The organism is Modestobacter sp. VKM Ac-2978, from assembly GCF_026968025.1.
Classification (GTDB): Bacteria; Actinomycetota; Actinomycetes; order Mycobacteriales; family Geodermatophilaceae; genus Modestobacter.
Window position 1 is genome coordinate 1 of record NZ_JAPVBP010000010.1, and the last position, 56,291, is coordinate 56,291.

Sequence of the window (56,291 nt, forward strand, 5' to 3'; positions counted from 1 at the left end):
ACCGCGCGGATCAGCCCGAGGTTGCCCTCCTGGATCAGGTCCAGGAACGCCATCCCGCGGCCGGTGTAGCGCTTGGCCAGCGACACCACCAGGCGGAGGTTGGCCTCCAGCAGGTGGTCCTTGGCGCGCTCACCGTCCCGGACGATCCAGGTCAGGTCACGCCGCAGCTGGGTGGCGAGCTTCCCGCCGCCCTCGATGGCCTCGTGCAGCTTGTGGCCGGCGTAGAGGCCTGCCTCGATCCGGCGGGCGAGGTCGACCTCCTCCTCGGCGGTCAGCAGCTTCACGCGGCCGATGAGCTTCAGGTAGGCGCGGACCGAGTCGGTCGACGCGGTGAGCTCGGCGTCCTTGCGGGCCTGCCGGAGGGCGAGGGTGTCCTCCTCGTCGTCCCACTCGGACGCGGCGGCAGCGGCGGCGCCGTCGGTGTCCTCGGCGACCTCCTCCTCGGCCGGCGCGGCCGTGGTGATCACGTCGGCAGCCGTCATGGGCGGGGGGGTCTCGGCGGTCGCGATGGCCGGGTCCTTCGTGTCAGCAATGCTCATGTTCGCCTTTCCTGACGATGCCAGTCGGCATCGCACACCGGGGACGGGTGGCGGAGAGGCCGTGGGGTGAGGTGCAGGGCTGGCACCGGCACCTGTCAGCGGCCTGGGCGACTGCCTGGCGCAGCAGCCGGTCGCCCGGGCCGCCAACGGATCAACGCCATGGTAGGCGCAGGTGCGGAGGGAGCAACCCTCGCCCGAGGGATGAGCCCCCTCCGCCGGTGTGCTCTCCCCCGCCGCGCCCACGCCCGTTTGGCCCCGCGACCCCGGTGGGAAGGGGTCAGCGGAACGGTCCACGTCGAACGAACGCGTCCTCGAGGAGAGTTCCGTCATGCTGTCGTCCCCCGGCAAGCCGATCGCCCGCGCTTCTCTTCTCGGCCTCACCACTGCCGTCCTCCTGGGCCTGTCCGGCTGCGGCGAGGAGGAGCTCGCGGTCGGCGAGACCGACGTCTCGGACGTCCGGTCCGAGGACGACCTCACCGATCCCTACACCGGTGAGTACGACGAGGCGTTCCGCGAGGACGTCGACGTGTACGCCGGCACGGAGGTGACCGTGGCTGCCCAGGTCGAGGACGTGCTGAGCCCCAACTCCTTCACCATCGTCGGCCCGGACGACACCTCGGTCGAACCACTCCTGGTCGTGGTCGCCGACGAGGTCCCGGGGCTCGAGCCGGGCCTGCCGGTGACGGTGGCCGCCACCGCGGCCCTGGAGTTCGACCTCGCCGAGGTCGAGGGCCAGCTCGGGGTCGACCTGGAGGACGAGCAGTACGGGGAGTGGGAGGACCAGCCGTTCCTGTTGGCCACGGTCGTCGAGGCCTCGGCCGAGTAGCTCGGGCCACCGCTCCCCTCGTCAGCGGAGCAGGACGAAGGCCAGCGCCAGCAGGGCCACCAGCAGGCCGACGCCGGCCAGCGCGGCGATCGGGGCACCGGCCGAGCGGACGGCGGCGAGGTCCCCCCGGGCGCTGAGCGACTCGTGGACGGCGCGGTACCTGCGGCGGGACACCACCAGGACGACCGCCGCCCCGACCACGCCCAGCACGGCGACCACGAGGGAACCCGCGCCGAACACCGGGACGGCCAGCCGCCCGGCGACGAGCGCCCCGATCGCCATGGCCAACGCGGTCCGCTGCCAGGCCAGCGCCGTCCGCTCGGCCTGGAGCCCGAGGTCGAAGACGGCGTCCGGGTGGTCCGTCACCGCAGCAGCAGGCCCACGAGGACCAGCAGGCCCCCCACGGTGGTGCCGACCGCCAGCAGCAGGCCCAACCGTGGCGAGGGCAGCGGCCGCCCCTGCCGCAGGGCCCGCTCGGTGGCGGCCCAGCCCAGCCACGCCTGGGCGGGGGCGAGCAGGCCGAGCACGATGAAGACCAGCGCGCCGGCCAGCCGCAGACCGTCGGCGATGGGCAGGTCCAGCGCCTCCAGGGCGACCCCGGCGGCCACCAGCGCCAGCGACGTCCGGATCCAGGCCAGGAACGTGCGCTCGTTCGCCAGGCTGAACCTGGGGTCCGGTTCCCGCCCCGCCCGGTAGACCCGCCTGGGGAACCGGCGGTCGGTCAGCGCCTCGTCCGGCACGTCCTCGGCTCCCTCGTCCACGGCAGGTCACGTCGCCCGCTCCCAGCGATGCTCGCACGACGGCCGCCGGGGTCCGGGGCACCGCACCGGCGGCACAACCCCTCCGGATGGGTTGTGTCACAGGCCACACGGCCACTACGCTGAGCCGGTAAGAGAACGCATCGCTCGATATGCGAGCGATGCCCCATCCTGCACGGGAGCTCTCATGGCAGCGAAGCCCTTCGCCTCATCCGCCGACCTCGGCGTCAAGGAGCAGACCCTCGAGGTGCTCGCCGACGGGGTGTACGCACTCACCGCAGAGGGCGACCCCAACCTCGGCGCCATCGAGGGCGAGGACTTCCTCGTCTGCTTCGAGGCGCTGGCCACCCCGGTCGCAGCCCGCCGCTGGCTGGCCAAGCTCCGCGAGCACACCGACAAGCCGGTGCGGTACCTGGTGCTCAGCCACTACCACGCCGTGCGGGTGCTCGGCGCCAGCGCGTTCGACGCCGAGGCCATCATCAGCTCCGAGCAGACCAAGGGCCTGATCGCCGAGCGTGGCCAGCAGGACTGGGAGAGCGAGTACGGCCGGATGCCGCGGCTGTTCGAGGAGCCCGAGTCCATCCCCGGGCTGACCTGGCCGACCATGACGTTCCGCGACAAGCTGACCATCGAACTCGGCGGCGACCGCGGTGAGCTGGTGCTGGAGCACCTGGGCCGCGGGCACACCGAGGGCGACATCGTGGCCTGGCTGCCCAAGAGCAAGGTGCTCTTCGCCGGCGACCTGGTGGAGTCACAGGCCGCGCTGTACACCGGCGACGCCTTCCACTTCGACTGGGCCACCGGCACCCTCGACCGGATCAAGGCCCTCGGCGCCGAGCAGCTCATCGGCGGCCGGGGTGCCATCGCCCGCGGCCGCGACGAGGTCGACGCCGCGATCGAGCAGACCCGCGCCTTCCTCACCACGATGCACGAGACGGTCGGCACCGCGCACCGCGCCGGGGGGACGCTGAAGGAGGCCTTCGAGGCCACCCACGCCGCCCTGGCGCCGAAGTTCGGGCACTGGCCGATCTTCGAGCACTGTCTCCCCTTCGACGTGCAGCGGCTGTGGGACGAGTTCAGCGGCATCGAGCGCCCGGTCATCTGGACGGCCGAGCGCGACCGCCAGGTGTGGGACGAGCTGCAGGGCTGATCCGGCGATGACCACCCCCGAGAGCCCCGGGACGGCGCCGGTCGTCGTCATCGGGTGCGGCCCGGTCGGCCAGACCACGGCCCTGCTGCTCGCCCGCTGGGGTCTCCCGGTCGTCGTGCTCGACGGCCGTCCCGCGCGGGACCTGGTCGGCAGCAAGGCGATCTGCCAGCAGCGCGACGTCCTCGACGTCTGGGACTCCGTCGGCGTCGGGGCCGAGGTCGCCCGCCGCGGCGTCACCTGGACCACCGCGCGCACCTTCCACCGCGACGCCGAGCTGTTCAGCTTCGAGTTCGTCGACCGCGGGCAGTCCCCGTTCCCGCCCTTCGTCAACGTCTCGCAGTGCCTCACCGAGGAGCTGCTCGACGAAGCGATCGCCGCCCAGCCGCTGATCGACGTGCGCTGGGGTCACGACGTCACCGGCATCCAGCAGGACGACGCCGGGGTGTCGGTCTCCTGCGCCGACGGGACGACCGTCACCGGCAGTTACGCGGTCGCCTGCGCCGGCCCGCGGGCCGACGTCGTCCGCACCGCTCTGGGGCTGACCTTCGAGGGGCAGACCTTCGGCGACCAGTTCCTCATCTGCGACATCCGCACCGACCTGCCCGGCTGGGAGACCGAGCGGCGCTTCTACTTCGACCCGGAGTGGAACCCCGGCCGCCAGGTGCTCATCCACCCCTGCCCCGACTCCACCTTCCGGATCGACTGGCAGGTGCCGCCGGAGTTCGACCTCGCCGCCGAGGAGGCCTCCGGTGGGCTGGACCGGCGGATCCGCCAGGTCATCGGCGACCGGCCCTACGAGGTCGTCTGGAAGTCGGTCTACCGGTTCCACTCCCGGGTGGTCGACCGGATGCGGGTCGGGCGCGTGCTCGTCGCCGGGGACGCCGCCCACCTGGTCTCCCCCTTCGGCGCCCGCGGCCTGAACTCCGGGGTGCTGGACGCCGAGAACGCGGCCTGGAAGCTCGCCTTCGTGCTGCGCGGCTGGGCACCGGAGACGCTGCTGGACAGCTACCACGACGAGCGGCACGCCGCGGCCGTGGAGAACCTCGACGTCACCGGGGCCACGATGCGCTTCCTGGTGCCGGGCACGCCGGCCGAGGCCGCGCACCGGCTTGAGGTGCTGGAGCGCGCCACCACCGATCCCGCGGCCCGGGCGGAGGTCGACTCCGGGCGGCTGGCGGAGCCGTTCTGGTACGTCGACTCCCCGCTCACCACCCCCGACGAACGACGGCCGTTCCCCGGCCGGCCGGCACGCGGCGACGTCCCGGTACCGGCGCCTGGGGTGCTGGCGCCCGACGCCCCGGTCACCGTCCCGGGGAGGTCGGACGTCGCCCGGCTGCGGCAGCTGGCCCGGGCCGGGGTGACCGTCCTCGTCGGGGACGACGCCGCCCTGCCCGACGCGCTCCCCGGTGACCTGCCGGTCGCGGTGCACCGGGTCAGCGACCTGGACGCCGGCTCCACGCTGCGCGAGGCGCTGGGCGTCCGCCCCGACGAGACCTGGGTGCTCCGCCCCGACGCCCACGTCGCCGCCGTCCTCACCCGCCCCGCCGACGTCGCCCCCGCGGTGGCCCGGCTGCTCGCCCGTCCCGTTCCCGCTCCCGTCTGACGACCCACTCCCTCCCACCAAGATGGCCATTTTGGTGGGGACCAGCCCCGAAGGAGAGCCCCGATGGCGTTCTACCGGCAGGTGGGCAGCGTCCCGCCCAAGCGGCACACCCAGCACCGTCGTCCCGACGGCGGCCTGTACTCCGAGGAGCTGGTCGGTGAGGAGGGCTTCTCCTCCGACTCCGCGCTGCTCTACCACTCCGGCATCCCGTCGGCGCTGGTCGACGCCCGGCCGTGGGAGCTGCCCGACCAGACGCTGACCCCCAACGCCCCGCTGGTGCCCCGGCACCTGAAGCTGCACGACCTGTTCCCCGGCGAGGAGCACAAGGCCACCGACGCGGTCACCGGGCGCCGGCTGGTGCTGGGCAACGCCGACGTGCGGATCTCCTACGCCGTCTCCTCGCTGACCAGCCCGTACTACCGCAACGCCACCGGCGACGAGTGCGTCTACGTGGAGCGCGGGTCGGCGACGGTGGAGACGTCCTTCGGCGCGCTGGAGGTCGGTCAGGGCGACTACGTGATCATCCCGCGGACGACGACGCACCGCTGGGTCCCGACGGGCACCGAGCCGCTGCGCACCTACGCCATCGAGGCGAACTCGCACATCGCCCCGCCCAAGCGCTACCTGTCCCGGTACGGGCAGTTCCTGGAGCACGCCCCGTTCTGCGAGCGCGACCTCCGCGGTCCCACCGAGCCGCTGCTGGGCGAGGGCACCGACGTCGAGGTCTACGTCAAGCACCGCGGCAACGGCCCCGGCGGGCTCGCCGGCACCGTGCACGTGGTGCCCGAGCACCCCTTTGACGTCGTGGGCTGGGACGGCTGCCTCTACCCGTACGCCTTCAACATCGCCGACTACGAGCCGATCACCGGCCGGGTGCACCAGCCGCCGCCGGTGCACCAGGTGTTCGAGGGCAACAACTTCGTGATCTGCAACTTCGTGCCCCGCAAGGTCGACTACCACCCGCTCGCGGTGCCGGTGCCCTACTACCACTCCAACGTCGACTCCGACGAGATCATGTTCTACGTCGACGGCGACTACGAGGCCCGGAAGGGCTCCGGGATCGGCAAGGGCTCGATCTCCGTGCACCCCGGCGGGCACAGCCACGGCCCGCAGCCGGGTGCGGTGGAGCGCTCGCTGGGTGCGGAGTACTTCGACGAGACCGCCGTCATGGTCGACACCTTCCGGCCGCTGGACCTCGGTGAGGCCGCCGTCGCCTCCGACGACGGCAAGTACGCCTGGTCCTGGTCCGGCCGGGGGCCGTCGGCGTGACGGGCAGCTGGCTGGAGCTCCCCGCGGACACCGGCTACGGGCTGGGCAACCTGCCCCACGGCGTCTTCTCCACCGCGGGCACCGCCCCTCGCACCGGGATCGCGATCGGTGACCAGGTGCTGGACCTCGCCTCGGCCACCGGTGACGACGTGCACGCCACCGGCACCCTCAACGCCTGGCTGGCGCGAGGGCCGGAGGCCTGGGCGGCGCTGCGCGCCCAGCTCGTCGACTGGTTCACCGACTCCTCGCACCGCGCCGAGGTGGAGCCGCACCTCCTGCCGCGGGCCGAGGTGACCATGCACCTGCCGATCGAGGTCGCCGACTACGTCGACTTCTACAGCTCCCAGCACCACGCGGAGAACCTCGGGGCGATGTTCCGCCCGGACTCCGCGGCGCTCACCCCGAACTGGAAGCACCTGCCCATCGGCTACCACGGCCGGGCCGGCACGGTGCAGGTCTCCGGCACCCCCGTCGTCCGCCCCTGCGGTCAGCGCAAGGCCCCGGCCGACGACGCACCGACCTTCGGGCCCTCCCAGCGGCTGGACATCGAGGCCGAGGTCGGCTTCGTCGTCGGCGTCGGCTCCGAGCTCGGCACCGCGGTGCCGGTCGGCCGGTTCGCCGACCACGTGTTCGGGGTGTGCCTGGTCAACGACTGGTCCTCCCGCGACCTGCAGGCCTGGGAGTACGTGCCGCTGGGCCCGTTCCTCGGCAAGTCCTTCCTCACCTCGGTCTCCCCGTGGGTGGTGCCGCTGGCCGCACTCGAGGCGGCCCGGGTCGCCCCGCCGGCCCGCGACCCGGAGCCGCTGCCCTACCTGCGCGACGACGCCGAGCCCTGGGGGCTGGACATCAGCCTGGAGGTGCGGCTCAACGGCGAGGTGCTGAGCCGGCCGCCGTTCGAGCTCATGTACTGGACCCCGGCGCAGCAGCTGGCCCACCTGACGGTCAACGGGGCCTCGCTGCGCACCGGCGACCTGTATGCCTCCGGCACCGTCTCCGGCCCCCGCGCCGACCAGCGCGGCTCGTTGATCGAGCTGTCCTGGGGCGGGAAGGAGCCGATCACCCTCGCCGACGGCTCCACCCGCACCTTCCTCGAGGACGGCGACGAGGTCGTCCTCACCGCCACCGCACCCGGCCCCGACGGCACCCGCATCGCCTTCGGCGAGGTCACCGGCCGGGTCGAACCGGCCCGCTGACCGACCCTGTCCGTCCCCCGCACCGCCCCCACCACGAGAGGCCGACGATGACCACTCCCACCGTTGCCACGCCCGTCGACACCGACGCAGACACCCCGACCTACGAGCGCCTGCTCGCAGCTGTCTCCGACCCCGACGGCCGGGAGGTCCTCGACCCAGCGACGGGTGAGGTCGTGGGCCGGGTCGCGTTCGGGTCCGCCGAGGACGTCGACCGCGCCGTCGCGACCGCGCGGGCCGCCCAGCGGGCCTGGGCGGCCCGCGCGGACTCCGAGCGCATCGACCTCCTGATGCGGGCCGCCGACGCGATCGACGCGGCCGCCGAGCCGCTGGCCGAGCTGCTCTCCCGCGAGCAGGGCAAACCGCTCAACGGCCCCAACGCCCGGTTCGAGGTCGGTGCCTGCTCGGCGTGGCTGCGCGCCACCGCCGCCACCGAGCTGCCCGTGGAGACCGTCGTCGACGACGGGGACACCCACGCCGAGCTGCACTACCGGCCCATCGGCGTCGTGGGCGCCATCGGGCCGTGGAACTGGCCGATGATGATCACGATCTGGCAGGTCGCCCCCGCGCTGCGGATGGGCAACACCGTGGTCGTCAAGCCCTCCGAGCACACCCCGCTCAGCGTGCTGGCGCTGCTGGAGGTCCTCAACGGCGCCCTGCCGGCCGACGTCCTCATCGGCGTCGCCGGCGAAGGCGACGTCGGCGCCCGGCTGTCCAGCCACCCGGACGTGGACAAGGTGATGTTCACCGGCTCCACCCGCACCGGCCAGGCGATCATCAAGAGCTCGGCGGACACCGTGAAGCGGCTGACCCTGGAGCTCGGCGGCAACGACGCCGGGATCGTCCTCCCCGACGTCGACCCGAAGGCGATCGCGCAGGACCTGTTCTGGGGTGCGTTCATCAACACCGGCCAGACCTGCGCCGCGCTCAAGCGGCTGTACGTGCACACCGACGTCTACGACGAGGTCTGCGCCGCGCTGACCGAGGTCGCGAAGGCGATGCCGATGGGCCGGGGCCTGGACGAGCAGAACGTCCTCGGCCCGCTGCAGAACCGCGCCCAGTACGACATCGTCGCGCGGCTGGTCGACGCCGCCCGTGAGTCCGGCGCCACCATCCTCACCGGTGGTGACCCCGACACCGACGCGCCGGGCCACTTCTACCCGACGACGCTGGTCGCCGACATCGACGACGAGAACCCGCTCGTCGCCGAGGAGCAGTTCGGGCCGGCCCTGCCGATCATCCGGTACGACGAGCTCGACCAGGCCGTCGCCATGGCCAACCGGCTCGACGTCGGCCTGGGCGCCTCGGTGTGGAGCAGCGACCGGGACGCCGCCCGCGCCGTCGCCGCCCGCCTCGAAGCAGGCACCGTCTGGATCAACGCCCACGGCGGGGTGCACCCGATGATCCCCTTCGGCGGGCACAAGAAGTCCGGGTACGGGCTCGAGTTCGGCGCCGAGGGCCTGAAGGCCGTCGCCGTGCCCCAGGTGATCAACGGCTGACCCGCGCCGGTGCCCGCGGCTTAGGGTGAGGACCACGCCATCGAGGACGGCGACCACAGGGGGACGGCGATGCCAGCGAACGACAGCGGGGGTGCTCCGCAGTCGCAGACGCTGGACCGCGGCATCCGGATCCTCGAGCACCTGGCGAGCGCGGGCACCCCGCAGCCGGTGACCGAGATCGGCCGTGCCCTGGACCTGCACCGGTCGATCACCTACCGGCTGCTGCGCACCCTGGAGGACCACCAGCTCGTCGAACGGGACCCGTTGGGCCACTACGGCCTCGGCCTGGGGGTGGCCGCGCTGGCCCGCGGGGTGCGCACGGACCTGAACGCCGCTGCGCTCCCCCGGCTCAACTCGCTGTCCACCGAGCTGGGCATGACGGCGTTCCTGGTGGTGCGGGCCGGCGACGAGGCGGTGACGGTGACCAGCGTCGAACCGCAGGACACCCGGGCGCACGTCACCTACCGGCCGGGTACCCGGCACCCGGTCGGCCGCGGCGCCCCTGGCCTGGCCCTGCTCATGCCGGAGCCGCCGGCGGACGACGACCGTGCGGCCCTCCAGGAGGCCCGCCGGACCGGCTGGGCCAGCTCGCACGGTGAGGTGATCCCCGGCATCCGGTCGATCGCCGCACCGGTCCTCGGCCCGGACGGCGGCGCCCGGGCCGCACTCGCCGTCGTCTTCGTCGACGAGAACAGCGACGTCGAGCAGGTGGGCCGGGCGGTCGCCGCCGCCGCCGGGAAGGTCGCCGCCGTCCTGCGCTGAGCCCCGGCCGCGGTCAGCTGCCGACGTAGGCCGCGAGGTGCTCCCCGGTGACGGTGGCGCGGCCGGCGACGAGGTCGGCGGGGGTGCCCTCGAAGACGATCCGGCCGCCGTCGTGCCCGGCGCCGGGGCCGAGGTCGATGATCCAGTCGGCATGTGCCATCACCGCCTGGTGGTGCTCGATGACGATGACCGACTTGCCGGAGTCGACGAGCCGGTCGAGCAGGCCGAGCAGGTTCTCGACGTCGGCGAGGTGCAGGCCGGTGGTCGGCTCGTCGAGCACGTAGACGCCGCCCTTCTCGGCCATCCGGGTGGCCAGCTTGAGCCGCTGTCGCTCCCCGCCGGACAGCGTGGTGAGCGGCTGGCCGAGCGTGAGGTAGCCGAGACCGACGTCGGCCAGCCGGTCCAGGATCGTGTGGGCGGCCGGGGTGCGTGCCTCGCCGTCGCCGAAGAACTGCTCGGCCTCGGTCACCGACATGGCGAGCACCTCGGCGATGTCGCGGCCGCCGAGCGTGTGCTCGAGGACCGAGGCCTGGAACCGCTTCCCCTCGCACTCCTCGCAGGGGGACTCCACGGTGGCCATGACGCCGAGCTCGGTGTAGATGACGCCGGCGCCGTTGCAGGTCGGGCAGGCGCCCTCGGAGTTGGAGCTGAAGAGCGCCGGCTTCACCCCGTTCGCCTTGGCGAAGGCCTTGCGGATGGGGTCGAGCAGGCCGGTGTACGTCGCGGGGTTGCTCCGCCGGGAGCCGCGGATCGCACCCTGGTCGACGACCACCACGCCGTCCCGGTCCGCGACGGAGCCGTGGACCAGCGAGCTCTTCCCCGACCCGGCCACGCCGGTGAGCACCACCAGCACGCCGAGCGGGATGTCGACGTCGACGCCCTGCAGGTTGTGGGTGTCCGCGCCGCGCACCTCGAGGGCCCCGGTGGAGGCGCGCACCTCGGACTTGAGACCGACGCGCTCGTCGAGGTGCCGGCCGGTCAGCGTGCCGCTGGTCCGCAGCCCGTCGACGGTGCCCTCGAACACGACCTCCCCACCGCCGGTGCCGGCGCCCGGACCGAGGTCGACGACGTGGTCGGCGATCGCGATGGTCTCGGGCTTGTGCTCGACGACGAGCACGGTGTTGCCCTTGTCGCGGAGCTGCAGGAGCAGGTCGTTCATCCGCTCGATGTCGTGCGGGTGCAGGCCGATGGTCGGCTCGTCGAAGACGTAGGTGACGTCGGTGAGCGCGGACCCCAGGTGGCGGATCATCTTGGTGCGCTGCGCCTCACCGCCGGACAGCGTCCCGGCCGGCCGGTCGAGGGAGAGGTAGCCCAGCCCGATCTCGGTGAACGAGTCGAGGAGGTGCCGCAGACCGGTGAGCAGCGGGGCGACCGATGCGTCGTCGAGTTCGCGGACCCAGGCGGCGAGGTCGCTGATCTGCATCGCGCAGAGGTCGGCGATGTTCCTGCCCTCGATCATCGAGGACCGTGCCTCCGGGGTCAGGCGCGTCCCGTCGCACTCCGGGCAGGTCTGGAAGGTGATCACGCGCTCGACGAAGGCGCGGATGTGCGGCTGCATCGCGTCGACGTCCTTGGCGAGCATCGACTTCTGGATCTTGGGGATGACGCCCTCGTAGGTGAGGTTGATGCCCTCGACCTTGATCTTGGTCGGCTCCTTGTACAGGAGGTCGTGCAGCTCCTTCTTGGTGAACTTCGCGATCGGCTTGTCCATGTCGAAGCCGGCGCCGCTGAAGATCCGGCCGTACCAGCCGTCCATGCTGTAGCCGGGGACGGTCAGCGCACCCTCGGCCAGCGACTTGCCCTCGTCGTACAGCGCCGTGAGGTCGAAGTCGGAGACCGAGCCCATGCCCTCGCAGCGCGGGCACATGCCGCCCAGGTAGACGGCGTCCTTCACCACGGCCTTCTCGACCCGGCCGCCGGACTTCTCCGTGCTCATCACCCCGCTCGCCCTGCGGGTCGGGACGTTGAAGGAGAACGCCGTGGGCGGCCCGATGTACGGCGTGCCGAGCCGGCTGAAGAGGATCCGCAGCATCGCGTTGGCGTCGGTGGCGGTACCGACGGTGGAGCGGGGGTTGGCGCCCATCCGCTCCTGGTCGACCAGGATCGCCGTCGTCAGACCCTCCAGCAGGTCGACCTCCGGCCGGGCGAGCGTCGGCATGAAGCCCTGCACGAAGGCGCTGTAGGTCTCGTTGATCAGCCGCTGGGACTCCGCGGCGATCGTGTCGAACACCAGCGAGCTCTTGCCCGAGCCGGAGACGCCGGTGAACACCGTCAGCCGGCGCTTCGGGATCTCGACGCTGACGTCCTTGAGGTTGTTCACCCGCGCGCCGAGCACCCGGATCAGGTCGTGGGTGTCGGCAGCGTGCTCCGGTGCGGTGCTCACGTGTCTCCTCGGGGCGGGTCCGGTGGTCGCAGATGCGGCGTCCTGGTGCGGCGGCGGGGCCAGCGTGCCGCAGATCGGCGTGCAGTGGGGAGCTCGCGCCCGGCCGGCGGTGCTCCCCGGGGCATCACGCTAGGGACGTCCGCACCGCCTGCGCTTCTCCGTTCCTGACCGGTCGGGCCCCTTGTCCCGCGGCGACCACCGGGGCTACCGTGCGGCTGTGGCTGGGCAGCGGATTCCGTGCGGGCCCGTCGGCGACTGACCCTCGCACCGGCGGGTCCGTGGGCACGTCCATCGAGGTCGCTCCCCCGCTGACCAGGGCCACCCGGCCCGGAGGCTCCCCATGTCCCCCCGCCACAGCTCCGCCCACGACACCGCCAAGGTGCGCGTCGTCGTCACCGACGCACTCGGCCTACAGCGCGTCCTCACCATGCTGACCGGGCGCCACCACGCCTTCACCCGGCTGTCGGCCGAGGAGGCCGGCACCGACCGCTGGACGATCAGCGTCGACCTGCTCGCCACCCCCGATGAGGTGGACCTGGTGGTCGCCCGGCTGCACCGGCTCCCCTGCGTGCTGACGGTCGACGTCACCCTGGCCGGGCGGCTCGCCTCGACGGCCTGACGGCGGGGCCGGTCAGGCCGCGCGCCGCGTCCGGGAGGCCTCGGCCAGCTCCGCCAGCAGCTCCTCGGTGGTGCTGAGGTCGACGCAGGCGTCGGTGACGCTCTTGCCGTGCTCCAGCCGCTCGGGGTGCCGCTGGTCCAGGTCCTGCCGCCCGGCCACGAGGTTGCTCTCGATCATCACCCCGCGGATCGCCTGCTCGCCGCCGGCGACCTGCCCGGCCAGGTCGCGCACGACCTCGGCCTGACGGCGGTGGTCCTTCTGGCTGTTGCCGTGCGAGGCGTCGACGACGACGACCTCCGGCAGACCACGGGCGGCCAGCGCCCGCTTCGTGGCGGCGATGTGCGCGGCCGAGTAGTTGGGGCCGTCCTTGGCGCCGCGCAGGATGACGTGACCGGTGTCGTTCCCGGTCGTCGACAGCTGGGCGCTCACGCCGTGCTGGTCGACGCCGAGGAACTCGTGCGGCGCCCGCGCGGTCAGCACGGCCTGGATCGCCACGTCGACGCTCCCCTCCGGCGAGTTCTTGAAGCCGACGACGGAGGAGAAGCCGGACACCCGTTCCCGGGCGGTCTGGTCGGTGACGTTGCGGGCACCGACGCCGTTGTAGGTGACCAGCCCGTCGACGTACTGCGGCGTGAGCGCGTTCAGCGGCTCCGCGGCCACCGGGACGCCCAGCGCGGTGATCCGGCCCATCAGCATCCGGGTCGCGACGAGGCCGACGCTGATCCGGCTGGAGCCGTCCAGGAACGGGTCGTAGGCGAACCCCTTCCAGTCGACCTCGGTCCGCGGCTTCTCGGTGTAGGTCCGCATCAGGATCTCCAGGTCCGCGCCGTACCGCGCCCGCATGTCGGCGAGGAAGGCGGCGTACTCCAGGGCCGCGGCCGCGTCGTGGATCGAGCAGGGACCTGCGATGACGGCCAGCCGGTCGTCGGCCCCGCCGACGATGTCGGTCGTGGCGCGGCGCGCGTCCCGGGTGGTGGCGGCGGACTCCGCCGACAGCGGGACGACGGTCGCCACCGCAGCCGGGGTGACGACGACGCTCAGGCCGGTGATCCGGGCGTTCCCCAGGTCGCTCAGGTCGACGTCCGTCGCCGGCGCGGCACCCAGTCGCTGCTGCACCGCGGGCAGCAGGTCGGTCAGCGCGGCGTCGATCTGGGCGTTCACCCGGGTCTGGACCTCGAGCAGCGCATCGGCGATCCGCGTCGCCTCGTCCAGCAACTGGTCAGCCGGCATGGGGGTCTCCTCCGTCGTTCGCGACTCGCCAGCGCCCCGGCCGGGGCCGCGCCCGCTCCCGCGGGGCTGACCGGCACAGCATCCCGGAGCCGGGGGTCGGCGTGTCGTCCCGGGTGCCCCTCCTCACCCGGCTGGGGGCGCATGCTCGGGCAGGTGGGGCCGCACGACCCGCGCCGACCGGGCCGGCGTGGAAGGCTCGGTCCATGACCCCACGGGTGTGCGGAGAGCACGCTGTGCGGTCGCTGTTCCAGCCGATCGTGGACCTGGCCGACGGCGGCGCGCTGGTGGCGGTGGAGGCACTGTCCCGCGGCGAGCCGGGGCCGCTGGAGTCCCCGACCGAGCTGTTCGCCGCCGCCGCGGCAGCCGGGACCACCGCGTCGCTGGACGCCGCCTGCCTGCGCGCTGCGCTGCGCGGGGTCGCCGGCGCCGCCGAGCCGACCACCTTGTTCGTGAACATCGAACCGGCGACGCTGTCCACGCTGTCCCCCGCCGACCTGGCCGACCTCGCCGAGCTGACGCCGGCCGGGGTGCAGGTGGTCCTGGAGGTGACCGAGCGCGACCTGCTCGAGCGCCCGGCCGACCTGGTCCGCGGCGTGCGGGGTGCGCGGGAGATCGGCTGGCGGGTGGCGCTGGACGACGTCGGCGCCGAACCGGCCGGGCTCGCACTGGTGTCGTTCCTGCGGCCGGACGTGATCAAGCTGGACCTGGCCCTGGTGCGCGGACACACCAGCCTGCAGGCCGCCGCGGTGGTCAACGCCGTGCGTGCCGACGCCGAGCGCTCCGGCGCGCTCGTCCTGGCCGAGGGGATCGAGACCACCGAGCACCTGGACCGCGCGCTGGCGATGGGCGCGCGACTCGGTCAGGGCTGGATGTTCGGACGTCCGGGGGACCTGCCGGCGGCCGGCATGCGGGCCCTGCAGCTCCCCCCGGCCACCCCCGCGCGGGGCGCCGGGGGAACCGGTCCCGGGACCCCGTACGAGGTGCTCGCCGCCGCCTCGCGACCGCAGCGCGCCGGTGTGCCGCTGCTCGCCTCGATGACCCGTCAGGTCGAGCGCCAGGCACTCCTGCTGGACGAGCAGACCGTCGTCCTCGCGAACTTCCAGCACGCGGAGCTGATGAGCGCGCGCACCCGCCGTCGGTACGAGACGCTCGGCAGCCTCACCGCCCTGACCGCGGTGACCGGCGCGGGGATGCCCGACGAGCCCGCGCCGGGCGTGGTGGGCACCCCCCTCGAGGCCGACGACCCGCTGACCGACCAGTGGGTCGTGACCGTGGTCAGCCCGCACTTCGCGGCTGCGCTGGCCGCCCGCGAGGTCCCGGTCGACGGTCGCAGCGACCCGACCGAGGCCGCCGTCCCGGTGCGCTCGGCCGGTCGCCGGCTCGACTATGTGCTGACCTACGACCGGCAGCGGGTGCTCGAGGCCGCCGGGCTGCTGCTGGAGAAGACCCGTCCGGCGGCCGGGACGGCTCCGCCGACGCACCGCCCCGCCCCGGCCGTCGGTGACCCCGTCGCGCGGGTCACCGAGGCCGAACTGCCGGACCTGATGCTCCGGGCCGTCTCGGTGGCGAGCAACGGGATCGTGATCGCCGACGCCCGCCTCCCCGACCTCCCGCTGGTCTACGCGAACGACGCGTTCCTGCGGATGACCGGCTACCCGGAGACGGAGGTGCTCGGCCGCAACTGCCGCTTCCTGCAGGGGGCCGACACCGACCGCAACCAGGTGGACCCGATCAGGCGGCGGCTGCTCGCCGGGCGGGGCGTCGACACGGTGCTGCTGAACTACCGGCGCGACGGCTCGGCGTTCTGGAACGAACTGCACGTCAGCGCCGTCCGGGACACGCACGGCGAGGTCACGCACCTCATCGGCAGCCAGCTGGACGTGACGGCACGCGTCGACCGGGAGCGGCGGACGGCGTACCTGGCCCACCACGACGAGCTGACCGGCCTGCCGAACCGGGCGCACGTGCTCGAGCACCTGAACCTGGAACTGCGCCGTGCCCGCCGCAGCGGCGGGAGCGTGGCGGCGGTGCTGCTGGACCTCGACGACTTCAAGGCGATCAACGACCGCTTCGGTCACGCCGTCGGCGACGCCGCGCTCGTCGGGGCGGCCGGCCGGCTGCGTTCGGCCGTCCGCTCCGGCGACCTGCTGGGCCGGCTGGGCGGCGACGAGTTCCTGGTCGTCCTCGCCGGCCTCCCCGCGACCGGCCGGGCACGGCCGGACGACGGCAGCCGCCCACCTGCGGAGGAGCTGGTCCGGCGGGTGCAGGAGCACCTGCGCACCGCGCTCGAGGCGCCGCTCCAGCTGCCCGGGACGGCCCTGCGGATCCGCGCCAGCTCCGGGGCTGCGGTCTTCCCCGCGGACGCCGACGACCCGACATCGCTCCTCGCCTGCGCCGACGCCGCCATGTACCGGACCAAGCGCGGGCCGGCGGGCCGCCGGGACTGAGGGCCGCACCACCCGTCCCGGCACCCACGGCACCGGCCGCCCCGCCGTCAGGCCGGGCGCGCGGTCTTCGCCAGGTGCAGCCAGGTGTCGACGACGGTGTCCGGGTTCAGCGACATCGACTCGATCCCCTGGGCCACCAGCCACTCGGCCAGGTCGGGGTGGTCGCTGGGGCCCTGGCCGCAGATGCCGACGTACTTGCCGCGCTCCAGGCAGGCCTTGATCGCCATCTCCAGCACGGCGAGGACGGCGGGGTTGCGCTCGTCGAAGCTGCCGGCCACCAGGCTGGAGTCGCGGTCCAGGCCGAGCACCAGCTGGGTCATGTCGTTGGAGCCGATGGAGAACCCGTCGACGTGGTCGAGGAACTCGTGCGCCAGCAGCGCGTTGGACGGCAGCTCGCACATCATCACCACCGACAGGTCGTTCTCCCCGCGGCGCAGCCCGTGCTCGCCGAGCAGCCGCACCACGCCCTCGATCTCCGCCACGGTTCGGACGAACGGGATCATGATCTTGACGTTGGTCAGCCCCATCTCGTCGCGCACGTACCGCAGCGCCTCGCACTCCATGGCGAAGCAGTCGGCGAAGTCGGCCGACAGGTACCGCGACGCCCCGCGGTAGCCGAGCATCGGGTTCTCCTCGTGCGGCTCGTAGGCCTCACCGCCGAGCAGGTTGGCGTACTCGTTGGACTTGAAGTCGCTCATCCGCACGATCACCGGCTCGGGCGCGAACGCCGCGGCGATCATCGAGATGCCCTCGGCCACCCGCTGCACGAAGAAGTCCCGCGCCGAGGGGTAGGCGACGATCCGCTCCTCGATCTCCGCCTTGAGCGGCGCGTCTAGGGTGTCCAGCTCCAGCAGGGCGCGCGGGTGGATCCCGATCTGCCGGTTGATGATGAACTCCAGCCGGGCCAGCCCGACCCCGGCGTGCGGCAGCCGGGAGAAGGCGAAGGCCTGCTCCGGCGTCCCCACGTTCATCATGATCTTGGTGGGGATCTCCGGCATCGCGTCCAGCTCGGTCTCGGCGACCTCGAAGCCCACCTCGCCGGCGTAGACCAGGCCGGTGTCGCCCTCGGCGCAGGAGACGGTGACCGGGTCACCATCGGACAGCGCCCGGGTGGCGGTGCCGGTGCCGACGACGGCGGGGATGCCGAGCTCGCGGGCGATGATCGCCGCGTGGCAGGTGCGGCCGCCGCGGTTGGTCACGATCGCCGAGGCCCGCTTCATGATCGGTTCCCAGTCCGGGTCGGTCATGTCGGCGACCAGCACGTCGCCGGGGGTGAAGGAGTCCATCTCGTCGATGTCGGTGAGCACCCGGACCGCACCCGCGCCGATCTTCTGCCCGATCGCCCGCCCCTCGACCACGACGTCCCCGGTGCCGGTGAGCCGGTAGCGCTCCGAGGTGGTCCCGGCGCGGGACTGCACCGTCTCCGGGCGCGCCTGGAGGATCATCAGCTCTCCGGTGCGGCCGTCCTTGCCCCACTCGATGTCCATCGGCCGGCCGTAGTGCTCCTCGATCTTCAGCGCCTGGCGGGCCAGTTCGAGCACCTCGTCGTCGGTGAGCGACAGCTTCCGGCGGTCGGCGGGGTCGACGTCGACGAACTCCGTCGTCCGGCCGACCTCGGCGTGCTCGGTGTAGACCATCTTGGTGGCCTTCTCCCCCACGCCGCGCTTGAGCACGGCCGGGCGGCCGGCGCGCAGGGCGGGCTTGTAGACGTAGAACTCGTCGGGGTTGACCGCCCCCTGCACCACGCCCTCCCCCAGCCCGTAGGCCGAGGTGATGAAGACGGCGTCCCGGAAGCCGGACTCGGTGTCCATGGTGAACAGCACGCCCGAGGCCCCGACGTCCGAGCGCACCATCCGCTGCACGCCCGCCGACAGCGACACCGACTCGTGGTCGAAGCCGTGGTGCACCCGGTAGGCGATCGCCCGGTCGTTGTAGAGGGAGGCGTAGACCTCGCGGACCGCCTGCAGGACGGCGTCGATGCCGCGCACGTTGAGGAAGGTCTCCTGCTGGCCGGCGAAGGAGGCGTCGGGCAGGTCCTCGGCCGTGGCGCTGGAGCGCACCGCGAAGGACGCCTCCGCGTCGTCCCCGGCGAGCCGCTCGTACGCGGCCCGGATGTCGGCCTCCAGCGCCGGCGGGAACGGCTGGTCGACCACCGCCCGGCGGATCTCGGTGCCGGCGGCGGAGAGCGCCCGGACGTCGTCGGTGTCCAGCGTGCGCAGCCGGTCGGCGATCCGTGCGGCCAGCCCGGTGTCGCCGAGGAAGCGCTGGTAGGCCGCGGCCGTGGTCGCGAAGCCGTCCGGGACGCTGACCCCGGCGTCGGCGAGGTGGGAGATCATCTCGCCGAGCGAGGCGTTCTTCCCGCCCACGACCTCCAGGTCGCCGAGCCCGAGCTCGGCGAACCAGCGGACGTTGTCGCCGTCGTCCGGGGTGCTGCCGGCCGGGACCTCGGGTGCGGTGTCGGTGCTCATGGTCGGGGGGTCCTTCCTCGCCGGAGGTCGTGGCCGGACATCGAGGGCACGCCGGAGCTGCGCCGTTGCCGGGCCAGGGTCTGGATCACCACGGCGGCGATCTCCTCGACGGAGGCCGCCGAGGTGTCGACCGTGGGCAGGGAGTGGGTCTCGTACATCGCCGTCGCCCGGCGCAGCTCGTACCGGCACTGGTCCTCGGACGCGTACCGCGAGTCCGGGCGCCGCTCCTGCCGGACCCGGCTGAGCCTGGTCACCGTGGTGGTCAGCCCGAAGCACCGTTCCCGGAGGTCCTTCACCGGACGGGGCAGGTCGGTGGTCTCCAGGTCCTCGTCGACCAGCGGGTAGTTGGCCACGAAGAGGCCGTGCTGCAGCGCCAGGTACATCGCGGTCGGCGTCTTGCCGCACCGGGACGGCGCCAGCAGCACGACGTCGGCCCGGTCCAGTCCGCGCGGGCTCAGCCCGTCGTCGTGCTCGATGGCGAACTCGATCGCCGCCATCCGGCTGTTGTAGCGCCGGACGTCGCCGACCCCGTGCAGCCGCCGCGCCTCCCGCAGGCCGCGGGTGCCCAGCTGCTCCTCCACCCGGTCCATGTGGATGCCGAAGAAGTCGATGATCGGGGCCTTCGTCCGCAGCAGCTCCTCGCGGACCTCGTCGACCGCGGCGGTGGTGAAGACCAGCGGGGTGACCGGCCCCTCCATCGCCTCGTCGAGCTGGGCCACCACCTCGCGGGCCTCCTCGACCGAGGAGATGAACGGGATGAGGGTGCGCTCGAAGTGCACGTCGGGGAACTGGATGAGCAAGGCGTTGCCCATCGTCTCCGCGCTGATCCCGGTGCTGTCGGAGAGGAAGAACACCGGGACGACGGCGTCCGGGTCGCGGTCCGCGGGACCCGCGTCGGTCACCGGGCGCTCCGGTGGCGGTTCCCGGCGCAGTGCCCCGGCAGGTCAGGCGTCATACGGCACCTCTGGTCTTCCGCGTCGTTGCAGAGAGGAGCGAGCTCGGGGTGAGCATCCCCCGCCGGGTGCCCCGCGCGCACCTGCGCGGTCGCGCCACGGTCCCCGCAGACCCACGGCCGGGACCTCAGCCCGCCGGGTCGATGCGCCTGATGCCGGTCCAGCCGGTGAAGCCCCGCGCCTCGAGGAGCTGGAACAGGCGCGGTGCGCACGGGAAGGCCTCGACGAACGCCGCGTCGAGGAGCGCGATCAGGTCGGCGCTGATCGGCTCGTCCTCCGCCATCCCCGCAGACTGGGCTGCCGCCGCCTCGAGGAAGGCGACCACCCGGTCCGCGAGCGCCGGCAGCCGCGGGTCGTCCGCCGCGCAGTCGGCGAGGTCACCGATGTCGAGGTAGAGCCGGCGCAGCGGTTCGTCCTCGATCTGCGCGTGCTTGATCGCCATGAACGCCGAGACCTGGTCCGGCAGCTGCGCGGCGAGCAGGATCCAGCTGTCCCGCTCGATCTCGATCAACCGCTCCGGGAACCCGAACTCGTGCATCCGGTCGAGGTAGGCGACCGCCTCGGGCGGCAGCGCCAGGCTGTCGCCGGCGGCGAGCTGGGAGATCCGCTCCCGATGACGCTGGCGGTCACGGATCTCGGCTCGCAGCCGGCGGTCGATGTCCGCGATGGCCTCGGCGAATCCCTCGTCCCCTGCGGCCAGCAGCTCGCGCACCCGGGACAGCGGCACGCCGGCCTCGGCCAGGATGCGGATCCTGATCAGCTCCACGACGGCCGCGGCGTCGTAGCGCCGGTAGCCGGAGTGGTCCCGCTCGGGCTCGGGCAGCAGCCCCTTGGCGTGGTAGTGCCGCACGGCGCGGACCGTCACGCCCGCGTAGGACGCGAGCTGGCTGATGGTCAGCATGGCGTCGGGGTCCCTCCTCCGTCGTCCCGGTCAGCCGGTCTTCCGGCGGTAGGTGATCATCGCCAGCGCGTACGCGACGAGCAGCAGGCCGACGCACCAGGCGACTGCCAGCCAACCGTCGTCCCCGACCGGCTGCTCCGCGAACAGACTGCGGATGGTGCCCACGATCGGGGTGACGGGCTGGTTCTCGGCGAACCAGCGCACCGCACCCGGCATGCCGTCGGTCGGGACGAACGCCGAGCTGATGAACGGCAGGAAGACCAGGGGGTAGGAGAACCCGCTGACGCCGTCGACCGACCTCGCGGTCAGCCCGGGGACCACGGCCAGCCAGGTCAGCGCCAGGGTGAACAGCACCAGGATCCCGAGGACGGCGAGCCAGGCGAGCACGCCCGCACCGGTCCGGAACCCCATCGCCACGGCGACCAGGACGACGAGCGCGAGCGCGAGCAGGTTGGCGACGACCGAGGTGAGCACGTGCGCCCAGAGCACCGCCGACCGGGCGATCGGCATCGACCGGAACCGCTCGAAGAGCCCGCCGGAGACGTCGGTGAAGAGCCGGAAGGCGGTGTAGGCGATCCCGGAGGCGACGGTGATGAGCAGGATCCCGGGCAGCAGGTAGTCGACGTACCGGCCCTCGCCGACGTCGATGGCGGAGCCGAAGACGTAGACGAACAGCAGCAGCATGGCGATCGGCGTGACGGCCGTGGTGATGATCGTGTCCGGGCTGCGCAGGACGTGGCGCAGCGACCGCTTCGACAGGGTCGCGGTGTCCCGGAGGACGGCGGCGGTCATCGGTCGGCCCCCTTCCCGCTGACGCCGTCCTGGCCGACGATCGCCAGGAAGACGTCCTCCAGGGTCGGCTGCTTCTGCACGTACTCGACCTCGGCCGGCGGCAGCAGCTGCTGGAGCTCGGCGAGGGTGCCCTCGGCGATGATCCGCCCCTGGTGCAGGACCGCGATCCGGTCGGCGAGGTGCTCGGCCTCGTCCAGGTACTGGGTGGTGAGCAGCACCGTCCTGCCTCGAGCGACGAGCTCGCGGACCGTCGTCCAGACCTCGATCCGCGACTGCGGGTCCAGCCCCGTCGTCGGTTCGTCCAGGAAGAGCACGGGTGGGTCGCCGATCAGGCTCATCGCGATGTCGAGGCGGCGGCGCATCCCGCCCGACCAGGTCGCCACCCGGCGTCCGGCCGCGTCGGTCAGCTCGAAGCGGGCGAGCAGCTCGTCGGCGATGCCGCCGGCGTCGTCGAGGTGGCGCAGCTCCGCGACGAGCACCAGGTTCTCCCGCCCGGTGAGCACCTCGTCGACGGCGGCGAACTGCCCGGTCAGGCTGATCGACGCGCGGACCTCGCCGGGCGCGGTCGCGACGTCGTGCCCGTGGACGGTCGCCGTGCCGCCGTCGGCCCGGAGCAGCGTGGACAGGATCTTCACCGTGGTGGTCTTGCCGGAGCCGTTGGCGCCCAGCAGGGCGAGGACGGTGCCGGGGGCGACGCTCAGGTCGACGCCGGAGAGCACCGCGTGGTCGCCGTAGGACTTGGTGAGCCCGGTGAGCTCGATGGCTGGTGTGGTGGTCATGGCGGGAGCGTCCAGCCCTGACCCTGCGTCAAGGTCAAGCCCGGTCTCGCACGTCACGGCCGGGCACCGCGCCAGCGCAGCACCTCCAGCGCCGCGGCGACGGCGACGGCGTTCTCCGCCAGGGGCCGCGGCAGCAGGTCCTCGGCCCGGGCCAGTCGGCGGAGCACGGTGTTCCGGTGGGTGTACAGCCGCGCCGCCGTCCGCGAGGCGTTGCCGAGCTCGCGGAGGTAGACCAGCACCGTCTCGCGGGTGACCGCATCGGCACCGAGGAGGCCGCCGAGGGTGTCGGTCAGGAACTCCTCCACCCGGGCGGGGTCGCTGGTGAGCAGCGCGACCAGCTGCACGTCCTCGTAGCGGGCGACCTGTTGCGGCGAGGTCAGCCGGTCGAGCATCTGCTGGGTGGTCACCGCGTCCAGGTGGCTGCGCCGGAACCCCTCGACGTCGACCCCCGGCCGCCCCACGGCCACCCGGACGTCGGGGGCGTCGGCCAGCCCGGCGGCCACCGAGTCCGCCTCGGGCGCCCGGCCGACGGGCAGCCACACCCACAGCGCGGCCGCTCCGGCCACCACGGTCAGCCGCCCCGCGGCACCACTGGCCCGCATCGCCGCCTCGGCCGCCGCCTCCAGCTGGACCGAACCGGCACTGCCGGACCCGCTCCAGACGATGACGGCGGTGTGCGGCCCGGTCAGGCCGTAGCCCAGCTGCACCTCGGCCCGGGCCCGGGCGAGCGGCGCCCCCTCCAGCAGCAGCGAGACCGTGGCCCGGCGCTCGGCGTGCGCACCGCGGGTCAGCTCGGCGCGCTCGGCGGCCATCCGGGCGGACACCGCGGCCACGGTGTCGTCGATGAACGCGCTGATGGACCGCGCCGACACGTCCAGCAGCTCGCGCAGCTCGGCGGTGTCGGAGGTGAGCTGGAAGCAGATGTCCATCCACCGGCGCCAGGCGACCGCCTGCGCGGTGCGGTAGGCGTCCAGACCCCGGTGGTCCAGCCCGCGCCGGACCAGGTCCCGCGCCCCCTCCAGCACCTCGGGCCCCAGGTCGACCGACACCCGCTCCCCGGGGCGCTGCACGTTGGCCGCGGCCCAGCGCAGCAGGTTGGCGCGGTTGGCCCGCCGGGCCCCCTCGGCGAGCACCGGGTCCTCGGCGACCGGGCGCATGCCGGACCCGCTCAACGCCGCGGTGTGCATCTCGGCGACCCACTCGGCCCGGGGATCGAGGGCGAGCTCCGCGCCGCGTCGGAAGAGCTCCCGGACGGCCGGCGACGGGGTGGGCCACTCCGGGGTCACCGGTTCATCGTGCACCACTCCCCCGTGACCGTGGTGCTGATCGTGCTGGCAGAACGCCCTCCCGTCACAGAAGGTCGAGACGGCGCCGTCCCCTGCTGAGCTGGAGAGAGCATGAGCACCCCGACTCCCGTCGAGCATCTCGACGTCCTGATCGTGGGTGCCGGCCTCTCCGGCATCGGCGCCGCGTACTACCTGCAGCGCGACCACCCGCAGCGCAGCTTCGCGCTGCTGGAGGCGCGCGACGCGACCGGCGGCACCTGGGACCTGTTCCGGTACCCGGGCATCCGTTCGGACTCCGACCTGCACACCTTCGGCTACGAGTTCGCGCCGTGGCGGGACCCGCAGTCCATCGCCGGCGCCGAGCGGATCCTCGACTACCTGCGCGGCACCGCGGCCGAGCACGGCATCGACGGCCACGTGCGCTTCCACTCCCGGGTGGTCGCCGCGTCGTGGTCCTCGGAGCAGGCGCGGTGGACCGTCGAGGTGGAGCGCACCGACACCGGCGAGCGGACCACGCTCACCTGTGGCTGGCTGTTCGTCGCCGGCGGCTACTACCGCTACGACGAGGGCTTCACCCCGCACTTCGAGGGACGCGAGCGGTTCACCGGCCAACTCGTGCACCCGCAGCACTGGCCCGAGGACCTGGACACCGCAGGCAAGCGCGTCGTCGTCATCGGCAGCGGGGCCACCGCGGTCACCCTCGTCCCGGCGCTGGCCGAGACGGCGGCGTCCGTCACCATGCTGCAGCGCACGCCCAGCTACGTCATGCCGGTCCCGGCCGAGGACAAGCTGGCCAACCGGCTGCGCCGGGTGCTCGGCGAGGAGCGTGCCCACCCGCTGATCCGCCGCAAGAACATCGCCAAGGGCCGGCTGGTCTGGCAGTTCTGCCAGCGGCACCCGGAGCGGGCCCGGAAGCTCATCCGCTGGGTCAACGCCAAGCAGCTCCCCGAGGGCTATCCGGTCGACGAGCACTTCAACCCGCCGTACGGCCCGTGGGACCAGCGGCTGTGCGCCGTCCCGGACGGCGACCTGTTCCGCGCGATCCGCGAGGACCGCGCCGAGGTCGTCACCGACCGGATCGTCACCTTCACCGAGACCGGGGTGCTGCTGGCGTCGGGCCGGGAGCTGCAGGCCGACGTGATCGTCACCGCCACCGGGCTGAACCTCCAGGCGTTCGGCGGCGTGCAGTTCACCGTCGACGGGAACGAGGTGCGGCTGCCCGAGACCGTCGCCTACAAGGGGATGATGCTCTCCGGCGTGCCGAACCTCGCCTTCGCGATCGGCTACACCAACAGCTCCTGGACGCTGAAGATCGGGCTGCTCTGCGAGCACTTCACCCGGCTGCTCAGCCACCTGGACGCGCACGGGTACGACAGCGTCCGCCCCGAGCCCCGCGACCCGGACATGCCCACCCGACCGTTCCTCGACTTTGCCGCCGGCTACGTCCAGCGGGCGGTGCACCAGCTGCCGCGGCAGGGCGACCGGACGCCCTGGCTGACCTCGATGGACTACCGGTCGGACGTCAAGCTGCTCCGGGCCGACAGCGTCGTCGACCCGGAGCTCGTCTTCACCCGCAGCGGCGCGGCCGAGCAGGTGGCCGCGTGAGCGCCGCGGACCTGGACCGGTTCGTCGACCTGCCCGCCGGGCCGCGGCTCTGCTACCGCACCGACGGCCCGGACGACGGCGTCCCGCTGCTGCTGATCGCCGGCCTCGGCCTGGACCTCACCTCGTGGCCGCAGCGGATGGTCGACGGGTTCACCGGCTCCGGCTTCCGCGTCGTCCGCCTCGACAACCGCGACATCGGGCGGTCCAGCTCGAGCGGCACCCGATCTCCGGGGCGGCTGCGCCAGCTGCTGGCCCGGCCACGGCCGGACGCCTACGACCTCGCGGACATGGCGGCGGACACCCACGGGCTGCTGGAGCACCTGGACGTCGACCGCGCCCACCTGGTCGGCATGTCGATGGGCGGCATGATCGCCCAGACGCTCGCCGCGCGACACCCGGACCGGGTCGCCAGCCTGACGTCGATCTTCTCCACCACCGGGAACCGGCGGCTCGGGCAGCCGGCCCGCTCCACCCTGGCGCGGCTGGCCCAGGCGCCGGCGCGCACGGTCGAGGAGTCGGTGGAGCGTCACCTGTCCCTGCTGCGGCACATCGGCTCCCCGACCGCCCTGCCCGACGACGACCTCGAGCGGGCGTGGGCACTGGGGCTGTGGGAGCGGGGCGGCGGCGTGCGCGCCCGGGCCGGTGTGCCGCGGCAGATCAGCGCGATCCAGGCCTCCGGCGACCGGACGGCGGAGCTGCGGCGGATCACCGCCCCCACCCTCGTCGTGCACGGGTCGGCCGACCGGATGGTGCACCCGAGCGGCGGCCGGGCCACCGCGGCCGCCGTCCCCGGCTCCCGATTCGTCGAGCTCCCCGACCTGGGGCACCACCTGGCCCCCGGCGTCGTCGACCAGCTCGTCGACCTCACCACCGACCTCGCCCGCAGCACCGGCGCCCCGCTGGCGCCGCTGTCCCCGACTGGAGACCCCCGATGAGCAGCGTGCAGGGCAAGGTCGCCGTCGTCACCGGCGCCGGTTCCGGCATCGGCCGGCAGCTGGCCCTCGAACTGGCCCGGCGGGGTGCCCGGGTGGCGGTGTCCGACATCGACGAGGCCCGGGCGGCCGAGACCGCAGCCCGCGCGCGGGCGCTGGGTGCGGAGGTGCACAGCGCCGTCCTGGACGTCGCCGACCGCGGCGCGGTGCTGGCGCACGCGGCCACGGTGGCCGACCACTTCGGCGTCGTGCACCAGGTCTACAACAACGCCGGGGTCGCAGGCGGCAGCACGGTGCTGGAGAGCGAGTGGGCCGACTACGACCGCATCCTGGGCATCAACCTCTTCGGCGTCCTGCACGGCACCAAGGCGTTCCTCCCCCACCTGGTGGCCTCCGGCGACGGGCACGTGGTGAACGTGTCCAGCCTGAACGGGATCATGGGCCAGGCGTCGATCAACGCCTACAGCGCGAGCAAGTTCGCCGTCCGCGGGTTCACCGAGGCGCTGCGCAGCGAGATGCTGCTGGCCGGGCACCCGGTGCAGGTGACCGTCGTCCACCCCGGTGGCGTGCGCACCGACATCTCGAAGGCGGCGCTGGAGCACTCCCGGCAGCACGGTCTGGTCACGCCGGAGGACGAGGCGCGGGCGCGGATGTACGACGAGAAGCTGCTCCGGATGCCCGCCGAGCAGGCGGCCCGGATCATCGTCGACGGCGTCGAAGCGGGCCGGGCGCGGGTGCTGGTCGGCACCGACGCGAAGGTCGTCGACCTGCTGGTGCGGCTGCTCCCCGCCAGCTACCCGCGGCTGGCGGCCCTGGTCCAGCGGCGCGCGCTCCGGGCCTGATCGGGCCTCGGTCCCTCACCCGAGCCGGGCGAGGGCGGGACGGTCGGTCGTCCGGGTGGCGTCGTCCTCCTGCACCGACGGTTCGGTCGTGCGAGCGACCAGGGCCAGGAGGGCCAGGGCGGCGACGACCCACCACGGGTTCGCGATCAGCGTCTCCTCCACCCCGGCCAGCGGGTCGGCCAGCCAGCCCAGCCGGTCCAGCGCCCAGGTCGTGGCGGCCACCAGCGCGATGAGCGCGCCGGTGGTACGGACGGCGGGGTACCAACGGGTGCGGGAGAGCAGGTACAGCGAGGGGAAGACCAGCGCGACGGTGAGCAGCTGGGCCAGCTCCACACCGACGTTAAACGCCAGCAGCGCGGGCACCGAGGTCACCCCGCCCAGCCCCAGGTCGGTGAGGATGCCGGCGAACGCCAGCCCGTGCACCAGGCCGAACCCCCCGGCCACCAGCACCTCGCCGCGGCGGGCCAGCGGGCGCAACGCGTGCACGGCGGCGACCCCCACCGACACCGCGATCAGCACCTCGACCGGCGCGCTGGGCGCGGTCACCCAGCCCAGCGCCGAGGCCAGCAGGGTCAGCGAGTGCCCGACGGTGAAGGCGGTGACCACGGCCAGCACCGAGCGTGCGGTGGGCCGCATCCCGTCCCGCCGGCGCCACCGGCCGGCGACGGCGGCCACCGGTGCGACCAGCAGCAGGGTGAGCAGGAACAGCAGGTGGTCGGCGCCCTCCAGCACGTGGTGCAGCCCGTACCCGACCATGTCGGTCAGTCCGGTGCCCAGGGCCCCGGTGTCGCCGATGGTGAGGCTGTCGTCGGTGGCGGTGAGCACGCCGGCCGTCGAGATCTCCCCGGCGGCGTCGGTCAGCACGACCACCGCCTCGTGCGAGGCGTCGGCGGCGATGACGCCGTCGTAGCCGAGGGTGAACGCGGACGGGTCGGCGCCGCCGGGGTCCAGCACGACGTCGACGCGGTAGGAGTCGATGCCCTCCACCGTCTCGCGCACCACCGAGGACCAGGTCTCGGGCCAGGTGCTGCCGTCGCTGCCGGTGACGGTCAGGTGCTCGGCGAGGTAGCCGGCCACCTCCGCATCGGTCGCCGGGCCGCCGAGCACCGTGTCGAGGGTGTCGGCGGCGACGGAGACGGTCGCCTCGACGGACTCCTCGCCGACCCGCACGGCCAGGGTGCTGCTGGTGAGGCTGTGCGCCTGGGCGGTGCCCGCGGTGAGCAGGGCCAGACCACCGGTCAGCACCCCGGTCAGGGCGGTGACGGCCAGGGCACGGGTGGGACGCGTCGTCATGGTGTCCACCGTGGCCGGGCCGGCTGTGCGGTGGCTGAGGACGTCGTGTGCATCCGTCCAGGCAGTGCTCAGGAAGCGCACAGGCAGCGCACGTGGCGCACAGAGCCCCGGGGGTCAGCGTGGTCGGCACATCCCCCGGTCGTCCTCCGACGACCCGACCGACAGGACTCCACCGTGAAGATCCGCACGACCGTCGCCGCCCTGGCCCTCTCCGTCTCCCTCGCCCTCCCGCTGGCCGCCTGCGGGACCGCCGACGACTCGGCCGCCGCCAGCACGTCGACCACCTCCACGGAGTCGACCACCTCCACCGACTCGACGTCCGAGACGACCGGCTTCGGCGGCGGGATGCCAGGCGGCGGTCAGGGTGGCCCCGGCGGGTCCGTCGACGTCTCCTCGGTGACCACGGAGGAGCAGCTCGTCGAGCTCGTCCAGGACGCCTACGGCGACCCCGGCCTCGACCTGCACCGCGGTCACCAGCCGGTGGAGGACGTCCTCGACGAGGTGCTCGGCATCTCCCACGAGGAACTGCACGTCCGGATGGACGCCGGGCAGGGCCTGGCCGAGGTCGCCGAGGACCTCGGCGTCAACCCGCAGGAGCTCATCGACGGCATGGTCGCGAAGTACGGCGTGGCGATCGACACGCTGCTGGCCGACGGCACGATCACCCAGGAAGAGGCCGACCAGTACCTCGCCGACCTCGAGGCGGCCTTCGAGTTCCGGGTCACCTGGGACGGCGAGGAGGCGACGCCGACGTACTCCGGCCTGGACGCCTGATCCCGGGACCCCGCACCCGACCGGCGTGCAGGGGCTGACAGCGGCGGGACGTGCCACGATCCCGTACGTGGAGTCCTCGTCGCTGGACCAGGTGCGTCAGCAGGTCATCGCGTCCTCGGCCGAGGCGGTGGTCGCGGCCAGCGGGCAGCGGGCCCGGGAGGTCGCGGAGCTCGGCGTCTTCCTCTCCCTCGCCGAGCACCCGCAGCCGGGCGAGGGGCTGCTGGCCGGTGTCCCGCTCGCGGTCAAGGACAACCTGGACACCCGCGACCTGCCCACCACCGGCGGGACGCCGGCCCTCCGGGACTCCCGGCCGGGGCGGGACCACCACGCCGTGGCACGACTGCGCGAGGCCGGCGCGGCCGTGATCGGCAAGACGAACCTGCACGAGCTCGCCCTCGGCATCACCAGCAACAACGCGGCCTTCGGGCCGGTGCGCAACCCGCACGACCCGACCCGCTCGGCCGGGGGCTCCTCGGGCGGGTCCGCCGTCGCGGTGGCGACCGGGGTCGTGCCCATCGCCCTGGGCACCGACACCGGCGGGTCGCTGCGGGTGCCGGCGGCGCACTGCGAGGTCGTGGGGTGGCGTCCCACGACCGGTCGCTGGGGCACCGGCCGGACCGTCCCGATCTCCCGCACCCGGGACACCGCGGGCGTGCTCGCCACCTCGGTCGCCGACGCGGCGCTCGTCGACGAGGTCGTGACCGGCGAGCCCGCCGCGGCGGCGTCCGGCCGCCCGCTGCGGCTGGGCGTCCCCCGGGAGGGCTTCTACGACGACCTCCACCCGGAGGTCGCCCGCTGCACCGAGGAGGCGCTCGACCGCCTGGCCGCCGCCGGCGTCGAGCTGGTCGAGGTCCAGGTCGTCGGCGGGCACACGCTGGACGCGGAGTGCGGCTTCCCGATCGTCTTCTTCGAGATCGCGCAGGACCTGCCGGCCTACCTGGCGACGCTGCCCGGCCCGGAGAGCGGGCTCACGCTGGCCGACGTGCTGGCGCAGGTGGCGTCGCCGGACGTCCGGGGTGCGCTCGAGGCCGTGTTGAGCGGGGTCGTCACCGAGGAGGTCTACCGGGAGGCGATGGCCACCCGCGACCGGCTGCGCGCCGCCTACGCCGCGGCCCTCCAGCCCGCCGGCGTCCAGCGGCTGGACGCGCTCGTCTACCCCACCGTGCCCCTGCCCCCTCCCCAACTGGGGGACGACGACACGACCGAGCTCAACGGGCATCAGGTGCCGGTCTTCCTGACCACCATCCGGAACACCGGGCCCGGCTCGACCGCGGGCATGCCCGCCATCTCCCTGCCGGCCGGGACGACGCGCGCCGGCCTCCCGATCGGGATCTCGCTGGAGGCCCTGCCCGGCGAGGACGCCGCCCTGCTGGCCAGCGCCCGGCTGGTCGAGGCCGCCCTGGACCGTGGCCGGGCCACGGTCAGCTGAGCAGCCGCGTGCTCACCGCTGCGCCGCCGGGCGGAGGACGATCTCGTTGACGTCGACCTCCGCGGGCTGGGCGAGCGCGTAGGAGATCGCGCCGGCCACGGCGTCGGCCGGGATGGCGTTCGCCCGGTAGCTGCGCATCAGCTCCTGGGCCCCGGGGTCGGAGATGGTGCCGGCGAGCTCGGACTCGGTCACGCCCGGGGTGATCGTGGTGACCCGGATGCTCGGGTCGGCCTCCTGGCGCAGCCCCTCGGTGATCGCCCAGGCCGCGTACTTCGTGCCGCAGTAGACCGCGGCCGTCGGCGACACCGCGTGCGCGCCGATCGAGGCGAGGGTGACCAGGTGGCCACTGCCCTGCCGCTGGAAGTGCGGGAGGACCGCAGCGATGCCGTACAGCAGGCCGCGGACGTTGACGTCGATCATCCGGTCCCACTCGTCGACGAGCAGCGCGTCAAGCCGGGACAGCGGCATCAGCCCGGCGTTGGCGACCAGGACGTCCAGCCGGCCGTGCCGGTCGACGATGCCCGCGACCGCTGCGGCCGTCGCCGCCCGGTCGGTGACGTCGAGCTCCAGCGGCTCGACCCGGCCGCCGGTCGCGGCGCACTCGGTGGACAGCTGGGTGAGCCGCTCGGTGCGGCGCGCGGCTGCGACGACGAGGTGTCCCTCGGCAGCGAGCCGCCGGGTGGTCGCCGCGCCGATGCCGCTGCTGGCGCCGGTGACGAGCACGACCCGCGCGGCGACCGGGGTGGTGGTGGTCATGGTGTTCCTCCTGCGTCTGGGGTGTGGCTTCACCGTCGTCCGGCGCGATCGGCTCCGGGGTGCCGCGGTCCTCCTGGGTGCACGGCACCCACCCGGGCGCGTTCCGCGGGCCCTACGGTCGAGGGCATGTCAGCAGGCGAGCTGGGTGAGTTCCTCCGCGCGCACCGCGCGCTGGTCACGCCCGCGCAGGTGGCCCTCGCGCCGGGGCTGAACCGTCGGGTGCCGGGGCTGCGGCGCGAGGAGGTCGCGCTGCTGGCGGGGGTGAGCGTCGACTACTACGTCCGGCTGGAGCAGGGCCGCGAGCGGCGCCCGTCGGTGCAGGTGCTGGACGCGCTCAGCGGCGTGCTGCTGCTCGACGACGACGCCCGGCTGCACCTCTACCGGCTGGCCGACATCGCACCCCGGCCGGTCACCGACCCGTCCCCGGAGCGCGTCGACCCCGACCTCGTGCAGCTCATGGACGCCTGGCCGGAGAACCCCGCGTTCGTGCTCGGCCGCACCTACGACGTGCTGGCCCGCAACCGACTGGGCGCGGTGCTCCTCGCGCCGTTCACCCACTCGGACAACCTGCTGCTCAACGTGTTCCTCGACCCGGCCGCCCGGCGGTTCTACGCCGACTGGTCGCGGGCGGCGGTCAACACCGTCGCCGGCTTCCGGCTGCAGTCCGGGGCGGTGCCCGGTGATCCGCGTGCCCGGCACCTCGTCCGCCACCTGACCGACCAGAGCCCCGACTTCGCCCGCATCTGGGCCCGGCAGGAGGCGCGGGGGAAGAGCGCGGAGGTCAAGACGTTCCTGCACCCCGACGTGGGCCGGCTGACCCTGCGGATGCAGACCCTCGACGTCCGCAGCTCCCCGGGGCAGCAGCTCGTCGTCTACCTCGCCGAGCCCGGCTCCACCGACGCGGACGCCGTCCGGCTGCTCGGCACGCTCGCCGCCGACCGGGAGCAGGGAGTGCGCGAGCGCTGACACCACCCGACGGGGACGGCGATGCTGCCCCCGGCGCGGCGGGTGACACGCTGCTCCGGATGACCGACGAGGTGAGCATCGACGTGCGCCGGCGGACGCAGACGTTCGAGACCGCCCGCTGCGCCGTGCTGTACCCGGCGATCGCCGAGGCGGCGCACCGGGTGGGCGCGGCTGCGGTCGGGCTGGTCGACGTGGGCTGCTCGCCCGGGCTGGACCTCCAGGTCGACCGGGTGGGCCTCACGTACGGCAACGGCCAGGTGCTGGGCGACCCCTCGTCCCCCGTGCAGCTGTCGGCGTTGCTCCGAGGGGACCGGCGGCTCCCGACACGGGCGATCCCCGACGTCGTCGCCCGGATCGGCATCGGTCGCGATCCGCTCGACGTCACCGACGCCGACGTCGTCCGCCGGCTGCACGCCTGCCTGGCGCCGGGTCAGCCGGAGCGGGCTGCGAGGCTCGACGTGGAGCTGGCGCTGGCGGCGACGGCCCCACCGCTCCTGCTGCGCGGCGACCCCGTCGAGCTGCTCCCCGAGGCCGTCGCCCGGGTGCCCGCCGACGCCCTGGCGGTGGTCACCACGACGTGGGCGCTGTCGCAGCTGCCGCTGGAGCAGCGCCTGCGCTTCCTGCACCGGCTCGACGACGCGGCGGCCGGTCGCCCGGTGGCGTGGGTCTCCGCCGAGGGGGTCGGGGTCGCGCCGGCGGTCCCGACCCTCGGCGACCGCCGCGCGTCCGGCCACAGCATCATCGGCCTGGCCCTGGTCGAGCAGTCGACGCTGCGGGCCGAGGCCGTCGGCCGCTGCTGGTCCCGCGGCCGCCTGCTGTCCTGGCTGGCCCCTGCCGGGTCGCCGACACCGTGACGCGAGGCGTGCTCGGCCAGGTCAGCGGGCAGGTCCGGCGCTGCGACCTGGGCTGCCCGTCGACCTGCGCAGGATGAGCTCCGAGGGCACGACCAGTTCCGGGGCGTGGTCCCGGGGCTGCTCCATCGAGTTCAGCAGGATCTCCACCGCCGCCCGCCCGACGTCGGCGTGCGCACCGCCGAGCGTGGTCAGGGTCGGCGTGCACAGGTCGGCGGCGAAGATGTCGTCGAACCCGACCACGCTCACGTCCGCCGGCACCTGGACACCGCGGTCCGCCAGCCGCCGCAGGACCCCGATGGCCAGCAGGTCGTTGTGCGCGATGGCCGCCGTCGCGCCGGTGGTCAGCGCCGCATCGGCGGCCGCGCCCCCGCTCGCCACGGTGGGGGCGAAGGGGCCCATCCGCTGCGCGCGCAGACCCAGCTCCGCCGCGGCCCCGCGGATGGCCGCCCAGCGGCTCGCCGCCATCCACGAGCTCCGCGGGCCGGCGAGGTAGACGACCGAGCTGTGCCCGAGGGACGCCAGGTGGCCGACCATCTGCCGACACCCCTCGGCGTGCTCCAGGACGACGCTGGCCAGACCGGGCACCCGGCGGTTGACCACGACCACCCGGTGGCTGGCCGCCAGCTGCAGCAGGTCCTCCTCCGGCTGACGGCTGGCGGCGAGCAGGAAGCCGTCGACCGACCGGGTCAGCCGGTGGATCTGCTCGAGCTCGATCCGCGGCGACTCCTCCGCGTTGACCAGCACGAGCGTGTAGCCGGAGGCCTTGGCCCGCATCTCCGCGCCCCGGATGAGCTCGAAGAAGTGCGGGTTCGTGATGTCGGAGACCACCATCGCCACGGTCCGGGTCCGGCGGGACACCAGCGCCCGGGCGTGCGGGTTGGGCTGGTACCCGAGCCGGCGGGCCACCTCGAGGACGTGCTCCCGGGTCGCCGCCCCGACCCGGTCGGGGTTGCTGAAGGCCCGCGACACCGTGGAGGTCGCGACGCCGGCGGCCTGGGCGACGTCGTAGATCGTCGAGCTCCTCATCTGCACATCACGGTCAGGTTACGAGGGCATGGCAACAAATGGCAACCGTTTGCCGTGGCACCTGACGGCTTCGTACGGTCCCCCGGTGCTGTGACGGGCAGCACAAGGGCAGAGAGAGGTTGGCGATGACCGGAGCTCACGGAGGGACCACCGCCCGGCGCAGACCGGCGTGGATCTCGGTGATCACGAAGGTGGAGCTCGGGCTGGCCGCGACGGCGCTGGCGGTGCTGTTCCTGCTCGTGCTCGTGCAGGCGGCCCAGCGCTACCTGCCGGTCGGCGGCTGGTCGTGGACCGGCGAGCTGGCGCGGTTCTGCCTGGTATGGGTCACGTTCACGGTGGCCGGGGTGCTCGTCACCACCGACTCCCACATCGCGCTGCAGCTGGTCGACAACGTGAAGAACCCGAAGGTCGTCCGCTTCGTGCGGGTCCTGGCCAGTGCGATCGTCGCCGTCATCGGCGCCGGCTTCGCGGCCGAGGCGTGGGAGCTGATGTCCTCGCAGGGGCAGCTCAAGTCGCCGTCCCTGCGCATGCCGCTGACCTTCCTGTACCTCTTCCCCTTCCTCGGCTTCCTCAGCACCGCCATCCGCGGCGCCGTGGCCGCGGTGGTCTTCGCCGTCCGCGGCGTGCCGGCTCCGATCGGGACGACGGAGGTGCGGCCGGCATGAGCCTCCTGCTGCTGACCCTCGCGATCGTCGCCCTGCTCTTCGTCCGCGTCCCGGTGGCGTTCGCCTTCCTCGGCCCCTCGCTGGCCTACATGCTGCTGACCGGGCAGTCCCTCGGCCTCAGCCTGCGGCTGATCGTCAACGCGACGGCGAGCTTCCCGCTGCTGGCCGTGCCGCTGTTCATCCTGCTCGGCGTCATCGCCAACCGGGGCGGCATCGCCGACCGGCTCTTCGACTTCGCCCTGGCGCTGCTGGGCCGGGTGCGCGGCGGGCTGGGCTACGTGAGCGTCGGCGTCAGCCTCGGGTTCTCCTGGATGAGCGGCTCGGCCGTGGCCGACGCCGCCGCCCTGGGGAAGATCCAGATCCCGGCCATGGTGCGCAACGGCTACCCGCTCCGCTTCGGGCTGGGCGTCACCGGCGCGGCCTCGCTGATCGCCCCGGTGATGCCGCCGAGCATCCCCGCGGTCATCTTCGCCGGGCTGGCCGCGGTCTCGACCGGTGGGCTGTTCGCCGCCTCCGTCGTGCCGGCGCTGCTGATGGCCTTCGGCCTGTGCGTCGTCGTCTTCTTCCTGGTGCGGAAGCAGCCCGACATCGTCCGGACCGACTTCTCGATGCGCCAGCTGGTCGTCACCGGACGACGGGTGATCGGCCCGATCCTCGCCCCGGTGATCATCCTGGGCGGCATCCTGGGCGGCTTCTTCACGCCCACCGAGGCGGCCGCCGTCGGCGTCGCCTACATGCTGGTGCTCTGCCTGGCCTACCGGAGCCTGAAGGTCCGGGAACTGCCCAAGGTGCTCACCGAGACCGTGACGACGACCGGGGCGATCATGCTGATCGTCTCCTCCGCGTCGCTGCTCGGCTACATCCTCGCCCGCGAGCGGGTTCCCCAGCTGCTGGCCGAGAACGTCTTCGGGTTCACCGAGAACGCCACGGTCTTCCTGCTGATGACCGCGGTCCTGATGCTCGTCCTGGGCACGGTGGTGGACCCGACCGCCGTCCTGGTGCTGGTGGTGCCGATCCTGCTGCCGATCAGCGCCAGCTTCGGCGTGGACCCGATCGTGCTCGGCGTGCTGATGATCGTCGCGTTGATGATCGGGCTGCTGACCCCGCCGGTCGGCACCGTGCTCTACGTCCTCAGCTCGGTGGCCGAGACGAAGGTTAGCGAGGTCTTCCGCGGCTGCCTGCCGTTCATGGTCCCGCTCGTCGTGATCCTCGGCCTGATCATCGCCTTCCCCGACGCCGTCCTCTGGCTGCCGGGGGTGCTGGGCCTGTGACCGGCTCGCCACCGCAGACGGGCACCCCCGCTCCGCGCCGGTCCTTCCTCGCCGGGCTCCTCGGCCAGGGCATCGGGCCGTCGCTCTCCCCCGAGCTGCACGAGCGGGAGGGCGCCCGGCAGGGCCTGCGCTACACCTACAAGACCGTCGAGCTGCCGGACGACGGCCTGCGACCGGACCACCTGCGGAGCCTGCTGCGCGCCGCGGTCGAGCTCGGTTTCGACGGGCTCAACGTCACCCACCCGGTCAAGCAGGTGATGGCGCCGCTGGTCGACGAGCTGGCTCCGGAGGCCGCCGCCATCGGCGCGATCAACACGATCGTGATCGAGGACGGCCGCACCCGGGGTCACAACACCGACGTGACCGGCTTCGGCGCCGCCCTGCAGGCCGGGCTGCCCGGGGTCCCGCTCGAACGGGTCGTCCTGATCGGTGCGGGCGGTGCGGGGGGCGCCGTCGCGCACGCCCTCGTCAGCCAGGGCGTCCAGCAGCTGTCGGTGGTGGACCGCGACGCGGTACGGGCCGAGCAGCTGATCGGCGGGCTGGCGGCAGCCGGCAGCCAGGTGCCGGCGGCGGTCTTCCCGCCGGAGGAGCTGCCGGGCCTGCTCGCCGAGGCCTCGGGCCTGGTCAACGCCACCCCGATGGGGATGGCGGCCCACCCCGGCACCCCGGTGCCCGTCGACCTGCTGCGCGCCGACCTCTGGGTCGCCGACATCGTCTACCGCCCGCTGCTGACCCAGCTCGTGCGGGAGGCGACCGCCCGCGGGTGCCGGGTGATGACCGGTGCCGGGATGGCCGTCAACCAGGCGGCCGACTCCTTCGAGCTGTTCCTCGGCCGGGCCGCGGCGCGACCGGCCATGTTCGCCGACTTCGACCAGCTGGTCGCCGCCGAGATCGACGCCTGACCCGACCCCACCCCTGCAGGACCGCTCCACCAGCACCGACCGAGCACGTGATCCCAACGAAGGGAAAGACCATGCCCAACCGTCCCCTCCCGAAGCGCCCGCTCCTCGCGGCCTCCGCCCTGCTCCCGCTCCTGCTCGCCACCGCCTGTGGCGGCGACGACGCCGGCGGCGGGGACGCCGGCGGTGGCGGCGGCGAGGTGGAGCTGACGCTCGCGCACAGCTACACCGAGGCACAGCCGCAGCACCGGTGCGGTGCGCAGGTCATCGCCGACGAGATCGAGGCCGCCGACGTCGGCGTGACCGTGGAGCTCTTCCCGAGCAGCCAGCTCGGTGGTGACGCCGACCGCATCCAGTCGGTGATCTCCGGCGACATCGACCTCGACATCCAGGGCGCCTCGGCGCTCGGGGCGGTCCACGAGCCGATGAGCGTCGTCGACGCGGCCTACGCCTTCGACGACGGCGAGCACCTCGCCCGGTTCTTCGGCAGCGACGCCTCCGACGAGCTGACCCAGGGGTTCGCCGACTCCACCGGCGCCAGCGTGCTCGGTGCCTGGTCCGCCGGCGCCCGGCACTTCACCGCCGGCCAGGCGATCCGCGAGCCCGCGGACCTGGAGGGCCTGCGGATGCGGTTCCCCAACTCGCCGCAGTACCTGATGAACGCCCGCGCCCTCGGCGCGGACCCGACCGAGGTGGCCTACGAGGAGCTGTACCTGGCTCTGCAGCAGGGCATCGTCGACGGTCAGGAAAACCCGATCGTCAACATCGACGCGCAGAACCTCGGCGAGGTGCAGGACTACCTGAGCCTGTCCGCCCACCAGGAGAACTCCAACCTGGTCATCGCCGGCCCGGGGGTCGAGGAGCTGTCCGACGAGCAGCGGGAGGCGCTCGACGCCGCGGTCGCGGCAGCCGTCGAGCAGGTGCCCGAGTGCGTCGCGGAGGACGAGCAGCAGGTCCTCGACGAGTGGACCTCCGGCGGTGAGTTCGAGGTCGTGGAGGACGTGGACGTCGACGCCTTCCGCACCCAGGCCGAGGAGTACCTGCGGGCCAACCTGAGCGAGGAGCAGCTCAGCGTCTACGAGGCCATCCGCGACTCGGCCGAGTGACCGACGCTCTCCGCACCCACCCCCGGGGCGACTCCGCGCAGGAGCGCCCCGGGGCGGTGGTGCAGACCTTCCGCGGCCCGGTGCACCCCGAGCAGCTCGGGTCGACCCTGGTGCACGAACACGTCTTCGTCGGCAGCCCGGAGCTCGACCTCAACCACCCGCACCCGGAGTGGGAGCCGGACACCGCCGTCGACCGGGCCGTCACCGCCCTGACCCGGTTGCGCGACCTCGGCGTCCGCACGGTGGTCGACCTGACCGTCCTGGGCCTCGGCCGGGACGTCGCCCGGCTGCTGCCCGTGGCCGAACGCGCCCCGGTGCACCTGATCGCCTCGACCGGCTACTACACCGCCGACGTGCTGCCGCCCTTCTTCCGCACCCACGGGCCGGGGCTGCTGGTCGACGGCCCCGACCCGCTCATCGAGTTCTTCCTGCACGACATCGAGGAGGGCATCGCCGGCACCGGCGTGCGGGCCGGGATGCTCAAGGTCGTCACCGACGAGGAGGGCATCACCGAGGACGTCGCCCGGGTGATGACCGCCGCCGCGGTGGCCGCCCTGCAGACCGGCGTCCCGATCACCACGCACAGCCGGCCGGCGCTGCGCAACGGGCTGGACCAGCAGGCGTTCCTGCGGAAGCGCGGCGTGCCGCTCGACCGCGTGGTCATCGGCCACTCCGGGGACACCGAGGACCTGACCTACCTCCGGGTGCTGATGGACGCCGGCTCGACCATCGGCATGGACCGGTTCGGCATGGAGCACGTCCTGCCCGACGAGCGCCGGGTCGCCACCGTGCTGGCGCTGCTGCGGCTCGGGTACGCCGACCGGATGGTGCTCTCGCACGACGCGGCCTGCTTCAGCCGCGTCACGCCACCGTCGTGGCGCGCCGCCCGCGCACCGCACTGGCGCTTCGAGAACATCCCGACCCGGGTGGTCCCGATGCTGCTCGCCGGCGGGGCCACCGAGGACGACGTCCACCAGATGACGGTGGTCAACCCGGCCCGACTGCTCACGCCGCACCCGAGGAGGACGTCATGAGCTCGGTGCTCGTGCTGAACGGCCCGAACCTGGACCTGCTCGGCACCCGCAAGCCGGAGGTGTACGGCTCGGCGACACTGGCCGACGTCGAGCAGCTGTGCCGGGTGCGGGCGGCCGAGCTGGGGCTGGACGTGGAGTTCCGGCAGTCCAACCACGAGGGTCAGCTCATCGACTGGGTGCACGAGTGGGGCCGGCGCGTCCGGGACGGCCAGGCCATCGGCGCCGTCTACAACCCGGGCGCCCACGCGCACACCTCCATCGCCCTGCGGGACGCGATCGAGGGGGTGGAGCTGCCGGTGGTCGAGGTGCACATCTCGAACGTGCACGCCCGCGAGCAGTTCCGGCACCACTCCCACATCTCCCCGGTGGCCCGGGGAGTCGTCGTCGGGCTCGGCGTCCTCGGCTACCCCCTGGCGCTGACCGGCCTCGCCGAGCTGGCCCGACAGCCCCGCTGACCGCGGGCCCCCGGCATCAGCCGGCGGCCAGCCGGCGGGCGCGCGCCCGGGGGTGTTCGAGCATCTCGTCGACCAGGCCGTGCAGCCGGTGCAGCCGGGCGGTGGGGTCGTCGGTGAGCACGCCGACGGAGTCGTCGCCGCCGAGCGCGACCGGGACGTGCGGCGGGAGGGTGGCGAGCAGCCCGGCCGTGGCCGCACCCGCACGCTCGACCTGCCGGGCGCTGAGCCGGACGTAACCGAGGGACTCACCGAGCACGTCGACGGCCGCCTCGACCTCGGCTGGGGTGCAGCTGTCCACCGGCACGTCCAGGACGACGCCGCCACCACTGGGACGCACGACGGCCGCCGCGCCGGCGAGCAGGTCCGGGCGGTCGACCGGCAGCGGCGCGAGCAGCGGCAAGAGCCGGTACGGCCGGGCCTGCTCGACCAGCCGGCCGAAGACGTCGACCTGCTCGGCGAGACCCTGCCCCGCGGCGGCGTCCGGGCCGAACCGGGCCGTCACGTGGCGGGCCCCGAACCGGGCGCCCAGGTCCAGCACCCGCCCGTGGGTGGCGTGCACGTGGTCGTCGGGCAGGCTGCCGCCGAGCTGGACCCGGCCGACGTCGAGCACCGTCACCCGGGTCTCCAGCAGCTCGTCGACGAGCCGCTGCAGGTTCCGTTCGCCCGCCCCGCCGGACCACCAGGGCTCCACCTCGGCCACGGCGCCGACGTGCAGGCCGATCGAGTCCCAGCCGGTGCCGGCCAGCAGTTCGGTGAGCTCGACGGGACTGCGCGGGTGCACCACGGACTGGTGCACGGCCAACCGGTTCACGGCACGTCCGTCCTCTCGATCCTGGCGGAGCCGACCGGCGTTCCCGCCGGCACGGCCGGCGCGCGCCGCTGACGGCGGTGGGCGGTCATCCGGACCGGCGCATCGGCGTTCCCGTACCCGTCGTAGCCGCCCAGCCGCTGCACGACCATGACGAAGAGCCGGTCGCCGAGCACCTCGGTGGCCAGGTGCAGGCAGGCGCCGTGCGCGTCCTCCTCGTACAGCAGGCCGTGCTCGCGGACGGCCGCCAGCAGGTCGGCCGGGAGGTCGAACCGGGCCTCGAGGTCGTCGGCGTAGTTCGCCGGCAGCCGGAGCAGCGGGGCGCCGGCGGCCCGCAGCCGCTCCGCCGTCGCCACGACGTCGTCGGTGGCGAAGGCGAGGTACTGGGGTTCGAGGACCCGGGGAGCCCAGCCGCCGCGGCGCAGTGAGGAGGCGGAGAGCGTCAGCCGCACCGCCCGGTCGGGCCCGGTCACCGCCCGGGTGCGCACCAGCCCGAAGGGCGCGGCCAGCTCGGTGACCTGCTGCGGCTCCAGGCCGAGCACCGCCCGGTAGAACAGCCCGGCCTCGTCGAAGGCGTCGAAGGGCTGGGTCAGGGCGACGTGGTCGATGCCGGTGAGGCCGGCGCCCGGCGCGGGTGGGGCACCGGTGGGCAGGAAGTCGGCCGGCCAGCCGTCGGGCCCGGTGCGCGTGAAGAACACCTCGGTGCCGTCCGGCGCGGCCACCGCGGACAGCTCGGCCTCGGCCGCGCCGCGCGTCCGCGGCAGCACCGGCGCACTCATCGCCTCGGCGCGCCCGGCCGAGCGCCCCGGGTCGCTGCTCTCCAGCCCCAGCGCGGAGACCGCGGCCTCCCCGGGCGCACCGGGCCGGACGACGGAGGCGTTGAGCAACACCCGCGCCGCCCCCTGCTCCCAGAGCTGCACCGGCTTGGACCGGTGCTGACCGGTGTGGGTGAACCCCAGGGCGGTCAACGCCTGCCCGACCTGCGGCCCCGAGACCCCGTCGACGGCCAGCTCGGTGAACGACCAGCCGGAGAGCTCCGGTGCGGCCGGCGGCGAGCGGAGGCCGGCGGCGGGGTCGACCAGCGCGAGCGCCTCCTCGAGCCACTGCAGCGAGCGCATGGCGTCCACGGCGGTCCGGGCCGGGTCGGACTGGCGGTACACGTCGTTGAACACCTCCAGCGACAGCGGCCCGCGGTACCCGGTCGCGAGCACGGCGCCGAGGAAGCCGGGCAGGTCGAAGGCGCCCTGCCCGGGGAAGAGCCGGTGGTGCCGGCTCCACTGCAGCACGTCCATGGTCAGCTGCGGGGCGTCGGCCAGCTGGAGGAAGAAGACCTTCTCCCCCGGCACCGCGGCGAAGCCGCTCGGGTCCCCGCCGCGGGAGAGCACGTGGAAGCTGTCCAGGCACAGCCCGAGCGCAGCGACGTCGGCCCGGCGGACGGCGTCCCAGGAGGCGTCCCAGGTCGAGACGTGCCGGCCCCAGGCGAGCGCCTCGTAGGCGATCCGCAGACCGCGCAGCTCGGCCCGGGCCGCGGTGGTCGACAGCTGCTCGGCGAGCTGGTCGACGTCGGCGACGGCGTCGGGAGCGACCGAGGAGCAGACCAGCACGGTGTCCACGCCGAGCGCGCCCATCACGTCGAACTTCCGCTCGGCACGCCGCAGGTTGGCGGCGAACCGCGCGGGGTCGGTCGAGTCCAGGTCCCGGAAGGGCTGGTACAGGTCGATCGACAGGCCGAGGTCGGCGCAGCGGGTGGCCAGTTCGGCCGGCGACCACGGGGAGGCGATCAGGTCGGGCTCGAACACCTCGATGCCGTCGAAGCCCGCGGCCGCCGCCGCGGTGAGCTTGTCCTCCAGGGTCCCGGACAGGCAGACCGTGGCGATCCCCCGGCGCGGCCGCGCGGAGAACGCGGCGCCGTCTGCGGGACGGGCTGGTGGCATGGACCCTGCTCTCCTATGTACCAAGCGGTGAGTTACCGACACCCGACCACATCGGACGGCGGTGCGCCAGTCCCCGCCGACGCCGGGCACCCGGTCGCCGCAGCCGCTCGGCGCGGGCTGTGCATAGGCTCCGCCGGACGCCCGCCCACGCAGGAGGAGACCGTGACCGAGCCCCGCCCGGACAGCGAGCTCGGCACCGACACGGCCACGGCGCGCCCGGTGGAACGCACCCGGGACGCCGACCGGACCCGGGCGGAGATCCTCGCCGTGGCCACCGCGGAGTTCGCCGACCGCGGGTACGCCGGGGCCCGGGTCAACGAGATCGCCGACAAGCTGAGCACGACCAAGCGGATGATCTACTACTACTTCGGCGGCAAGGAGCAGCTCTACGTCGCGGTGCTGGAGCAGGCCTACGGCCGGATCCGCGCGCTGGAACAGCAGGTGGACGTCGAGCACCTCGAGCCGGTGGCTGCGCTCCGCGAGCTGGCCGGGCTCACCTTCGACCACCACGAGGCGCACCCGGAGTTCATCCGGCTGGTGAGCATCGAGAACATCCACCGGGCCGAGCACCTGGCCGGCTCCCCGGCACTGGCCGGCCTGGCCGCCCCGGCGGTCGACGTCCTGGGCGCCATCCTGCAGCGCGGCCGGGAGGACGGACTGTTCCGGGACGACGTCGACGCGCTCGACGTGCACCAGGTGATCAGCGCCTTCTGCGTGTTCCGGACCGCCAACCGGCACACCTTCCGGGCCATCTTCGACCGCGACATGCTCGACCCGGCGACCCGCGCCCACCAGCGGAAGCTGCTCGGCGACCTCGTGGTGGCCCACCTCACCACACGCTGAGCCCCGGGCGGTGCGACGCTCGGCAGGACACGTGCACCGGCCCCGGCGACCACTCGCCGGGGCCGTCCGACGGCGTGCACGACCGACAGGAGACACCGAACACGTGACTGCGACAGCCGGACCACGACAGGCCCTCGTCGTGGGCGCCACGGGGATCGTCGGCCAGAACCTGGCGGAGCGACTGACCGCCCAGGGGTGGGAGGTCCACGGGCTCTCCCGCAGCGGGCGGGCCCCCGGCGCGGGCGTGCACCCCGTGCAGGCGGACCTGGCCGACCCCGCCGGACTCGCGACCGCGCTGGCGGGCCTGACGCCCGAGCTCGTCGCGATCACCGCCTGGACCCGGCAGGCCACGGAGGCGGAGAACATCGCGGTCAACGGCGCCGCCGTCCGCAACGTGCTGCAGGCGCTCGAGCCGGCCGGGTCGGTGCGGCACGCGGCGCTGATGACCGGGCTGAAGCACTACCTCGGCCCGTTCGAGGCCTACGCGCAGGGCGAGATGCCGGACACGCCCTTCCATGAGGACGAGCCCCGTCTGGACGCGCCGAACTTCTACTACGCGCAGGAGGACGAACTCTTCGCCGCCGCCGCCCGCGCCGGGTTCACCTGGAGCGTCCACCGGTCGCACACGGTGTTCGGCTTCGCCGTGGGCAACGCGATGAACATGGTACTGACGCTGTCGGCGTACGCCGCGATCTGCAAGCAGACGGGCCGGCCGTTCGTGTTCCCCGGGTCGAGCACCCAGTGGAACAGCGTGACCGACGTGACCGACGCCGACCTGCTGGCCGACCAGATCATCTGGGCCGCCGCCAGCGAGGCCGGACACGACCAGGCCTTCAACACCGTCAACGGCGACGTCTTCCGCTGGCGCTGGCTGTGGCCGCAGATCGCCGCCCACTTCGGCCTGGAGTGGGAGGGCCACGAGGGACGGGTCCGCCCGCTCACCGAGAGCATGGCCGGCACCGAGGACGTCTGGGCCGGGATCGCCGCGGAGCACGGACTGGTCGAGCCCGACCTCGGCCGGATCGCCTCCTGGTGGCACACCGACAGCGACCTCGGCCGGGAGATCGAGGTGCTGACCGACATGAACAAGAGCCGCAAGGCCGGCTTCACCGAGAGCCGGGACTCCCGCGACAGCTTCTTCCGCTACGTCGAGCGGTACCGCGCGGCGCGGATCATCCCCTGACGGGTCCGGCGGGCGCGGCACGCCGCGACGCGAACCGGGGCAGGGAGACGCGGACGGCGGTGGCGACGAGGCGGCGACGGGCCGGCGATGGGAGTGCTCGGGCGACGCGCAGCATCGTGGCCGCGATGGACGTCGGTGCGGACCCGACGTCGAGGTAGGCCACCCACGCCTGCTCCGGGAGGCTGAAGAAGGCCTGGAAGAAGGCGTCGGTCTCTGCCTCGTCCAGATCGAGGAGGACCTCACGCCCCAGGCCGAGCATGCCGAGGGTCGCGCGTTGCCGCGCACTGCGGACCAGTGCCCGCACCGCTGCTGCATCGGCCCCGGCCAGCACGGCGTCGGCGATCGCGCTGCCCGCCCGCAGTGAGGTGGCGACGCTGTACCCGGTCGCCGGGTGCACCAGCCCGGCGGCCGCCCCGATGGGCACGCCGACGGATCGTCGGACGGCGGCGTCCAGGGGGATCGCCACCCGTTCCGGACGGTCGGCGGTGCACAGACCGGCCTCGGCGATCAGCCGGTGCAGGCGGTCGCGCAGGTGCGGCAGTGCCACCGGCGGCCGGGCAGCCAGGGAGGTGGCCTCCAGCAGGGTCGTGCCGTCGTCCAGGCCCATCCCGTACAGGAAGGCGGGCGGCTGTGCGACGCCGTCCTCCCGGAGGACCGCCCAGTCCATGAGCAGTGCGCCCCCGTCCGGGACCAGGCCGCCGAGGTCTCCGGTGACCCGTTCCCCCCAGGCCCGCTGGTGGGCGCTGCCGGGACCGCCACCGCGGGCGTCGACGACGATGCCGCCGGTGAGGGTGCTGCCGTCGGTGAGCGTCACGACCTGACCAGCCGGGTCCTGGTGGACGGCGGCGACCGACCCGGTGCGGGTCGCACCGCCACCGGCGCGCAGCTGACCGAGCAGGAGACCGTGCACGACGTCGTTGTGGAGCCGGGCGTAGGCACGACCGATGTCCTGGCTCCCGGCGGTGGTGCGCACCACGGTGACCGGGTACCGGCGACCCAGCGGCGGAGGTCCCTCCGTCCGGGCCGTGTCGCCGAGCAGCGCCGTGGTCACGGCATCGAGCTCGTCGGCCCACATGCCGTAGGTCTGGTGCCAGGGCCGCAGGTGCGGGACGACCACGACCACGCCCAGCCCCCGAGCGGCGCAGGCGGCAGCGACCGACAGCCCGGCCGGCCCGGCGCCGGCGACGACCACGTCCCAGTGCGGTCGCGGCGCGACGGGGTTCACGGGCGCTCGACGTGCGCGGGCGATGAGGTGCGCCGGCAGGACGGCGCATGCGTGTCCCGTCGGGAACGACGGCGGACGGCACGGCGGGACAGCCAGCGGGTCACGGGTGCTCTCGTCTCCTCGGTCGGAGAACACGCTAGCCGTTACACCGCGGTTCGGCTGCGCACGACCATTCGCCGCCCGAGATGTCCGCCGATCCCTACGCTGACGTGATGTTCTTCCTCTTCGGCTTCGGCACCAAGCGAAAGCACCTCGGCCCCGGCGAGACCCGCACCTGCCCGAACTGCAACAACACCTCGCAGTGGGCTCGGGTGGAGCAGTACAAGCAGTTCTCACTCTTCTTCGTGCCGGTCGCCCGGTGGAAGCGCCGGCAGGTCGAGGTCTGTGGCATCTGCGGCACCACGGTCGCGGTCTGAGCGGCACCCAGGCAGCGAGGAGCTGTCAGCGGGGCGTCCGGACGGTCACCAGGAAGTCCCCGCCCGTCGAGGGGACCACCTCGCCGGTCCACGGGTCTTCCAGGTGCCCGTCGTCGTCCTCGTCGACGTGCCGCAGGGCTTCCCCGCTCGGCACGCGGAGAACGGGTCGAGCGACTCCTCCGTGCTGCACCACCTGGACGTCGACCACCCGTCCCCGGACCCGTTCGTCGACGGGGTAGTCGTGGTGGGACTCGACGAGGTGCTCGCGACCGTCCGCTCCCCTGTGCCGGATGCACTGGAGGTCGACGAGCTGGTCCCGCTCGAGGGCCTCCCCACAGCACTGGTGTTCCCAGCCACCCACCTCGACGACGACGTCCACCACGGGTGCAGATCCTCCTGGCCGAAGGCGGCCACCGCACCCGCTACGAGCTCGAGCCCACCGGGGCAGGAGCCCGGACGGTGAGCACCACGCCGGTGGCCAGCGCCCCGATCGCCACGGCGGCCAGGACGACCGGCAGGTACTCCCCGGTCGCGCCGATCACCGCGCCCGCGGCCGGGGGTCCGAGCGCGGACCCCAGGGCGGCCGACGTGTAGAGGACGCCGAGCAGCCCACCGAGTCCCCGCACCCCGAACAGGCTGGCGGCCACCGCCGGGCCGAGCGCGACGAACCCGCCGTACCCGATGCCGAGCAAGGCGGCGAAGACGACGAGGCGCGGGTAGCCGGGCGCGCCGAGCCAGAGCAGGAAGCTGCCGGCCATCAGCGCGAAGCAGGCCTGGTACGTGCGGAGCACTCCGGTGCGGGCCGCAGCGGCGCCGAGGGCCAGCCGCCCCACGATGCTGGCCGCACCGATGACCCCGACCAGGGTCGCCGCCGCGACGTCTCCCGCGCCCCGGCTCGCGGCGTACGCCGGCAGGTGCACGAACGGGACGAACAGCACGATCGAGAGCAGCAGCCCGCTCAGGTAGAGGCGCAGGTACGCCGGGGTCCGCAGCCGGGAGAGCAACGGCGCCGGGTCGTCGTGCGTGGTCACCGGGGCAGCGCGGACGAACAGGGCGCACCCGACGAGTGCGATGGTGCTGACGGCCGCGAGGAGGAGGTAGGCCTCCCGCCAGCCGTAGCGGGCGATGAGGTCGGCGGCCAGCGGGGCGACGAGCAGCGTGCCCAGCCCGATGCCGGACACCGTGATGCCGACCGCGAAGGTGCGGCGCCGGGTGAACCACCCACCCACCACGGCCACCAACGGCACGTAGCTGCAGGCCACTCCGAGCCCGACGCCGAGGCCGTGTCCCAGGTACGCGTGCCACAGTTCCGTCGCGCGGGAGGTGAGCACGAGGCCGAGACCCATCGCGAGGGCCCCCACGAGCACCACCCGGCGGGGACCGAACCGGTCGACCGCCGGGCCGGAGAGGGCGCCCAGGCCGAAGATGGCCAAGGTGGTCAGGGAGAAGACGGCGGCGGTGCCCCCGGGCCCGGAGCCGAGCTCAGCGCTCATCGGGAGCAGGAACGCCCCGAAGCTGTAGGCCACCCCGAAGCTGGTGAACATCGCGACGAAGGCCGCTGCCACGACCGACCAGGCCCGCGGACCGTCCTGCAGGTCGAGTTCGCCCGGTACCGGCGGCTCCGGTGTCGCGTTCACCGGGACCCGCCGGAGAACAGCCCACCGTCGGCCCCTGGGGCGGGGAACACCACCCGCACACGCAGGCCGCCCTCCGGCGGCGCGGACAGCTCCAGGGCCGCGCCGTGGACCTCGGCCACCCGGGCCACGATCGCGAGCCCGAGCCCGCTGCCGGGCTGCGCGGGGTGGTGGCTCCCGGCGCCGCCGAACGACGTCCGTCCTCCGCCTCGGACGAAGGGCTCGGTGAGCGTGCCCAGCACGTCCGGGGGCACCCGCGAGCCGGTGTTGGTCACCCGCAGCTCGGCCCGACCCTCGCTCGTGCTGCCCGTCGTCACGTGCACGGTCCCGCCCGGGCCGGTGTTGTGCCGGATGCCGTTGAGCACCAGGTTGGTCACCAGCTGCCGGACGAGCGGCTCGGCACCGTCGAGGTCGCCCTCGCCGAGATCGGTGTGCACGCCGATGCCCGCCCGGTCGGCCAGCGGGTCCAGGTCCCGGACGACGCCCCCGGTGACCTCGGCGAGGTCGACCGGGGTGCGCGGCGGCGTGCGCCCCTGGTCCAGGGCCGCGAGGGCGAGCAGCGCCTCGACGGTCTCGGTGCCCCGGCGGTTGGTCTCGTCCAGCCGGGCGAGCAGCCGGGGCACGTCCACGGTGGCCGGGTCGGCCAGCGCCACGTCGAGCATCGCGCGCTCCACGGCGTAGGGGGTGCGCAGTTCGTGCGAGGCGTTGGCGGCGAACCGGCGGTGCTCCTCGAAGGACGCCTGCAGCCGGTCGAGCATCGTGTCGAAGGTGTCGGCGAGCTCACCGAACTCGTCCGGGGTGCCCTGCAGGCGCACCCGGTGCTCCAGCGAGCCGGCCGCCACCTGCCGGGCGACGCCGTGGATGGAGTGCAGCGGGCGGAGCATCCGGCCGGCCAGGACCCAGCCCCCGACCAACCCGACCACCGCCAGCAGGGCGAGCACCACCACCAGCTTCGGCACCAGCGCGGTCACCAGGTCGCCGCGGTCCGGGACGGGGACGCCGTCGGCGTCGCTCAGGTTCCCCTCGGGGACGAAGTGCAGCACGTAGGCCAACAGCGCGACCGTGCCGAGGCCGGCGGCGGCGAGGAAGCCGGCGTAGCTCAGGGTCAGCCGCAGCCGGGCACTCACCGGAGGCCGGGACCGCTCGCGGCGTCGTCGGCCGTCGGCTCGCCCACCCGGTAGCCGGTGCCGGGAACGGTGTGGATCAGCCACGGGTCGCCGAGGCGCTTGCGCAGCGAGGAGATGGTGATCCGGACGGCGTTGGTGAACGGATCCGCGTTCTCGTCCCACGCCCGCTCGAGCAGCGACTCCGCGCTGACCACCCCGCCGCGGGCGGCCATCAGCACCTCCAGCACCGCAAACTGCTTGCGGGTCAGCCCCACGTACCGGCCGTCGCGGTACACCTCCCGGCGGAACGGGTCGAGGGTGAGGCCGGCGAACTCCACCACCGGGGGCGCACCCTCGAGCGGACGGCGGCCCAGCGCACGCAACCGCACCACCAGCTCTCGCATGGCGAAGGGCTTGGTGAGGTAGTCGTCGGCGCCGAGCTCGAAGCCGGCGACCTTCTCCTCCAGCCGGTCGGCCGCGGTCAGCATGAGGATGCGGCACGGCAGGCTCTCGGCGACGATCCGCCGGGCGACCTCGTCCCCGGAGGTGCCGGGGAGGTCACGGTCGAGCACGACGACGTCGTAGCTGTTGACGGCCAGGTTCTCCAGCGCGCTGTCCCCGTCGTGGACGACGTCGGAGGCGATGGCCTCCAGCCGGAGCCCGTCCCGGATGGCGTCGGCCAGGTAGGGCTCGTCCTCGGCGATCAGCACGCGCATGCGGCGAGGGTAGGGAGCCGGGTGTCTCCTCGACGTATCGGCGCGCTGGGCGGCGGACGGGGCCACACGCCGGGCGGGCACCCGACGACGCGCGTGCGCCTCTGCGGCGAGTTGCCGGGCCGCGACGACGCTGGCCGGTTCGCGGGTGGCCGTCACGCGGTCAGCCGGCGGTGGGGTCGGCGGCCGGCGCGGGGCACTGACCGCCGCGCTCGACGGCCAGCTCGTAGTGCCACATCTCGTTGCCGTAGGTCTGGCAGAGGCCGTAGTCGGACCCGTACCGGGACAGCCAGTACATGGCGTCCGTGGGACCGATGTCGACCGCGTCGCCGGTGACGTGGGAGGACTCCTCGGGACGGAGCACCCACTCCCGGGCTGCCTCGGCGCTGCCGTACTGGTCCACCGCGGCGTCGAAGAGCGCCTGCTGGTAAGCCGCACTGCGCCACCCGCTTGCCACATGGAGGTCCACCCCGTCGGCCGTCGCGTCCCGGGCCGCGTCCTGGACGGCGGTGCGCAGCGCGCCGTCGAGCCCGGTGATGGCCGGGACGTCGGCGAAGGCCGACAGCTCCTCGCCGTCGGCGACGTGACCGTTCTCGACGGTCATGGCTCCCCCGCCCGACGCACCCGGGGCCGGTGGGCCGGCGACACCGGCCAACGCGCTGGACCCCGGGGGGACGGACGGACCGGCCGACGAGCACCCGGCCACGCCCGCGATCAGCAGGGTTGCGGTGACCAGCGTCGCGACGATCCCCCGCCGGGGACGGCGCGCGCCGTCCCCGGAGCGGCGCGCGACGGCCAGGCAGATGGTGGTGAGCGCGACCCCGACCAGCGTGCCGGCGGTGTTGGCGGCGACGTCGACGAGGTCGGGCACCCGGCCGGGCAGCGCGGTCTGCGCCAGCTCGATCAGCACCGAGGTCGCGGCACCGAGCGCCAGCGGCAGCACCGGACCGGAGCGCCGCAGGACCAGGGCGGCCAGCGCGCCCACCGGGACGAAGAGCAGCGCGTTCGCCACGGCCTCGACCTGGGTCCGGGACACGGTGCCCGGCCAGGGCGCGGCGAGGGCCTCGACCCCGGCCACCACCGCCCTGCGGGCGTCGGCGACGAACCCGGTCGGACCGAGCGTGATGCAGCCGACCACGACCAGCACAGCGACCGCGGCCAGCACGAGGAGACCCGTTCGCCGCGAGCCCGACGGGACGCCGGGCGCCCTGTCGGCGGGCAGGTGGTGGGTGGTCGTCATGGGAGGACTCCTCCCCGCGCGGCAGAGCCGGTGCGGCATCGAGAACTGGTGGACAGCTCCCAGTGCACGCGGGCCGCCGTTGCCCGGGCGTCTCCGATTCCGCATACGCCCACGACATCCCCGGGCGTGGGCCGCCAGTGCGCACGGACCAACCGCGGAATCCGGTCGACGCAGTGCGACTGCACTCCTACCGTTCCCCGGCGTGGACCGCGCCCAGATCTTCGACATCGCTCATCTGCGCCATCCGATCGCGGCGCCGGTGGGGCCCGAGCAGCTGCGCCACCTGGTCGGCTGGCTGAGCGCACCCACCGGGGGCCGCGCCGTGGACCTCGGCTGCGGCGAGGGCGAGTGGCTGCAGGAGCTGCTGATGCAGCCCGGGTTGACCGGTGTCGGCATCGACCACATGCTTCCGGCCTCCGCCGTCGACCGCGCCGCCCAGCGGGGGCTGGGCGACCGGGTGCGCTGGGCCGAGGCAGACGCCGCCACGTGGAGTGACGGGCGCTTCGACGTGGTGCTGTGCGTTGGCGCGAGCCACGCCTTCGGCCGGCTGCCGGACATGCTGGCCGCCGTCCGGAAGCACCTGCGCCCCGGCGGCCAGGCGCTGGTCGGCGACACGATCTGGGAGGACAGTCCGTCCGCGTCTGCCCTGGCGGCGCTCGAAGCCTCTTCCGAGGACTTCCCCGACCTCGCCGGCTTCGTGCGGGCCACCCGTGAGCACGGGTTCGAGCCGTCGTACGGGCACACCAGCACGCTGGCCGAGTGGGACGACTACGAGTTCAGCTGGACCGGATCGCTCGTCGACTGGGCACTGCGGGAAGCCCCGACGACCGAGGACCGCGATCAGGCGCTGGCCGCCGCCCGCGCACACCGCGACGCCTGGCTGGGCGGCTGGCGCCGCCAACTGGGCTTCGCCACCCTCGTCCTGCACGACGTGGCCACCGCGCCCAGCTGATCCTGCAGGTCACAGCTGCAGCTTGAGGCCCTCGTGCGAGACGGCGAAGCCCAGGCGCGCGTAGAAGCGGTGCGCGTCGGCTCGGGACTTGTCGGTGGTCAGCTGGACCAGGGAGCAGTGGCGACGGCGCGCCTCCTCGATCGCCCACGAGAACAACGCGGCTCCCAGCCCGCGACTGCGGTGGTCCTCCCGGACCCGCACCCCCTCGATCTGAGCCCGCAAGGCACCGCGCCGAGCGAGGCCGGGCAGGAAGCTCAGTTGCATCGTGGCCACCACCTGCACGCCATCGGTGGCGACGAGCAGCAGGTGCGCCGGGTCCGCGTCGATGGCCTCGAACGCATGCAGGTAGGGCTGCAGGTCCGCGTCAGAGATGAAGCCGTCGCGAGTGGAACCGAGCGGATCGGCGGCGAGCAGGTCCACGATCGCGGGCACGTCCAGTGCGGTGGCCCGCCGCAGCATCACCGTCGTGCCGTGCAGGGAGATCTGCCCCAACACGCTCACCTCGGCAGAGTGCCACGGCATGGTGAGCGTGGCAGGGCGCGAAGCCCACCAGCCTCCGGGCAACCCTGACGAGGAGAGAGTTCATGACCTGCGTCCGCGCTGCCCGAAGACCCCGCCGGCTTGCGGATGGACGTCTTCACCGACGGGGATGCAGGAGCCCCGCTGCCCACCGGGGTGGGTGACCTGGCGCTCCTGGTCGACGGCTGGTTCGAGAGCCACTCACCCGAAGGCGGACGAGGGGCGCACCTGACCATCCGGCAAGCTCGGCAGGCCGATGCGGTGCCCGTCGTCGTCCACGTCAGTCAGGTTCCGGCACTGATCGCGGCCCTGACCGAGGTCTCCCTGCGCCTGACCCAGCTCTGGGAACGCGACGGCCGGGACGCCTGGGCCGGGCAACCCGCACCGGGCGGGACCGGTCCACAAGACCCCGGACCGCACACGACCGAACCCCGGCCGACTCCGGAGACCGAACACGACCGGGACCAAGCCCGCCGCGCTCGCCGCCTGGGCAAGGCCCAGGTGATGGAGCGGGTCCATGAGCGCGCTCCCGAGGTGCTGGCCGCCTTCCTCAGGGCAGAGGACGACGACGAGGTCGCGAACTCCCTGGCGCCACTGTTGGACGTGCCGCTCGAGACGGCCGCGCAGATCGCCCGGCACCTCCAGTTCCGCGAACTGACCCGGGCCGCCCGCGCCTCGCACACATCGCTCTAGAGATCACCGCCCCTCGGACACGGGACGTCATGGAGAGTCGTGCCGCACCCAGGGCTGACTCGGCCGCTCAGGCAGTTGCCCACAGGAGCTCGTGCAGCGCGCGCCGCTGCCGTGACGGCGGATCGGCGACCTCCGCCACCGAGTCTGGTCTCACCGATGGCACCCGGCCGATGGCCGCCATCGTGGTGACCTCCCAGTTGACAGGGACATCGAACTCCTCAGCGACAGCCGAGCGGTCGAAAGCGCGGAACTGACGGACGGACAACCCCAGAGCTTGGGCCTGGAACGTCATGTGTGCGACCGCTTGGCCCAGGTCGTAGTGCGAGAACTCGGAGTACTCCCAGTCGGTGCCCTCCACGTAGCGATGGGCCAGGTTGGCGACCAACAGGCTCGCCGTCGGCGCCCAGGCCGACGAGCTGCGCGCAAGATGCCTCACCAAACGGTGCTGGACGAGGTCACCGCGGCGGCCGACGATGAACGCCCAGGGCTGCGAGTTGCCTGCTGACGGCGCCCAACGAGCGGCCTCGAGCAGCACCTCGACCTGAGCATCCGACAGCTCGTGCTCGGTGTCGAAGGTCGTCGGACTCCATCGACTGGACAGCAAGGGATGGAGGGCCGGCTCCGGCAATCCGTTCACCGCCGGAGGATCGCACGGAGGCCGGTGGTCGAGGGGGTCCTGTTCCGGTCCCCGATCGGGCGCACCCGCCGGTCCTCGCTGAGGCGGCGGCCACAGCCGAGCACGGACCACCGACCGGAGTCAGAGAACTCGAGCGCCGCGGTGAGGGCGGGCAGGGGTGGCGGACGCAACAGTCGGTGCCCTACAGTCCCGGCGTGCACACAGCTCAGCTGACCTGGTGGCGCGCCCGCTGAGGCGCCCATCCGCACACCCCTGAACTCCCGCGGCCGCCTCGTTCGAGGCGGCCGTTCGTGTTCTCCGCGGGTCGGCTCGGACGGCGGTCATCTCCCCTGGAGGACCTCATGTCCCGACTGCTCCACCACCTGCTCCAGCACCCCGCCGCACAGCCCTTCGCCATCCTGAGACGCGCCGACGGCCCCGGCGTGGAGGTGCTCACCGGCGACGTCGTCGATGTCGAGCGGCTCGCCGACATCCCGCTGCCCGAAGGGGCCACCGGACTCCCGGGCCTGCAGGTGCTGGCCGCTGTCCCCTACCGGCAGGTGGCCGAACGCGGCTTCGCCTGCCACGACGACGGCGCGCCGCTGCGCTGCCTGGTGGTGCGCGACACCGAGGTGCTGACCCCGGAGGAGGCACTGGACCTGCTGCCCGATGAGGACCCCGGGGTGTACGGCAGTCGGTTCGACGTCGACGACGACGCCTACGCCGACCTGGTCGAGCGGGTGGTGGACGAGGAGATCGGCCGAGGCGAGGGAGCCAACTTCGTGCTGCGCCGCGACCACCTCTCCACCGCCACGGCGGCTCCGGCGACCACGGCGCTGAGGGTGCTGCGCCGGCTGCTGGTCGGCGAGCCGGGCGCCTATTGGGCCTTCGCCCTGCACGCCGGCGACCTGACCATGGTCGGGGCCACCCCGGAGCGGCACGTCAGCTGCGCCGGTGGCGAGGTGGTGATGAACCCGATCAGCGGCACCTACCGCTTCCCGCCGTCCGGCCCGACCACCGAGGGGCTGCTCGGCTTCTTGGCCGATGACAAGGAGGTCGAGGAGCTGTTCATGGTGGTCGACGAGGAGCTCAAGATGATGAGCCGGGTGTGCCGCCGCGGCGGGCAGGTGATCGGTCCGGTGCTGCGGCAGATGAGCGCGCTGGTGCACACCGAGTACCTGCTGCGCGGGCACAGCGACCTCGATGTGCGCGACGTGCTGCGCGAGACGATGTTCGCCCCCACCGTCACCGGATCCCCCGTGGAGAACGCCGCCCGGGTGATCGCCCACCACGAGACCACCGGCCGCGGCCACTACGCGGGCGTGCTCGCGCTGATCGGGACCGACGACGCCGGAGCGCGCACGCTGGACGCCCCCATCCTCATCCGGACCGCGTACCTGGAACCCTCCGGTGTGGTGCGGGTGCCGGTCGGGGCGACCCTGGTGCGGCACTCGGACCCGATCGCCGAGACCGCCGAGACACACGCCAAGGCCGCAGGCGTGCTGCGCGGTCTCGGCGTGCTGCCCGCCCCCGAGCACCGCCCGGCGCCCTTCCTGGCCGACCAGCCCGGAGTCGCCGAGGCGCTCGCCCGCCGCAACGAGCGGCTCGCCCCCTTCTGGGCGCGCCCCCAGCACGACCGGCCGGACCCCGTCCTGGTCGGCCGGAGCGCCCTGGTGGTCGACGCTCAGGACGCGTGGACCCAGATGCTGGCGCACCTGCTGCGCCGACTGGGGATGATCGCCACCGTCCGCCGCTGGGACGACGTCCACCCGACGGACGACGCCGCCGACCTGCTGGTCGCCGGTCCCGGGCCCGGCGACCCGCGCGACCTGGGCGACCCCCGGATCGCCGCCTTGCACGCCCTGGTGCGCCGGCGCCGGGACACCGGCCGGCCACTGCTGGCGGTGTGCCTCAGCCATCAGGTGCTCGCCATGCAGCTCGGGCTGACCGTCGATGCGTTGCCGATGCCGCACCAGGGCACGCAGCGCAGCATCGACCTGTACGGCCAGCAGGTGCGGGTCGGCTACTACAACACCTTCGCCGCCGCCGTCCCGCCGTCGGGGCTGCCCGGCGTGCAGGTCGCCGCCGACCCGGCCACCGGCGAGGTGCACGCGCTCCGCGGGCCGGGCTTCGCCGCGGTGCAGTTCCACCTGGAGTCCCTGCTCTCCCCCGACGGTCTGGACGTGCTCACCGGACTCGCACGGGAGCAGCTGCTGCCCTGACGACACCGGTGGCCGCCGCGGACGCCAGCGAGCTGGAAGAACCACATCGGCTGTCCCGGGGGGGCGTCGCTCCAGCAGCCCGGGAGACCCCCCGAGCGGAAACCCGCTCGGACGGTCAGTCGGCGTCCGGGGGCGGGCAGAGGCAGAACGGGTGCCCGTGAGGGTCGAGCATGACGCGGTATGCCTCCGGGGCCGGCTGCTCCGCGGCCTCCGTGGCACCCAGGTCGGCCGCGTGCAGGATCGCCGCGTCCAGGTCGCCGACCCGGAAGTCGAGGTGGAACTGTTGCGCGTGCGCCTGACCGGGCCACCGCGGTGCGGCGTACGACTGCACGGGTGGTGTTGCGGTCAGGTCGTCCGGGTGTAGGTGGTGACCCGGGTGCCGCCGCTGACGGCGTGCTCGTCGACGATCTCGAAGCGTCGAGCCTCGGCTGTACCGGAGTCGAACAACGGGATGCCGGCGCCCAGGACGATCGGGTAGCGCTTGAGCACCAGGACGTCGATCTCGTCCAGGAGCGCACCGGCCAGCGCTCCCCCACCGGCCAGCCACACCCCGGCGCCGGGTTCGCCCTTGAGCCGGCGCACGAGCGGGACCGGGTCCCGACTGACCTGCACCGCCGGGTCGATGTCCGCAGGCAGCGTGGTCGAGACGACGTGCTGCTCCAGGTGGGCGTAGGGACTGGTGATCTGGGCCTGCAGGGCCGGTTCGTAAGTGGCCCGCCCCATGACCACGGCATCGAAGCGCGTCCCCGGGGCGGTGATCTGCAGCTGGCTCCGGACGTGCGTGGGCAGCGTCTCGGGGAACTCCTGGGCGATGAACTCAAGCAGC

General features: G+C 73.6%; 54 protein-coding genes (1 of these 54 running past the window's edge). 28 read left to right on the plus strand and 26 right to left on the minus strand.

Annotated elements, in window-relative coordinates; all coding sequences use genetic code 11:
- Positions 1-539, minus strand: a 539-nt coding sequence (locus O2W53_RS23840) for a sigma-70 factor domain-containing protein (RefSeq protein WP_331253811.1), incomplete at its 3' end; no start/stop codon positions are given.
- Positions 540-867: 328 nt separating this feature from the next.
- Here O2W53_RS23840 and O2W53_RS20870 point away from each other — a divergent pair.
- Positions 868-1,365, plus strand: coding sequence for a hypothetical protein (locus O2W53_RS20870; RefSeq protein WP_269164982.1), 498 nt, complete (start codon positions 868-870; stop codon positions 1,363-1,365).
- 21 nt (positions 1,366-1,386) lie between these two features.
- Here O2W53_RS20870 and O2W53_RS20875 read toward each other — a convergent pair whose 3' ends face one another.
- Together O2W53_RS20875 and O2W53_RS20880 are read right to left on the minus strand one after the other, a co-directional pair.
- Positions 1,387-1,731 carry a DUF202 domain-containing protein gene (locus O2W53_RS20875; RefSeq protein WP_269164983.1) on the minus strand — a complete coding sequence of 115 codons (345 nt, stop codon included), beginning with the start codon at positions 1,729-1,731 and terminating at the stop codon, positions 1,387-1,389.
- Positions 1,728-2,126, minus strand: a complete 399-nt coding sequence (locus O2W53_RS20880; RefSeq protein ID WP_331253812.1) for a YidH family protein — start codon at positions 2,124-2,126, stop codon at positions 1,728-1,730. The genes O2W53_RS20875 and O2W53_RS20880 overlap by 4 nt, the downstream gene beginning before the upstream one ends.
- A 184-nt stretch (positions 2,127-2,310) precedes the next feature.
- Here O2W53_RS20880 and O2W53_RS20885 point away from each other — a divergent pair, with 184 nt between their 5' ends.
- The 6 genes from O2W53_RS20885 to O2W53_RS20910 all read left to right on the plus strand — a co-directional run bounded on the left by O2W53_RS20885 (position 2,311) and on the right by O2W53_RS20910 (position 9,596).
- Positions 2,311-3,273, plus strand: a complete 963-nt coding sequence (locus O2W53_RS20885; RefSeq protein ID WP_269164984.1) for an MBL fold metallo-hydrolase — start codon at positions 2,311-2,313, stop codon at positions 3,271-3,273.
- A gap of 7 nt (positions 3,274-3,280) precedes the next feature.
- Complete coding sequence (locus tag O2W53_RS20890; RefSeq protein WP_269164985.1) at positions 3,281-4,876, plus strand: FAD-dependent monooxygenase; 1,596 nt, start codon at positions 3,281-3,283, stop codon at positions 4,874-4,876.
- A gap of 63 nt (positions 4,877-4,939) precedes the next feature.
- The gene (locus O2W53_RS20895) at positions 4,940-6,145 is read left to right on the plus strand and encodes a homogentisate 1,2-dioxygenase (protein ID WP_269164986.1); all 1,206 of its coding nucleotides are present in this window, start codon (positions 4,940-4,942) and stop codon (positions 6,143-6,145) included.
- On the plus strand, positions 6,142-7,338 hold the full coding sequence (gene fahA, locus O2W53_RS20900) for a fumarylacetoacetase (RefSeq protein ID WP_269164987.1): 1,197 nt from the start codon (positions 6,142-6,144) through the stop codon (positions 7,336-7,338). The genes O2W53_RS20895 and fahA overlap by 4 nt, the downstream gene beginning before the upstream one ends.
- 47 nt (positions 7,339-7,385) lie before the next feature.
- Positions 7,386-8,834 carry an aldehyde dehydrogenase family protein gene (locus O2W53_RS20905; protein ID WP_269164988.1) on the plus strand — a complete coding sequence of 483 codons (1,449 nt, stop codon included), beginning with the start codon at positions 7,386-7,388 and terminating at the stop codon, positions 8,832-8,834.
- 69 nt (positions 8,835-8,903) lie between these two features.
- Positions 8,904-9,596 carry an IclR family transcriptional regulator gene (locus O2W53_RS20910; RefSeq protein WP_269164989.1) on the plus strand — a complete coding sequence of 231 codons (693 nt, stop codon included), beginning with the start codon at positions 8,904-8,906 and terminating at the stop codon, positions 9,594-9,596.
- A gap of 13 nt (positions 9,597-9,609) precedes the next feature.
- On the opposite strand, the gene O2W53_RS20915 is transcribed toward O2W53_RS20910, so the two are convergent.
- Positions 9,610-11,979: an excinuclease ABC subunit UvrA gene (locus tag O2W53_RS20915; protein WP_269164990.1), complete on the minus strand. Its 2,370-nt coding sequence runs from the start codon at positions 11,977-11,979 to the stop codon at positions 9,610-9,612.
- 340 nt (positions 11,980-12,319) lie between these two features.
- Between O2W53_RS20915 and O2W53_RS20920 the strand changes: the two genes are divergently transcribed.
- Entirely contained in the window at positions 12,320-12,598 is a 279-nt protein-coding gene (locus tag O2W53_RS20920; RefSeq protein WP_269164991.1) for a hypothetical protein, read from the plus strand.
- A 12-nt stretch (positions 12,599-12,610) separates the two neighbouring features.
- On the opposite strand, the gene O2W53_RS20925 is transcribed toward O2W53_RS20920, so the two are convergent.
- The gene (locus O2W53_RS20925) at positions 12,611-13,828 is read right to left on the minus strand and encodes a 3-deoxy-7-phosphoheptulonate synthase (protein ID WP_269164992.1); all 1,218 of its coding nucleotides are present in this window, start codon (positions 13,826-13,828) and stop codon (positions 12,611-12,613) included.
- 233 nt (positions 13,829-14,061) lie between these two features.
- Here O2W53_RS20925 and O2W53_RS20930 point away from each other — a divergent pair, with 233 nt between their 5' ends.
- Positions 14,062-16,275: a diguanylate cyclase domain-containing protein gene (locus O2W53_RS20930; protein WP_269164993.1), complete on the plus strand. Its 2,214-nt coding sequence runs from the start codon at positions 14,062-14,064 to the stop codon at positions 16,273-16,275.
- A gap of 47 nt (positions 16,276-16,322) precedes the next feature.
- Here O2W53_RS20930 and ppsA read toward each other — a convergent pair whose 3' ends face one another.
- From ppsA to O2W53_RS20960, 6 genes are all read right to left on the minus strand, one after another.
- Positions 16,323-18,743, minus strand: a complete 2,421-nt coding sequence (gene ppsA, locus O2W53_RS20935) for a phosphoenolpyruvate synthase (RefSeq protein WP_269164994.1) — start codon at positions 18,741-18,743, stop codon at positions 16,323-16,325.
- Positions 18,740-19,645 carry a pyruvate, water dikinase regulatory protein gene (locus tag O2W53_RS20940; protein WP_269164995.1) on the minus strand — a complete coding sequence of 302 codons (906 nt, stop codon included), beginning with the start codon at positions 19,643-19,645 and terminating at the stop codon, positions 18,740-18,742. The genes ppsA and O2W53_RS20940 overlap by 4 nt, the downstream gene beginning before the upstream one ends.
- A 178-nt stretch (positions 19,646-19,823) precedes the next feature.
- Positions 19,824-20,597, minus strand: coding sequence for a MerR family transcriptional regulator (locus O2W53_RS20945; protein ID WP_269164996.1), 774 nt, complete (start codon positions 20,595-20,597; stop codon positions 19,824-19,826).
- A 30-nt stretch (positions 20,598-20,627) separates the two neighbouring features.
- Positions 20,628-21,389 (minus strand): ABC transporter permease, encoded by a 762-nt coding sequence (locus O2W53_RS20950; protein WP_269164997.1) that lies wholly within the window; start codon positions 21,387-21,389, stop codon positions 20,628-20,630.
- The gene (locus O2W53_RS20955) at positions 21,386-22,168 is read right to left on the minus strand and encodes an ABC transporter ATP-binding protein (RefSeq protein WP_269164998.1); all 783 of its coding nucleotides are present in this window, start codon (positions 22,166-22,168) and stop codon (positions 21,386-21,388) included. The genes O2W53_RS20950 and O2W53_RS20955 overlap by 4 nt, the downstream gene beginning before the upstream one ends.
- A 53-nt stretch (positions 22,169-22,221) precedes the next feature.
- Positions 22,222-23,454: a PucR family transcriptional regulator gene (locus O2W53_RS20960; protein WP_269164999.1), complete on the minus strand. Its 1,233-nt coding sequence runs from the start codon at positions 23,452-23,454 to the stop codon at positions 22,222-22,224.
- Positions 23,455-23,565: 111 nt separating this feature from the next.
- On the opposite strand from O2W53_RS20960, the gene O2W53_RS20965 reads away from it, so the two are divergent.
- Genes O2W53_RS20965 through O2W53_RS20975 form a run of 3 tightly spaced genes read left to right on the plus strand, consistent with a single transcriptional unit; the run spans position 23,566 to position 26,833 of the window.
- Positions 23,566-25,059, plus strand: a complete 1,494-nt coding sequence (locus O2W53_RS20965; protein ID WP_269165000.1) for a flavin-containing monooxygenase — start codon at positions 23,566-23,568, stop codon at positions 25,057-25,059.
- Positions 25,056-25,994, plus strand: a complete 939-nt coding sequence (locus O2W53_RS20970) for an alpha/beta fold hydrolase (RefSeq protein WP_269165001.1) — start codon at positions 25,056-25,058, stop codon at positions 25,992-25,994. The genes O2W53_RS20965 and O2W53_RS20970 overlap by 4 nt, the downstream gene beginning before the upstream one ends.
- Complete coding sequence (locus O2W53_RS20975) at positions 25,991-26,833, plus strand: SDR family NAD(P)-dependent oxidoreductase (protein WP_269165002.1); 843 nt, start codon at positions 25,991-25,993, stop codon at positions 26,831-26,833. The genes O2W53_RS20970 and O2W53_RS20975 overlap by 4 nt, the downstream gene beginning before the upstream one ends.
- Positions 26,834-26,848: 15 nt before the next feature.
- Here O2W53_RS20975 and O2W53_RS20980 read toward each other — a convergent pair whose 3' ends face one another.
- Positions 26,849-28,126, minus strand: a complete 1,278-nt coding sequence (locus O2W53_RS20980; protein WP_269165003.1) for a HupE/UreJ family protein — start codon at positions 28,124-28,126, stop codon at positions 26,849-26,851.
- Between the two features lie 174 nt (positions 28,127-28,300).
- Between O2W53_RS20980 and O2W53_RS20985 the strand changes: the two genes are divergently transcribed.
- Both O2W53_RS20985 and O2W53_RS20990 read left to right on the plus strand, forming a co-directional pair.
- Complete coding sequence (locus tag O2W53_RS20985; protein WP_269165004.1) at positions 28,301-28,900, plus strand: hypothetical protein; 600 nt, start codon at positions 28,301-28,303, stop codon at positions 28,898-28,900.
- 67 nt (positions 28,901-28,967) lie between these two features.
- Positions 28,968-30,329, plus strand: a complete 1,362-nt coding sequence (locus tag O2W53_RS20990) for an amidase family protein (RefSeq protein ID WP_269165005.1) — start codon at positions 28,968-28,970, stop codon at positions 30,327-30,329.
- A 12-nt stretch (positions 30,330-30,341) separates the two neighbouring features.
- Here O2W53_RS20990 and O2W53_RS20995 read toward each other — a convergent pair whose 3' ends face one another.
- The gene (locus O2W53_RS20995) at positions 30,342-31,085 is read right to left on the minus strand and encodes an SDR family oxidoreductase (RefSeq protein ID WP_269165006.1); all 744 of its coding nucleotides are present in this window, start codon (positions 31,083-31,085) and stop codon (positions 30,342-30,344) included.
- A 126-nt stretch (positions 31,086-31,211) separates the two neighbouring features.
- On the opposite strand from O2W53_RS20995, the gene O2W53_RS21000 reads away from it, so the two are divergent.
- Positions 31,212-32,051, plus strand: a complete 840-nt coding sequence (locus tag O2W53_RS21000) for a helix-turn-helix domain-containing protein (protein ID WP_269165007.1) — start codon at positions 31,212-31,214, stop codon at positions 32,049-32,051.
- Positions 32,048-32,905 (plus strand): DUF2332 domain-containing protein, encoded by an 858-nt coding sequence (locus tag O2W53_RS21005; RefSeq protein ID WP_269165218.1) that lies wholly within the window; start codon positions 32,048-32,050, stop codon positions 32,903-32,905. Before O2W53_RS21000 ends, O2W53_RS21005 begins: the two co-directional genes overlap by 4 nt.
- A 21-nt stretch (positions 32,906-32,926) precedes the next feature.
- Here O2W53_RS21005 and O2W53_RS21010 read toward each other — a convergent pair whose 3' ends face one another.
- A complete protein-coding gene (locus O2W53_RS21010) occupies positions 32,927-33,931 on the minus strand; it encodes a LacI family DNA-binding transcriptional regulator (protein WP_269165008.1) in 1,005 nt (334 codons plus the stop codon).
- Between the two features lie 179 nt (positions 33,932-34,110).
- Here O2W53_RS21010 and O2W53_RS21015 point away from each other — a divergent pair, with 179 nt between their 5' ends.
- From O2W53_RS21015 to aroQ, 6 genes are all read left to right on the plus strand, one after another.
- A complete protein-coding gene (locus O2W53_RS21015) occupies positions 34,111-34,596 on the plus strand; it encodes a TRAP transporter small permease (protein WP_269165009.1) in 486 nt (161 codons plus the stop codon).
- On the plus strand, positions 34,593-35,867 hold the full coding sequence (locus O2W53_RS21020; RefSeq protein ID WP_269165010.1) for a TRAP transporter large permease: 1,275 nt from the start codon (positions 34,593-34,595) through the stop codon (positions 35,865-35,867). The genes O2W53_RS21015 and O2W53_RS21020 overlap by 4 nt, the downstream gene beginning before the upstream one ends.
- Positions 35,864-36,769: a shikimate dehydrogenase gene (locus O2W53_RS21025; protein ID WP_269165011.1), complete on the plus strand. Its 906-nt coding sequence runs from the start codon at positions 35,864-35,866 to the stop codon at positions 36,767-36,769. Before O2W53_RS21020 ends, O2W53_RS21025 begins: the two co-directional genes overlap by 4 nt.
- Before the next feature lie 71 nt (positions 36,770-36,840).
- A complete protein-coding gene (locus O2W53_RS21030) occupies positions 36,841-37,872 on the plus strand; it encodes a DctP family TRAP transporter solute-binding subunit (RefSeq protein ID WP_269165012.1) in 1,032 nt (343 codons plus the stop codon).
- Positions 37,869-38,906, plus strand: a complete 1,038-nt coding sequence (locus O2W53_RS21035; RefSeq protein WP_269165013.1) for a phosphotriesterase family protein — start codon at positions 37,869-37,871, stop codon at positions 38,904-38,906. The genes O2W53_RS21030 and O2W53_RS21035 overlap by 4 nt, the downstream gene beginning before the upstream one ends.
- The gene (aroQ, locus tag O2W53_RS21040) at positions 38,903-39,361 is read left to right on the plus strand and encodes a type II 3-dehydroquinate dehydratase (RefSeq protein WP_269165014.1); all 459 of its coding nucleotides are present in this window, start codon (positions 38,903-38,905) and stop codon (positions 39,359-39,361) included. The genes O2W53_RS21035 and aroQ overlap by 4 nt, the downstream gene beginning before the upstream one ends.
- Before the next feature lie 16 nt (positions 39,362-39,377).
- On the opposite strand, the gene O2W53_RS21045 is transcribed toward aroQ, so the two are convergent.
- Both O2W53_RS21045 and O2W53_RS21050 read right to left on the minus strand, forming a co-directional pair.
- Positions 39,378-40,172, minus strand: a complete 795-nt coding sequence (locus O2W53_RS21045) for a hypothetical protein (protein ID WP_269165015.1) — start codon at positions 40,170-40,172, stop codon at positions 39,378-39,380.
- Positions 40,169-42,103: a bifunctional sugar phosphate isomerase/epimerase/4-hydroxyphenylpyruvate dioxygenase family protein gene (locus tag O2W53_RS21050; RefSeq protein WP_269165016.1), complete on the minus strand. Its 1,935-nt coding sequence runs from the start codon at positions 42,101-42,103 to the stop codon at positions 40,169-40,171. Before O2W53_RS21050 ends, O2W53_RS21045 begins: the two co-directional genes overlap by 4 nt.
- A 162-nt stretch (positions 42,104-42,265) precedes the next feature.
- Here O2W53_RS21050 and O2W53_RS21055 point away from each other — a divergent pair, with 162 nt between their 5' ends.
- Positions 42,266-42,946, plus strand: coding sequence for a TetR/AcrR family transcriptional regulator (locus O2W53_RS21055; protein ID WP_269165017.1), 681 nt, complete (start codon positions 42,266-42,268; stop codon positions 42,944-42,946).
- Between the two features lie 103 nt (positions 42,947-43,049).
- Positions 43,050-44,129 carry an SDR family oxidoreductase gene (locus O2W53_RS21060; RefSeq protein ID WP_269165018.1) on the plus strand — a complete coding sequence of 360 codons (1,080 nt, stop codon included), beginning with the start codon at positions 43,050-43,052 and terminating at the stop codon, positions 44,127-44,129.
- Here O2W53_RS21060 and O2W53_RS21065 read toward each other — a convergent pair.
- Positions 44,119-45,354, minus strand: coding sequence for a lycopene cyclase family protein (locus O2W53_RS21065; protein WP_269165019.1), 1,236 nt, complete (start codon positions 45,352-45,354; stop codon positions 44,119-44,121). The two genes, O2W53_RS21060 and O2W53_RS21065, sit on opposite strands and share 11 nt — an antisense overlap.
- Positions 45,355-45,566: 212 nt before the next feature.
- On the opposite strand from O2W53_RS21065, the gene O2W53_RS21070 reads away from it, so the two are divergent.
- Complete coding sequence (locus O2W53_RS21070; protein WP_269165020.1) at positions 45,567-45,770, plus strand: zinc-ribbon domain-containing protein; 204 nt, start codon at positions 45,567-45,569, stop codon at positions 45,768-45,770.
- Between the two features lie 25 nt (positions 45,771-45,795).
- On the opposite strand, the gene O2W53_RS21075 is transcribed toward O2W53_RS21070, so the two are convergent.
- The 5 genes from O2W53_RS21075 to O2W53_RS21095 all read right to left on the minus strand — a co-directional run bounded on the left by O2W53_RS21075 (position 45,796) and on the right by O2W53_RS21095 (position 50,463).
- Entirely contained in the window at positions 45,796-46,152 is a 357-nt protein-coding gene (locus tag O2W53_RS21075) for a DUF6578 domain-containing protein (RefSeq protein ID WP_269165021.1), read from the minus strand.
- Between the two features lie 40 nt (positions 46,153-46,192).
- Complete coding sequence (locus O2W53_RS21080; protein ID WP_269165022.1) at positions 46,193-47,407, minus strand: MFS transporter; 1,215 nt, start codon at positions 47,405-47,407, stop codon at positions 46,193-46,195.
- Positions 47,404-48,531, minus strand: coding sequence for a sensor histidine kinase (locus O2W53_RS21085; protein ID WP_269165023.1), 1,128 nt, complete (start codon positions 48,529-48,531; stop codon positions 47,404-47,406). Before O2W53_RS21085 ends, O2W53_RS21080 begins: the two co-directional genes overlap by 4 nt.
- A complete protein-coding gene (locus O2W53_RS21090; RefSeq protein ID WP_269165024.1) occupies positions 48,528-49,226 on the minus strand; it encodes a response regulator transcription factor in 699 nt (232 codons plus the stop codon). Before O2W53_RS21090 ends, O2W53_RS21085 begins: the two co-directional genes overlap by 4 nt.
- 160 nt (positions 49,227-49,386) lie before the next feature.
- Positions 49,387-50,463, minus strand: a complete 1,077-nt coding sequence (locus O2W53_RS21095; protein ID WP_269165025.1) for a VanZ family protein — start codon at positions 50,461-50,463, stop codon at positions 49,387-49,389.
- A 202-nt stretch (positions 50,464-50,665) separates the two neighbouring features.
- Between O2W53_RS21095 and O2W53_RS21100 the strand changes: the two genes are divergently transcribed.
- Positions 50,666-51,415 (plus strand): SAM-dependent methyltransferase, encoded by a 750-nt coding sequence (locus O2W53_RS21100; RefSeq protein WP_269165026.1) that lies wholly within the window; start codon positions 50,666-50,668, stop codon positions 51,413-51,415.
- Between the two features lie 9 nt (positions 51,416-51,424).
- Here the strand turns inward: O2W53_RS21100 and O2W53_RS21105 are convergent, their stop codons facing one another.
- Entirely contained in the window at positions 51,425-51,916 is a 492-nt protein-coding gene (locus O2W53_RS21105; RefSeq protein WP_269165027.1) for a GNAT family N-acetyltransferase, read from the minus strand.
- Positions 51,917-52,090: 174 nt separating this feature from the next.
- Here O2W53_RS21105 and O2W53_RS21110 point away from each other — a divergent pair, with 174 nt between their 5' ends.
- Positions 52,091-52,627, plus strand: a complete 537-nt coding sequence (locus O2W53_RS21110; RefSeq protein ID WP_269165028.1) for a hypothetical protein — start codon at positions 52,091-52,093, stop codon at positions 52,625-52,627.
- Between the two features lie 67 nt (positions 52,628-52,694).
- Here the strand turns inward: O2W53_RS21110 and O2W53_RS21115 are convergent, their stop codons facing one another.
- Positions 52,695-53,264: a nitroreductase family protein gene (locus tag O2W53_RS21115; protein WP_269165029.1), complete on the minus strand. Its 570-nt coding sequence runs from the start codon at positions 53,262-53,264 to the stop codon at positions 52,695-52,697.
- A 341-nt stretch (positions 53,265-53,605) separates the two neighbouring features.
- Here O2W53_RS21115 and O2W53_RS21120 point away from each other — a divergent pair, with 341 nt between their 5' ends.
- Positions 53,606-55,465, plus strand: a complete 1,860-nt coding sequence (locus tag O2W53_RS21120) for an anthranilate synthase family protein (RefSeq protein WP_269165030.1) — start codon at positions 53,606-53,608, stop codon at positions 55,463-55,465.
- 115 nt (positions 55,466-55,580) lie between these two features.
- Here O2W53_RS21120 and O2W53_RS21125 read toward each other — a convergent pair whose 3' ends face one another.
- Entirely contained in the window at positions 55,581-55,796 is a 216-nt protein-coding gene (locus O2W53_RS21125; RefSeq protein WP_269165031.1) for a VOC family protein, read from the minus strand.
- Positions 55,797-55,810: 14 nt separating this feature from the next.
- Positions 55,811-56,291: the 3' portion of a dihydrofolate reductase family protein gene (locus tag O2W53_RS21130; RefSeq protein ID WP_269165032.1), read on the minus strand. The gene runs 92 nt beyond the window's last position; 481 of the gene's 573 nt are visible here — the last part of the coding sequence; its start codon lies off the right edge, out of view — the gene reads right to left on this strand; it ends in the stop codon at positions 55,811-55,813.

Excerpts from the sequence above, each read along its gene's own strand:
- O2W53_RS20870 (WP_269164982.1), top strand. The coding sequence starts at position 868 with ATGCTGTCGTCCCCCGGCAAGCCGATCGCCCGCGCTTCTCTTCTCGGC.
- O2W53_RS20885 (WP_269164984.1), top strand. The coding sequence starts at position 2,311 with ATGGCAGCGAAGCCCTTCGCCTCATCCGCCGACCTCGGCGTCAAGGAG.
- O2W53_RS20890 (WP_269164985.1), top strand. The coding sequence starts at position 3,281 with ATGACCACCCCCGAGAGCCCCGGGACGGCGCCGGTCGTCGTCATCGGG.
- O2W53_RS20895 (WP_269164986.1), top strand. The coding sequence starts at position 4,940 with ATGGCGTTCTACCGGCAGGTGGGCAGCGTCCCGCCCAAGCGGCACACC.
- O2W53_RS20905 (WP_269164988.1), top strand. The coding sequence starts at position 7,386 with ATGACCACTCCCACCGTTGCCACGCCCGTCGACACCGACGCAGACACC.
- O2W53_RS20910 (WP_269164989.1), top strand. The coding sequence starts at position 8,904 with ATGCCAGCGAACGACAGCGGGGGTGCTCCGCAGTCGCAGACGCTGGAC.
- O2W53_RS20920 (WP_269164991.1), top strand. The coding sequence starts at position 12,320 with ATGTCCCCCCGCCACAGCTCCGCCCACGACACCGCCAAGGTGCGCGTC.
- O2W53_RS20925 (WP_269164992.1), bottom strand. The coding sequence starts at position 13,828 with ATGCCGGCTGACCAGTTGCTGGACGAGGCGACGCGGATCGCCGATGCG.
- ppsA (WP_269164994.1), bottom strand. The coding sequence starts at position 18,743 with ATGAGCACCGACACCGCACCCGAGGTCCCGGCCGGCAGCACCCCGGAC.
- O2W53_RS20945 (WP_269164996.1), bottom strand. The coding sequence starts at position 20,597 with ATGCTGACCATCAGCCAGCTCGCGTCCTACGCGGGCGTGACGGTCCGC.
- O2W53_RS20950 (WP_269164997.1), bottom strand. The coding sequence starts at position 21,389 with ATGACCGCCGCCGTCCTCCGGGACACCGCGACCCTGTCGAAGCGGTCG.
- O2W53_RS20955 (WP_269164998.1), bottom strand. The coding sequence starts at position 22,168 with ATGACCACCACACCAGCCATCGAGCTCACCGGGCTCACCAAGTCCTAC.
- O2W53_RS20965 (WP_269165000.1), top strand. The coding sequence starts at position 23,566 with ATGAGCACCCCGACTCCCGTCGAGCATCTCGACGTCCTGATCGTGGGT.
- O2W53_RS20975 (WP_269165002.1), top strand. The coding sequence starts at position 25,991 with ATGAGCAGCGTGCAGGGCAAGGTCGCCGTCGTCACCGGCGCCGGTTCC.
- O2W53_RS20980 (WP_269165003.1), bottom strand. The coding sequence starts at position 28,126 with ATGACGACGCGTCCCACCCGTGCCCTGGCCGTCACCGCCCTGACCGGG.
- O2W53_RS20995 (WP_269165006.1), bottom strand. The coding sequence starts at position 31,085 with ATGACCACCACCACCCCGGTCGCCGCGCGGGTCGTGCTCGTCACCGGC.
- O2W53_RS21000 (WP_269165007.1), top strand. The coding sequence starts at position 31,212 with ATGTCAGCAGGCGAGCTGGGTGAGTTCCTCCGCGCGCACCGCGCGCTG.
- O2W53_RS21010 (WP_269165008.1), bottom strand. The coding sequence starts at position 33,931 with ATGAGGAGCTCGACGATCTACGACGTCGCCCAGGCCGCCGGCGTCGCG.
- O2W53_RS21020 (WP_269165010.1), top strand. The coding sequence starts at position 34,593 with ATGAGCCTCCTGCTGCTGACCCTCGCGATCGTCGCCCTGCTCTTCGTC.
- O2W53_RS21030 (WP_269165012.1), top strand. The coding sequence starts at position 36,841 with ATGCCCAACCGTCCCCTCCCGAAGCGCCCGCTCCTCGCGGCCTCCGCC.
- aroQ (WP_269165014.1), top strand. The coding sequence starts at position 38,903 with ATGAGCTCGGTGCTCGTGCTGAACGGCCCGAACCTGGACCTGCTCGGC.
- O2W53_RS21050 (WP_269165016.1), bottom strand. The coding sequence starts at position 42,103 with ATGCCACCAGCCCGTCCCGCAGACGGCGCCGCGTTCTCCGCGCGGCCG.
- O2W53_RS21070 (WP_269165020.1), top strand. The coding sequence starts at position 45,567 with ATGTTCTTCCTCTTCGGCTTCGGCACCAAGCGAAAGCACCTCGGCCCC.
- O2W53_RS21090 (WP_269165024.1), bottom strand. The coding sequence starts at position 49,226 with ATGCGCGTGCTGATCGCCGAGGACGAGCCCTACCTGGCCGACGCCATC.
- O2W53_RS21095 (WP_269165025.1), bottom strand. The coding sequence starts at position 50,463 with ATGACGACCACCCACCACCTGCCCGCCGACAGGGCGCCCGGCGTCCCG.
- O2W53_RS21120 (WP_269165030.1), top strand. The coding sequence starts at position 53,606 with ATGTCCCGACTGCTCCACCACCTGCTCCAGCACCCCGCCGCACAGCCC.